Below are 57,671 nucleotides of genomic sequence, written 5' to 3'. Positions count from 1 at the left end.
AAGGCAGAGCCATAGATCAGGGCACTCGACAGTAATAAAACCAATCCTATGTTTGTATATTTCATGTTCAACATCCTCCCAACATGCTTTTCCTACCTAATGACCCGTTAATGACATAACCTTTGTGCAACAATCGCGCACAAGTGCTTAATCTTGTCTTATATTTCTTGAATCATTTCCACCCGATTGCCGAAAGGGTCTCTGAACTCAAATCGATCAAAGCCTGGGATTGGAACGCCTTCAATTGGCTGAATAGCTTTTTTCTCTAATACATTTTTCCAATAAGAAATATCATCTACCAAATAAGCTAAATGAGCTTTTGTTGTTAGTCTGTCAAAACCATCTTCAGTTCCTACATGAACGTCTCGATCCCCGACTTTTACCCAAAACCCTCCACGCCCTTTGAGTGATTCTGGCTTTTCTATTTCCTCTAACCTTAATACATTGCAATAAAACTGTTTTCCTTCTTCTTCCGCACCTTTAGGTATAGTAATTTGTGCATGATGTAATCCAAGAATCACATGAATCTCCCCCTATGTTTTAATAATTTTACTGTAACACCGTAAAAATCCTTTCCCGCAAAGTGGATCAATTGTGTAATCTGAACACAATCGTTTATACAGCAAAAAAGCCCGATTTTGGCATAAATTTTATTCAGTTAAAGCGCTGGATCATTGAGTACCTTGACCCTCGCTACAGTTTATTTATTGAATTCGTAATAACTTATTAACGATAGGCTTACTTGTGAAACGCCGCCAGTTGCAACGTGAAAATAACTACAGCATCCCCCATAAGAGATTGATTTGAGCGGTAAGAAAAAAGAGAAGCATTCCTATGGTGACTACTTTAACTAGTTGTTTGGGCGACTTATATAGAATGAAGATTGCGACTATAAAGAGCAGAAACTCCAAGTTATATCGAATGTCAAAGTACCAAAATCCAAATGCGAAAGCTTGTCTAGAGATCATCAGTAGAATAACGGACGATAAAATAACGGAAATTGTCCCTGTTCCTTTTGCATACCAACAAACAAAAGCTAAAAATGGTGAAATCAAGGTCATAGCAATCCAAATCATCATATAGGATTTAGGGAAAAACCCTGCTATCTCAATAGTGTACAGATAGTAGCTACCTACCATTCCAACAAAAAACAAAAATACATTAATGGCTGATCTCATTGGGGATTTGCTGTACAAAGAGATCAACACTGAAATAAAAATCCAAATCCCGATACGAGAAAAGAAATTACCTAAATCTAACATTTCAAGATAGAACGGCAAGGAATTACTCGCAGTTTCATCAAGTACTTTGGATAGTACCCCCAAAATAACGCCTATGATCAATAGTGAAATCGAGCTTATAATTTTTCTTGATCTAGGCACATTCATCGGTTTTCGAATGTCATGTAAAAATGTTCTCATGTCCTCACCCAAAGTATAAGTATTTTAGAAAAGAACCACCTAAGTAGGAGCTGTAAAACTTATTTCCCGGGAATAATGGCCTTTTTCTTTTCATTTCTCATAAGTTCCCACACAGCACACAAACACATCAAAATCCCAAAGGTAGCAATAATGACGACAGGAGATATGATTTTAACGAAGCTGAAACCAATCATCGCGACACCAACGATCAAATAATGATGGACCGCGTGTAAATGATAGGTATCTTGCTCGGCGTGCCAAGCACGAAAGTAACCTTGTAAGAGTCCAAGAATAACTTGTAAAAAAAGTACTACATAGGGGAGAATTTCGGACGAATTCTTTATACCGCCTATCAGTATATACACGATTCCCATACCTGCATAAATGATCACTATATATGAACGGTCCTTATTTCTTCTCGATTGTGCGATTCGGTATCCCCAGGCAGCTGCAAAAGAAAATGCGGCAAAGAACCAAGCAAATAAAGTAAACGTCAAAGATACTTCTTTTAACCAAATTATATAATATGGGAAAATAACAACCTGACCGACTGTGACAATAAGCGGTAAATAGCGTACACTTTTATGATTCATGCTGAGTTCCCTCATTTTACATAATAGTCGTAAAACATATTTTGGAAAACGTTATGTGGATCTCTACGTAACTTTTCCTCCGCAAATTTATTCCACTGAGGATAAGAACGCCTGAACTGTTCCTTCGTCTGATAACGATAGTAAGGTAAATAATACGTTCCGCCATGGTCCAATGTTAGATTGGTCCAGTTTTGGATGAGAGACGTAGCTTCCGAAATCTGCTCTTCCTTTAACCCATGCTGCATTAAAACAACCAAGCCAAACATATCTTCTTTGGCATAATTTAATGTGGTGAAATGATCTTTAGCAGCATATCGAATGGTTATATTATGAATTTTAAAATCATCATTTTTGTCATTGACCGGTATGACCTTCTTCAAATCGTTCATATAGGCTTCAAAGCTATGAACCGGAACAAAGAATTCCTGCAACACTTCCACCCGACCCGGCTTCGTATATTCCATAAACGTAGATTCCGAACGCATCGCATTATTTCGGGTAATCTCTTTCCCATCGATGGAAGCAATGTAACGCTTTTGTGTTCCCCAAAAGAGATTTTCTAAAGCGCCCCCATGCCGTCCAATATCAAGTGCTAACTTCGTTAAACGAACACTTTGTTCTTTTTTAAGCGCAGTCGTATAATCTCGCTTTTCTGTCTGTTGGTAATTGATCACATACATTTCATCTAAAAAGGAATTGGGTGCTACACTCACTCTGGCATAGTGCATGGCCGTATTTTGATCATTCAATAACCGGTCAAAATACGAGGCATACGCACCAATTTGCAATTTCTCTGTTTGGATCGTATATAGATTGTTTTCCGTTACTTCCACTGTCACATCTACTATCACGCCAAATAATCCATAGCCACCAAATATGTACTTCATCCATTCATCTGGATCATCCCGAGTAACCGTCTTGATGTCACCTTCAGGGGTAATGATTGTCATGGCCTTTACCGTTTCTGCCATCGAACCAAAGCGAATATCCCGCCCATGTGCATTTACAGATAGAGAACCACCTATTGTAAAAATCGATTGAGATTGCGTCACTTTCAAGGCCAATCCAACAGGTTGTATAGCCTCCTGCACATCTTCCCAAGTAGCGCCTGCTTCGACACGAACCGTTTTTTGCTGTTCATCTATTTCTAGTACGCGATTGAATGTCCGCATATCCAGAACGATTCCATTTTTGTAATACGTATGGCCACCTTGTGAATGCTGTAAACCAGCAATTGCAATTTGTTGACCATTCACGTTCGCTTGTTTCACAATTCTTTGCAAATCACTTCGGTTTTCTGCTTTAACCACTCTTTCAATGCGTTCAGGAAGTAGACCGGTGTAATCCGTTACTAAACCGCTTTGCGAAAGCCCATATTTCCTTTTTTCAATCGGAATGTTCCACAAGATAACGGATACAAAAATAACAACTAGACTTCCAAGGAACCATGGTTTCTTTACTAAGAGTGCTATCTTTTGCATATGATCTCCTTATCTAGTCAGTATTTTAATCTATGAGAATAACTGATCTCACTTTTAACAATCCCGCTAAATAATTAAATGCTACTTACTACATTTCTCTTGATTTTGATATGCCTGTTCTCTGGTATAATGGCGAATCGAAAAGCCATAGATTGTAAATACCAGTAAAATCAATACCCATATAGTATCTCTATACGTATCATAGGGTACGTTCGCTATCATACGGTGATAGATCTCCAAAGCAAGCCATCCATATGGAAAAACAGGAAGCGCGTGTTTAGCTGACTTGGCTAATACCATTTTTCCTTTTTCGTTTTTGGAGTTCTCGCTTCTAGAATATTTGAATTGCACAATCAAGGCATAAACAAAAAACGGTAGTAGTAACACGCCTATAATAAGCATTAATCACCCCCCCTTAAAATAGTTTTAACTGTAGTTCTGCTTTACTTGTAGCGTAATACCATTTTATGAGTATTCCATACAAGATTACGGAAAGATTTAAATAACTACAAAAAACAAGAGTGTTACCAGAATAGAAACAACTAAAATCATTGATAAATTTCTACCTACTTTTGCACCCAAGTCATCTTTGAATTTATAACCAATAATTAATGCTGGTATATAAAAAAACAAGAGAATAAAATATTGTATAATGCAACCCCGTACCACCATTTGACCAAGGATTTTCCCCTATGAAACGCAAGACATGATCGCCAATAGCGTCATATTTTCCAATTGACACGGAAAATAATAAGCCTAATACAAATATCAATAGCGATAATGACCCTAACCCCAATTTCTTATAAGTTTTAACGTTTTCAAGACTATTGCTAACCACTATCTCTTTTCCTCCTTTTGTATTACATTAACAATCTGGCCCCATTCTGGCACAGTGCTAATTCAACAATTCACACCCGATTAACGAAAAACAGGAGCAATAATCAGCATTAATATAGAGCTTGAAATTAGAATAGTGCTGATTCTTTTTGGTAGCTTTACTTTTCCATCGCCTTTGTAGAATCCAGAGAACTGGAGTTTGTTTCTATACAAGACGAAAAGAATAATCAGAATGGATCCCCCTACTAGCCAAGCACCATGAGTATCATCTACATTTATCCCAAATGCTGAATAAATTAATTTCACAAGCCCACCCATTAAGCTTCCAATAAGTAATAATATAATTGCGATACGGAACATTTCTAAGACAGCTTCCAGACCATTTTTCATTTTTGTCCCCCTTTAAATAGCTAATTCCTTTTAGAACGTTAATGAATGATTAAAAAGCTATTAATGTCGTACGTTCGTCATTGTCATCTGTAATATATTCAATCTCCTTGTACTTGGCAGCTACTGCTTGATTGTAAAGACTTTGGATAGTGGATTTGCTTTTCGAGTAGATTGTTACATACGATGAATCCACGATCAGAAGAACAAATTGACAATCACTATTTAAAAAGTCTTCATATGACTCAATTTTCAATTCAGTTTCTACATTCATATATGCTTTTAAATCAGCAAAAATTAAGTAATATTCATTTATAGAAATTAATTTCATAAGTTCTTTACCAGTTAAATGAGTTATTGTGCCAAATAGGTCTTTACCGAGCGTGTCATTTTCAATGATATATGCTTCACCATCGCCAATCTGCCACTCCCATCTTGATACGTCAACTTCTTTTAAGATATCGAATAACTGTTTTCCGTATTCATTGGGAATTTCAAAGGAAACGCCTCGCATCACGATCTCTCCCTTTTATAAATGATTGGGTACGATAATTAAGTGCAATTATCCTTTTACACAACTTCGCCAGTAAGGTAGATAGCGGACTAAATCCTAGTAACTATTGCAACACATTTTTTAATTCATTAGTCTGTTTTTCATTAAGAATAAAATACCGACTAGGAAACCCATCAGAACCACTTACACCGTCTGCTAATAAAATTGAACTTCCGTCTTCTTGATAATATATATACCGTTGGATTTCAGAAATCCCCTTTTGGGTTTCGTCTAGCGAAATGAAAACATCCGACTCTTTCTTTAATTCTTTTGGTCGGTCTATCTCATCAGCGTTTTTAACGATTTCTCTTATTGCTCCAATGGATTCTGAATCTGTAATTTCGTTATGAAAATTTACCCCTTCTCCACCTTCATCGGTAAAAGGAGTACCTATTCTTAATACTTCTCCCATTGCACACCCTGCAAGTATTACGGAAAAGCTTAAAATGACTACCAGCCAAATGTACTTATTAATTTTTAGTTGTCCTCTCCTATATGTCTTTCATAATCCTTTATATTTATCAAAATACTTAACTGTTTGACTCGATTGAAGTGTAATCCTTATACAACAGCTGCACCCTTTTGTTGATAGTTTTACATTGGCAATTAAAGCTAATAACCATCACGCAAATTGATTCTTACAATCAATTCGATAATCGGTGAAGTAAACGTATCTGGAATCATCGGTGAAGGTAAACTTTTGTTATAGTTCGTTAAGCCGAAGGATGCCCCATCCAAATCGATCCAATCCAATTCGTCGATCCCCTTAATTTGCCCAATGAAATGATAATCAGCCACATAATAGTAAGTCCCATCGTCATTTTCAGCAGCTTACCAAACTTCCGCTTCCTTTCTTGCGTCAATGCCAAATTGCTCAAAAAACTGATGAATGGCAGGGGTTGTTTGGACAATGACCTTTTCATAGTATGTACATTCAGGGCATCCACAATGAGCTTTGTCTGAAATAAGTGGAAGTTCCTTATATAATTCCTTTGTTTTAGTTTTATCTACCTCAATGACGTGTCCATGTAATAGTAGTTTCTCCAAGTTCTCATCCCTGCCGATTAAAGAGCTGCACTACTCTTTGATTAGTAATTGCTTATTCAGGGTCCCCATCTAACAAATGCCCATTCTTCAATTGTTTGAATATCGAGCGGCATGGGATGATATAGAAATTCTTCTTCCACTACATCAATACCCGGAAAATCAGCTAAAACTTCTGTACAGGCTACACTTAAAACTTCCTTTTCTTCTTCAGTTGGTTCTGTATCAAAAAAAGCTTGCCATATAAGCTCATTTTCCTCGTCTATAAGTACTCTTAATCCTTTTAAATTCCTAGGAATAGCACAGAACAATGCTCTGTGTACACTAAGCACTAGCAAGTTTTCCATTTTCAAACTCCTTGCATATTAAATTTACTATCTCAATGGAATTAGTAGAATCCTTATGCCCAAATTGTCCCCGATTGCAGTTCATTATTTTTAAGTGATCTTATTTCTTTTGGAATTAAAGATGATACTAGCTATACCTACACCAGTAGCAGGAAGAATTATTAATAAAGTGCTTAATCTATTGGCTTGTATGTAATTATTGAAGAGAAGAAAACTTAAGAAAGCTACTACAAAATAGACTGGTATAAATATTTTTGACAACAAAACGGAATTTTCCATTCTGATCAATCCCTTCTTTTGAGCTAGTTTGGTGCGCAACGGTAGTTCAGTTAACGCCCCCGATTGTTTAATCTTAAAAATTATCAAACAAATATTCTAAAGCTTCTTTTCCTTCTACGTCTCCTACACTCTTAAATCTTTCAACAACAATATCGTCATGTTCAGCAGCAAACTCAACTTCCCATCTTTCACCTGGTACTGAAATATCAACTCTGATATATTCATCTCTAGTTTTATCTAAAGTATAATAAATTTTATTTCGTTCAAGTTTTTCTAAAAAATCAATGAAATTTTTCATTGCTACACCTCTTTCATCCCTCAATATAGCCCGATAATGGCACAAATATTTTTCTACAAGCACTACCGATCATATAGTTCCTTTTAACTTTCATCTCTTTACAGTTAGATTTTATAATGGTAAAATAGAAAGTAACAGAACCCACCACGCCTCTTTGCAATGCGGACCAAGGTGGGTCATTTTTTATATTTGGAGGAGATTTAAATTGACCTCTTCAGAAACACATATTAAAGAACCTCGAACTTACGAACAGCAACTTGAGATTTTGCAAGAACGAAATCTAGTTATTGACGATATGGATGATGCAATATCTTTTTTAAAAAGTGTAAGCTATTATTGATTTTCCCCGTACGGACTCACACTTAAGCAAAATGATAACAAGGACTTATTTCTAGATGGAGTAAGCTTTTTTCAAATGAAGATGATTTATAATTTTGACCAAAAGCTTCGAGATCTTTTGATGAATCATCTAGAACTCGTTGAAATAGAGTTCCGATCTAAAATCGCTTATCATCATTCACACCGGTTTGGAGCATTAGGTTACAAATACCCTGATAACTTTTCTTCTCCGGTAGCTCATAAAAGGTTTCTCGAAGAACTAAATAAGCAAATTAATCGATCTGGAAAAGAACTTTTTGTCCTTCATCACAAATCAAATTACGGAGGAGAATTCCCTTTCTGGGTAGCAATCGAAGTTATCTCTTTTGGAGAGCTATCGAAACTATTTAAAAATCTGACTGAAGAAATTAAAGATGAAATAGTAAATGACTTTAATCTATCTAGTTTTTACGCTGAAAGCTGGCTTCATACTCTCTCCTACATAAGAAATGTTTGTGCACATTACGGGAGAATATACGGTAAAGAATTGGCCATTAAGCCAAAGCTTTTCAAGTCAAAGAGAAATAAATTCAAAGCCAACCGTATATTTACAGCCGTGTTCATCTTAGCTAAACTTTTGCATAGAGAAGATCGCATAAACTTCATTACAACACTTCAAGTTTTATTAGAGGAGTATTCAGATCATATTGATCTTACAGAACTTGGTTTATCCGATAACTGGGAGCGTTTGTTGCTTGAACATTAAACTCAATAGTTGACCTCATTTGCAAAGAAACCAATAAAAAAATAATCTCTGAACAAAAAGTCCACATTTTCCCTGTTGGACTTTTTTATTTGGGAAGATACAGATTAACCGCAAAAATACAATTCTTTGTTTCGTTATTGCCCCCAATAAAGGCAAAGTAGTCGAAAATCGTTGATCTGCACTCCAGCCGGACACGTGTCTTATGGGCGTGCGGTGAACCACACTCCCAGTGCAAAGATGTGCTCCTTCTCGCTACGCTTCACTCGCAAAAGCCGTTCTTCGTTACGACTTTCGCTGATCCTCTCAGAGTCGCCGGCTTCCACTCCGATCAACTAGCTGACTACAAAGATGTCTCTTCCAGAATCGCGCCCGTTTTCTTTATAATTTTCATCCAAAGTTTCTATCCAAAAACAGAAGTAGAAAACTACCTGCACATAGGAAAAATGCAATTCGAGTTATGATGTAAATGGAGAGTTCAACTTTAGTTAATTTCCTTTCCTTCTTAATTTTCTTGAAATGAAAATAGTAGTAAATGCCACATATGAGCAGGACAACACCTGATAACTGATATATGTTCTTTAACAACTCGGTCAAGAAAATTCTCCTCTCCTAAATGACCCTATTACTGAAAACGGGTGCAGTTCATCTTCAAGAATTGCACCCGTTTGAAGCACAAATCTTATGCAAGAAATGCATCCGTTAAATTAACCATGGCTAATAAACTAACTCAAGGACTCAAACCATATGCAAGATTAAAAATACTAAATAAAATAAACAATACTATTACACTAAGCGATATGGCTTTTATAAAATAAGTCCAACGATCTTTTTCCATTGGCTTTATTTTTTGAATAATTGCGTATAAAACAAGAATCGCGATTGGAATGATAAAAGCAAAACTAAACCAGTATGCCCAATCCCTATTCACGTCCCAGCCCTCTGGTATGACAGGTCCGTCATACATATTGTATTTCTTGTGAATACGATGATAACCATAGATGAATACGAAAGTAATAATAAGATAATAGAATGTTACCAATGTTTTCACCCATTTATTATACAGAACTTTTCTACTGAACAATAAGGACATAACAAGCAATAAAATGATAATAACTACAATGAAAATGGTTAACCCTCCAATCCTTCAAACAATCTTAATTACTGTTTTTTGCGAAATGGTTGTACAGTTAACGCACCCGATTGTGAAAGCCTATTCTCTAAGGAGGGAATATACGTATGTATCATACGGCTTTCCATCTTGGTACATATAATTTCTTAATACTCCCTCTTGTTGAAAACCTACTTTTCCTAATAATTTATTCGAGGCTTCATTTTCAATAAATACGACTGCACCTATACGAGTTAAACCCATAACATCAAAACCATAGGAAATGACTTGGGAAACTGCTTCTGAGGTATATCCCTTTCTCCATTGTTGCGGGTGAATTTCGTAACCAATTTCAGCTCGTTTATGTTTGGGCAACCAAGCATTAAAACCAATAGTTCCAATTATACCTTTGGTTTCCTTTCGCTCAATCCCCCATCGTATGCCTCTTTTTTCTCTATAGTTTTTTGAGAATATATCTATGATTTTTTCTGCCTCTGCTACACTTTTGAACGTTTCTTGTCCGTAAAAACGTGTTACGTCCTCGTTAGAAAAACAAGAAAAAATGCCTTCTGCGTCTTCAGTTGTTAATTCTCTTAATATCAGCCTATCTGTTTCTAGTGTAGGAAACATATAATTCTCCCCCTTATTTATTTCGTAATATAGCAAAATTCAATTGAAATTTAATTATGCCTACAACAAATTATTTAACAAACTGGTCCGTTTGGTATGCAACAGTGGTTCAGTTAAAGTCCCAAAACATTTAACAGGCAGACATATATTTTTTGACTTTTGTTGATGATTTGATAATCAAATCGATAGCTATAAGAAATGAATATGAAATAACAGCAACTTTAATATTCTGGATCCATGTTATCTCTGGATTGAATAACCATTGCATAATGGTTACAAGTACCAAGAATACTAAACAAGTGGTTAGCCAATACTTAACAACCTTTTTTAACATACCCCCATCCCCTTAACATTTCTCATTGATCTTCCCCTATTACTGAATAAAGTGTTCTATTTTCTTATTAAGTAACATTTCAACTAGCTGAACAACATTTGATAATCCTAAGAAAAAGAGCATACTGAAAAGTAATAGATACATATTTTCTGGTAAGGGACTTTCAAATATTAATCCTGATACAGAAACAAAGATAACTCGAAAGGCAAAGTAAATTGTAATTATGCTAATAAAAGACTTCAAGAAAAAGAACACTTTACTTTTTCTATACTCTTTTTGAATTAAATTCATAAGCAATCTCTTATTCGCTTCTTTTCGGATTTTCATACCCTTCTTCCGAGGAATAGCCAACGAGATTCACAACACCATCTTTGACTATATACATATAAACGACTTCGAGTTCGTCTATGAATATTACTTCAACACCTGCCCGAGAAAAAGCAGATCTAGTAGCATGTCTACTTACCCAATCGTCTTCAGGATACGTTTTCTCTAAGTAGGCATTAACAATGTCCTCATGCTCATACCACTCTTGAAGCGATGACTCTTGTTTGTACATCACATAAAAAGTTTCGATCGATGCCACAACAATCGCTAGAACTAACAGGATGGTCCGAGCCTTTCTCCAAAAAAGTGCAACAATGAGCAACAGTATTATAGGTGCAACTAAAATCATGAAAAGGATTACACTACTCGGACTCAAAACACATACCTCCTAAAATTTACTTATTTTACAAAACTAATAAGAATAATTCTCTGTCTTTTTCTGTTATTGCAATAACACGATAGCCGTTTAATAGATATTGTTGTGAAGCAGCATTTTAACAACCAGAATTAACTGCTCAGCCTCATATACTTTTTTCTTACGATATTGGCCCTCATGTAGATCAAGCGCATTTCCTTGTTATAGAATTGCCCCCGTTTGTGGTATACCAGCAACTAGCTATAATTACTCAGAAACCAATTTTTTGATCATTTGAAAATTAGGCAATGTAACTCCCTTGCGTTCTACATTTTGAGACCGCGTTATCTGGTACCCGCGATGCTCAAAAAATGGTTTTGCTGTTACACTTGCTTCTGTATAAATTTCCGAGAGTCTAATTTTCCTTGCTACGGACTCGAGCTTACTTACTAAGGCTGTTGCAATTCCCTGTCCCTGAAAATCCTTATGAGTGTAGAGTCTATCCAGATAGCCATTATGTGTCATATCACTAAAACCGACAATCTTACCGTTTATTTCAGCAACATAAGTGGCATTATTGCTTAAAGACTTGTTCCAACTATCCAATTTTTCGTCTATCTCATTCCTTGGCGCCCAAGCATTAAGTTGTTTTATTGAATAATCTGCTGCGTTTACTGAATGTACCGTTTCGTAAAATAAAGAAACAACCTGATTAATATCGGAACCATGAAACTCTCTAATCCTCATAAATTTTGTATCTCCCTGTTACATTGTTCAATTATCTGGCCCGATTGCGTTATTAGCGCGATTACTTGTGAAGCAATCCCACCCGATTGTGAACGGGCAAGACATTTAACTTTTAGCTTTCTTATTGGTTTTAGTTATCCATTCCACAAAAATAAAAACAAAAAATGCAATGACAGTAAGTCCACTATTGTCAACCCAACGAATTTCTGGTCGGAATAACCACTGTAAAGCCGTTAGAAACACGATGAAAATTAAACAATACGTTAGTGCTCTTTTAAACATATATTCATTCCTTTCTGTTCCAAAAAATGGTCCATTTCTGGCACAGTGCTCATTCAACAACTCCACCAGAAAAATGAATAGTAATATTTGGGCAAACCTTTCACTCTCACGGGATTAATCTTTTACTGTCCTAATATCATGTATTGCATTCGTAATAATGGAGTCTTCCTTTGTGACCTGATGACCTTCTACAAGCGAGATATAATAATCCTCATTCGATAAAGGATAAAAGTTCTGATCCTCTTGCTTCTTTTCAAAATAGATCGTGTATGTATGTTTGGAATTTGTTTTTAACTCCCAACTTCCTCCTAATTCCATAGTGACATTGGCTGATATTCTATTAGCAGTGTAGCCTTTTTTATCTTCTAACCATTCACCTACAAAGTACTTGTTTTTATCTTGTTCGATCACTAAAATTTCTATTCCATCCGTTGTAGTGATCAAGTCAATACTTCCTTTTATTCCTTCGCTTTGAATCAGTTCCTCTAAAGCAGCTTCCGGTGATGGGGAATACTTTGCTTGATTCTCTTCGCTACACGCAGATAATAGTAAAAAACTGGTCATTATAAACATAACAATAAAACGCTTTATGATATTTATCCCCTTCTACTCGTTTAGTTGGCACGTTTCAGAAGCAATTCAGCTTCCACATAACCCACCTCTAGTAGTGAATCGTCAGGACATACAATTGACGCTCAAGTCTCAACCATTTTGCTCCTGCTTCTCCCGTTCCTCTCGCTCAAGAATATATCTTTCGTATGCATCCTTCACTCCATCGTACGGATCGACTGGAACGATATGTTGATGTATTTCCTTCAACAACCAAAACGATCTAAAAATCACTCCAACAATGATGGCAGTTAACGCATACCAACCTATAGGACTGATAAACGCCAAAATCCCTAAAACACCCGCCACCAAAATACACCCTACTAGCTTCATACCCTCTCTCCTCTACATGCATTCCGTATGATTTCTCTTAAAAGTACTCAGTGACAGATTTTCTGCCACTATAATCTCTTCTATTTTCCTACTCCAATTAACTGAACATGCGTTTCCTCATTATTTTTAAAAACTCGCATATATTCATACGTCCGATCCAATGTAATCTTATATAATTTATATTCGTCATTTGTCGGTTCATCATTCTCCTGCAAGTAAATCTGGAATGAATCTTCATCCGTTCTAATGTCCATATCACCAAATCCTTTTCCACTATCCAGGAAATCTTGATTTAGATACAAGTATCGTATTAAATCCGTTTCATTGAACATATAGACCCCATTCCCCTCAGGATCATCAGCAGTTTCTATTCCGTCAATAAAGCTTTTCACATCTGCATTCACTTTATCGATTGGCACTTCCGAATAAGACAATTGCTTCTCGCCACACCCTACCAACACACTTGCAATGAACAGCAACACGAATAATTTCCTCATTTGATAACCCCCTGTCAGTTTAACTTCAAAAGAATTGTATAATTACTTCCAATAAACATACCATTATTTCCAAAGATTACATATGGGTAATTTGATATTCTACAATAAAAACTAGAAATATATTCGATAATTCGCAATCGTCTACTCTACTATGGTAAAATGGAAGTAGAGTCAGATTCTCTTTTTTGAAAAGCAAACTAGTTTTTTATTATAAGGAGGAATTGCAAATGGCTAAAGACGACAGAAAAGAAATTATTAAAAAGAACGAAATGCGGACGAAGGAAATTTCCAAAATGATTGGTGAAGGCGGAATCGGAGCGGACAAATATTACGATATTAGAAAAAAGATATCTCCAGAAGATGTAACCGAAGTACGCGAAGATTATGGTTCCACCGACAATAAATAATCTAGTAAATTAACTTCAGTCATTCCATAAAACGACCAACGAGCCACTTTCCTTTAAAACGGAAAGTGGCTCGTGGTTTTACATAAAAAAAACCCCCGCACTTGCGCGGAAGTCTGTTTTCACAATATATACTTGTCAATCTTCAATACCAACTCTGCAATTTCTGGCTTACTTACTTGATCGTCCGCTCCAACACTGTCGCCTTTATGTTTCAAGTCATCTGTGATGAGTGAAGAGAAGATGATAACCGGTAGCTCGGTGAGTTTTGGCGTCTCACGAATACGTTTGGTGAAATGATGTCCGTCCATTTGTGGCATCTCGATATCTGTGATAACTAACTGAATGTCCTTCTTCACATCGATACCATCCGCCACGAGCGTCTCCAAATAATCAAACGCATCTTTCCCGTTTTCATAGAAGTCGAGATTCGCGTAGCCGGCTTCACTGAGCGTATCATACAATAACTTACGCAATAACGGCGAATCTTCCGCAATCAAAATGCGTTTATCTGAACGCTCACGCTTCCCAAGCTTCTTCACTTGCTCTACGTTAATACCTGCATCGGGATTAATATCCATAATAATCTTTTCAAAATCAAGCAACAGCAACATGTCGCCATCGAGTTTGATGACGCCAATCACCTGGGAGTTCTCTGCTGCGTAAATGCCTAAAGGTTTCTCGATTTGATTCCAGGAAATGCGGTGGATTTGCGTCACATTATGTACACGGAAGACGACCGTTTGTTTATTGAAAGCAGCGACGATATACTTAGCATCTTCTGGATGGCTTGAAGGTGCCATTCCTAAGATTTTCTCCATACTGACGACCGGCAATACTTCCCCGCGCAACTGAATAATTCCTTCCACTGCAAAATGCGCATGGGGAATCGGTGTGATCTTCAATGGCATGATAATTTCCTTTACCTTGATCACGTTAATGCCATAACGATTACCTTGCATCTCAAATCCGACGATCTCCAGCTCATTTGTTCCGCTTTCCAATAAAATACCTGAATCATTGGACAAATTCTTCCACCCTCTCAGACGATATGGTCTATTACTAATGTATGTATTCATAGAATATACAATTCATTGGTGCAATAGAACTAGTATACCACACCAATTGACTATCCATCTATGGCAATATAAATAAATTTACTAGTGAAATGGGGTCAGGGGTGTACGAACCCCGGCTTATTCGAATTCGCCAACCAGTTTTCGAACTGCGGAACGGTCAACGGCTTCGAGAAATAGTACCCTTGGAAAGTCAAATCCGATTCCAAATCAAGCAGGAATTCCACTTGTTCTAGTCTCTCTACCCCTTCGACGACTATGGTCAGATCCATTGAGCACCCGATTGCTAGTATGGCATTCAGCACGGCACTCTTCTTCGCTGGCGCTGGTACTCCATCCGTAAAGGACTTATCGATTTTCAATGTCGTAATGGGCATCTGCTGTAAAAAGGACAAAGAAGACACGCCTGTTCCAAAATCATCGAGTGCAATCGAGAATCCATAGCGCCTGAATCGCTTCATTGCAGCAATAGCCTGGGTGGTGGACTTCGCGGTACTCGTTTCCGTTATCTCCAGTTCAATACGGCTAGGGTCAAATCGGTACGCATTGGTTTCTTTCCATAGCAAATTGAGTAAACGCGGTTCCGTCACGTATTCACCGGGAATATTGATCGCTACTTGTGGCACATGAATGCCTTGCGAATCCCAATTATGAATCTGTCTGCACACTTCGCGAATAATCCAGTCCGTCACTTCGCCCATTCGCCCTTCTTGCTCCAATATTGGAACAAACGTCGCTGGCGGAATGGGCCCAAGCTTTGGATGCGTCCAGCGAAGCAATGCTTCCACACCGACAAATTCATGGGTAGCCCCTTTTACTTTCGGTTGATAGACAAGATAGATATGTCTTTCATCCAACGCCTCGGAAATATCGCGCAAGACATCTTGCTCATATGACTTTCCGTGGATGACTGGGTCAAACGTCAACAATCCCCATTCATGTGAAGCGGCCGCTTGTTCCACAACCATCAACGCTTCTTTATACAACGTCTTCACAGACTTGTTCTGATCCGCCTGAGCTAGTCCACATGCATAGCGCATCTCTTGACTCTTAATCGGCAGTAGTTGATCTATTTCACTCTGCATAATCACAAGGTTTTTATAAAAATCTGTGGTACGTCCTGTTTGCTCAACACAGAAGAGAAAACGATTTCCGCTGACACGATACAGCTGAGCGTAAGAAGGTTTCCACTTCGCAAGCAACGCGCCGATTTGCTTCAAAATCTTATCTCCTTCTGTATAGCCGTATAATTGATTAATGCGCGGCAGATCAGGGAAATTCCAAATCGCGACACCTCCCGTTGCGACGTCTTCCGCCAAACAACGCTCCCAATTCCGTCGATTCGGCAATTTCGTCAACACATCGTAATACCTCAGCCAATAATCGACATAGCGATCAATATAAGACGTCAACAACATTCCAAGAAGTAACAGCCCAACTCCAACACCGATCAACGCAATCATGATCTCCATATGCATAACGGACTCACGTATCGCTTGTCCTTCTTCTATATAATAGTTAGTACCGAATATGCCTAGATAATGTAGAGAAAGTGTTCCGACCGTTAGAAAAAACATGACAAGTGCTATCGATAGCGAAATACCTTTCGGGTCGCTAATTTCCCGTAGCGCCAGATAGACCAATAATCCGCCAATCAAGTTCCCCGCAATGAGCAGTTCCCAATCATAAACGATTACAGCATCCACCATCATCGCTTTCATGCCTAAATATTGCATAGCACTCATACCTTGCGCAATTAATGCAGCTCCTACGGCATGGCGCCAACAGGCTTTCATCGGGCTTCGTACAAGCTGGAACGCAAGTAACGTCGCAAAGAAGATCGGCAATATACAAATGAAAGCCCAACCGTAATGCACATGCATTTCAACCGGTAACAAAAGTGAATTCATCGCTAGAAAATGGGTTGCCCAAATCCCGAACGACAATGCCAGTGAAGCCAATAAAAGCCATACTTCGCGTTTAAAAAAGCTAGGTTTTAGCATACGTTCATATAATACGAGTGTGGTATAGGAAGCGAACGCTATCACCAAAGCAGATACTAGTATCATTTTTGATGAAAAGGAACCGATTAATTGTATGTATTCATTGTAGTCTGGTGTCGAAAACATCCGCTCCACCTCCTCAATCTATAAGATAGGGAAACTTTTAAATTATAATGATTCTAAGTGCTCACAACTAACGTTATACAAAAGCAAGTGCTTACTATTTATTATTTACTATTTACCTATAGTAGTCAATTACTTTTAAACCGTTTAGTCTATAAGTCTATTTAAATTTTAAGTGTTATATTAATTATATGATATTTTCTGATAATTAGATAATGAAATCCCTTTATGTTGTCACAGAAAATAACGAATTATGGTAGAATAAAGCAAATTACGGAATTGAAGGAGAGACAACATATGCCTATCTATAACAAACTCGTACGCGATCTCATCCCAAAGATCATCGAAGCAGACGGAAAAACGTGCGTAACGCATACATTGAATGATTCACAATACATAGCTGAAATCAATAAGAAGATGCACGAGGAACTGGCAGAGTACGAAGAAGCAACTAACTCGGAAGATGCTGTCGAAGAACTATCCGACTTACTGGAACTCATTCATGCGGCAGCTGCTTATCATGGTGTAACAGTAGAGGAACTAGAAGCTGTACGCGCCAAGAAAGCTACAGCACGTGGCGGATTTAATGAAAGAATTTATTTGGTGGAAGTGGCGGATGACTAAGCTGCGCCTACTGACGAAAAACTTGCTAGGTGACTTAAAACGACTAACTGCGGAAGCGGATACGATCTACTGGATGACAGCGTTCATGATGAAATCTGGAGTAAACGAAGTACTCCCCGCCTTACGTGACGCCTCTATGCGTGGCGCTGATATCAAAATACTGACGGGTGATTATTTATCGATTACACAACCCGACGCCCTGCAATTATTACATGAAGGATTACCTGCTGCCGAACTTCGCATGATCGAAAGTGGAGGTACATCCTTTCATCCAAAAGCGTATCTATTCAAATCACAAAACAGCTCCACCGTCATTATAGGTTCGTCTAACTTATCGCGTTCCGCTTTGACGAAAGGAATCGAATGGAATCTCTACGCACCATCAACAGTAGACGAAGAAATTTTTGAAACGTCTGCGAATGAATTCATGAAGATGTTCTTATCTGTAAACACGGTACCAATCAACAGTGAACAAATTGAGTTGTATAGAACACGATACGAAGAGACGAATCGCAAACTACCATTTAGTTCAGTATGGGAACCTAAAACCGAAATCGAAATGACATTCGGTGCCACTGAACAAGAAGAAAGTAGTACCGTCGATCCTACAGCACCTTATCAATCATCTGTCTTAGATCCACGACCTGCACAAGAACTGGCTCTTACTGCGCTACATCAAACGGTTGAAGCCGGCTACGAAAAAGCCCTTGTAGTTCTCGCAACAGGACTCGGGAAAACGTATCTAGCCGCTTTCTTTGCAGAATCATACAAACGCGTACTCTTTATCGCTCACCGTGAAGAACTACTCACACAAGCGCAGGCTTCATTCGCACAGGTCTTTCCGAATCGTACAAGCGGAATTTACAACGGCCAGCAAAAGCAAGCAGACACGGAATTCGTTTTCGCATCAATTCAAACACTCGCGAGACAATACCACTTGCACCAATTCTCAAAGACTGCGTTCGATCTGATTGTCGTGGACGAATTCCATCATGCAGCCGCCACAACATACGAACGAGTACTGGACTACTTCACACCCGAATTTCTGCTCGGTCTAACCGCAACACCCGACCGACTCGACAACAAAGACGTCTACAGTCTATGCGACGGCAACGAAGCGATCTCGATTCACTTCCTAGACGCTATCCGGCAAAACTGGCTCTCCCCTTTCGTCTACTACGGAGTACTCGACGAAACGGATTACAGCCAACTGAAGTGGCGCAATAATCGCTACGATGAAGAAGAGCTACTACGCCTGCAAGTACGAGACAGTTATGCAGAAGCGGTACTTACTGCATGGAACGAACATAAAAAGACTCGCACGATTGGATTCTGTTCTTCCATTAAACAAGCTATCTACTTAAGCGACTATTTCACAAAAGCCGGCTACCGCTCACTTGCCTTACATGGCAGTACGGACCGACAAACACGCACCACCGCACGCAACTTGCTGGAAACAGGCCAACTCGACATCATCTTCACCGTCGATCTATTCAACGAAGGCGTCGATATCCCGAGTGTAGACACTCTCCTATTCGCACGCCCTACCGAATCCTTAACGGTATTCACGCAGCAAATCGGTCGAGGCTTGCGTATAGCTACCGGCAAATCTCATTGCGTAATCATCGACCTCATCGGAAACTATCGCAATGCGCGGAAGAAGTTTGAAGTATTTAACGAGAACAAAGAATTACCTACCAAGATTAGTAGCGAAATCTTTACCGAATCAGGCTATTTCGAGTTCCATTTCGAAACAGCAATCATTGACCTACTCAAAGCGATGAAACAAAACGAACCAATTCAGCAGCGGCTGATTACCGCCTATTTCGACTTAAAAGCAGAACTAGGACACCGCCCGACATATCTTGAATATCATTTGAAAGCAAATGAAGATGCGAGGGCTATTCAGCAGAAATTGAAAACGTATCCGATTCTTTTGGAGTATGCAGGTGAACTGAGTGAATTGGAGAAAGAAGTACTCACGCAACATAGAGACCTACTCATTGAAATCAATAAAACCTTAATGAATAAAAGCTATAAGATGATTCTACTGAAGTACATGCTGACAAGAGGTGCATCGGATTGGTACCAACCTGTAACACCGAATGAAGTTGCCCCCTTCTTCCATGCGTTTTTAATGGAGAAACCATATCGTCGTGATGCGGATCTATCAGATAGACAAGGTCGGTCACTTCGGGAATATGATGAAGGTAAAGTGGCTAGGTTGATTGCTAATATGCCGATGACGAAGTGGAGTGGATCTTCGAAAGGTTTGTTTGTGTTTGAGGATGGTGCGTTTGGTACGCAGATAGAGATTGAGGAGTGGCATGAGGATATTTTGTTTGGCTGGGTACGGGAGATTTGTGAGTATCGGTTGCATTGGTATTATGGGAGTAAGAGTTTTAATCAATGAAAGCTGAATAAGAACTAAAAAACCTGTTTCAATTGAAGAAGTAATATCTTATAGTGAAGACCTTGGATTGCAGTTTCTCTATGTCCTAACAACCAGTTGAAGCGTCTGCCACAATTTCCTCCCTCAGATGGAGGAAGTGATAAAGGATATTTCCAAAATCACCGGTTTTTTCTCTGTCTTTATAGTTCCGATCCGTATTTTATTTGCTGATAGAAAAGAGATGTTAAAAGAAGCGAGTTATATTCGTATAGAGGAATTTAAAAAGAAAGCCAGTAAAATTTATGAAAAATTCTACCCTTCAGACCAGTTAAAAGGCGGCCGATTTTTCTGAAATCGCTATGTTAATTTATCGTCCGCCTTTTTTATTGGATAGATTATCACTTGAGATTTATGGTTTCTGTCCAATGAACTGGATAACATGGGAGAGTCCTTTATGGAGGTCGCCTTCATTGCGTGTGACCTCTCCCATAAAAAAGTGAACGATTCGCCAATCATTGAATGCTTCCAGAAAGTCTTCCGGCCGGTAGAGAAAATCCAGCTCTTTGGGGCCGCCGCTTTGATAAGGAATTTGGTATTGTGAATAGACTTCTGCTATAAAATACCCTCCAGGCCTTACGGAATCTTTGACTCCATGAAGGGTTTTCATACGGACTTCTCCTGGGAAGTGGCCAAAAATATTCACAATTCCATTCCATTGATTTGGCTGCCACTGAGCTTCTGCCAGATCGACCAGCTGTATGTTCACATCGACGCCTTGTTTCGCTGCCAGCTTTTTCACCTTATCCAATCCGGATTCGGCATTGTCCCATGCCGTGACGTTCAGCCCCTGTCTAGCCAGGAAGACGGCGTTTCTACCTTCCCCTTCCGCAATAGTCAAGACTTCCCCGGATAAATTCACGTGCATATCCTTTAAAAATACATTCGGTTCGGTTCCATAGATATATTTCTCATCTTTAAAGCGTTCATTCCAGTTAACCATTGTACTGCCTCCTTGGTTTTTAAGTGTTCTTTAAAAGTTTTACTGCGAAGCATTGGATATTCATGTGCTTCTGTCTTTCTGTTATAAGAGGGTAGACGAGCAATTTTAAGGTCTATATTGTTAATACCCTGTCTAAATAGGCTACTCTTAATTTGAATTTCTTTTTTCTGTTCGTCTTAAGATAATGAAAAGGAGACAGTCGGCTGTCTCCTTTTCATTGGTTTGTGTGAAATTCTATAAAATATCACTCCAAATTTTAATGGCCGTTCCCAAAATCAGCAACGCCAGAATCCATTGGAGATATTTAGTGTTCATTTTCTGTCCCAATTTTGCACCAAGTGGAGCAGCTAGGAGACTGCTTATAACCATCACAGCCGCAGGACCATATAAGACCTGATCAGCCAGGATTTTTCCCCCTGCCGAACCGATAGAGGAAATAAAGGTAATAGCCAATGAGGACGCAATTGTCATGCGGGTAGGGATTTTCAAAACAACCAGCATGATCGGTACGAGAATAAACGCTCCGCCTGCTCCTACAACTCCCGCAGCAAGTCCAGCGATTAAAGCCAGGCCTGCTGCCAGCCATCTATTAAACTGCACATGATTGAGCTGAACATCATCCAAGCCCTTATTTGGAATAAACATCAAAATTACCGCTAGTGTCGCTAAGAGAGCATAGACGATATTGACTGCTATTTCTGATAAGAACGTGGAACCGAAGCCACCGAGGAAACTTCCGATCAAAACAGCTCCGCCCATATAAACAATAATTGTTTTGTTTAATAAACCACTCTTGCGATATGCCCAAACACCTGCAATAGTCGCAAAAAAGATTTCAACCGCGCTGATGCCGGCCACTTCATGTGGAGTGAATTCTGCAACTCCCAACATCGGTGGAATAAACAGTAACATGGGGTATTTGATGATAGCCCCCCCAATACCGACCATGCCGGAGATAAACGAACCAATAAAACCGATCAGGAAAATGACGATAATAAAGTCAAAACTCATCTTTTGTCACCTCTTCAAAAGCTTTAAAGAGTAACACAGCGATATCCTTTAAAGCCTTTAGCCTTTCTTGATTCAGAATCTAAGGACCTCGCCCTCCTCTTCAGTTTCCAGCAATTCGTGGCCTTCTGATTTCGCCCAGGCAGTCGAGTTCGCCCCATTGTTGGTAGCGAGGATTTTCAGGACTTGTCCGGATTCCATATCTCTCAATTCTTTTCTTATTTTTACGATGGCCATTGGGAATGCAAGTCCTTTTGCATCAGATGACTCATCTTTCTAAATCATTTACATTCCTCTATACTGCGCAGTTATTCGGTCCCGTCTCCATTTCCTTCGCTTCTTCAAGCGGCGGATTAATCTTGCCCATATTTGTCTGTCGGATTTCTTCATAAGCATTCGGCTGATCTTTCAGACCTTCCGTAACCCGCTTGATGAACTTTTCTTCATCTTTTATCTGCAGGCCTTCATTGTTCTGGTAAAGAACAGACAGTTTTGCTGAAACACTGCCTTCTTCATTGATCTCACTGACGTCCGAGTAATGAGCCGGAAGCACAAGCAGATCATCAGCCAATTTTTTGTAGCGGCTATAGAGGGTTTCGTACAGATCTTCTGCCCAGTCGCTCGCTTTACCGGCAAGATCCGGGCGGCCGATAGATTCTACAAACAGAATATCACCTGTTAGCAAGTACTGATCGTCAACTACGAATGTGGTGCTGCCGATTGTATGCCCAGGTGAGTATACAGCTTCGATCTCTGCGCTGCCGACTTGAAGTTTCATTCCATCAATGATTGGTTCAAATTTAAAAACAACTTCTTCCGCGTCATCCGGCGGCAAGTAATAGGTAGCATCCACTGAGTCCGCCAGTTTTTTACCGCCTGAAATATGATCCGCATGCAAATGCGTATCCATGACATGTGTTATCTTCAGACCTTTTTCCCGCGCAAACTCTTCGTAGGTTTCTGTCATCCGGCTGGCGTCAATAATTGCCGCTTCCCCATCGGATTCGACCAAATAGGATAGACATCCTTTGCCAAGTCGCACGAATTGGTAAAGAGCGCCTCCAGACACTTCGCCAATTTTGACTGTTTCCAGCTGTTCACTCCAGGCTGCCATGCCGCCTTCAATCGAGTAGACATTGTCAAAGCCCTGTTCCTGCAAATAGGAAGCCGCTTTTTGGGAAGTGTTCCCTCTTGCACAGACTGTATACACATTCTGGTCTTTCGGCAAATCCTCCAAGCTCGTTAAATCGGGATCACTCAGCTCCCTGAAAGGGATGTTGACGTATTTGACTTGATCCCCTTCAATCTGCCAGTCAGCCGCTTCATCTTTGCCGCGGACATCCAGTACGTAAACCGGTTCTTTCTGAAATACCTGATTCGCTACTTTCTTTGGTGATACTGATTTAATTTCCATGAATAATTCCTCCTTACCATAAACTCTTATTTACCGCCCCAGGTATACTTTATGATAAAAAAATTTGGCTTAAACTGTCTTATCAATACAGCCAACCAATCTTTTTTCAATATCCGCCGCAATTTCCATCAGGGAATCGTTATTAACCATTTCTATCAGCGCACTCGGTTTCGGCATGCCTATTTTCGTTATACCCTCCTCTTCAAAGACAACAATTTTGCATGGAAGGAAATACCCGACGAGCAGGTTTTCGGACAATATGCGGTTGGCTTCCTGCGGGTTGCAGACTTCAAGGATCGTATACGGTGTATTGAAATCAGTGCCTTTTTCCTGCAGCTTCGCAGTCAAATCGAAATTCCAGAGCACTCCAAATTTGTCGTCCTTCAGATTCGCTTCCAAATCCTTCACCGCTTCGTCCTTGCTCTTGCTTGTTTCCACTGTGTAATCAAACATTTGTATTGCTCCTCTCTTTTATGTACTCATTCTTTTCTTAAACTTCCCGTATTATGCCCATTAAAACATTTCATCTGGAGATAAGCCTTTACTATTATGTGTAGCCTAACGGGTTTGTATTTTCTTTTAATAACATAAGCCAAATCTGGTGAATAAGTTTGACTGTTAACGATTGGTCTTTGAATAGTACTTTGTAGGGTTTCTCCGAATACAATAACCAATTCAACGTTTTCCTTACTAGTATCGATCCCACTTACATCATAGAATAATTTTTCAAAAAGATATATTTCAGATGGCGTTTCATTACTATACTTAGGATGCAGTTTATTAGGTAGCAATTTTTTCATGTACCATCAAATTTAGTGCCTTCTGTTTCTCCTTCAGATACATTGACTGTTTTAAAAGCAAAGAAGATATTTCCTTTCTGTATGGCTAAGCAATAGTACTTGCTATACTTCGATTGAAATATATATTGGTTCTATTGCTTCAAATGTATTCATACCCTTTTCGACTTAAAAGCAAATGAAGACACCAAAGCCATCCAACAGAAATTCAAAACATATCCGATTCTCTTAAAGTTTGCGGATAAACTGAGTGAATTGGAGAAAGTAGTACTCATGCAACATAGAGATCTACTCATCGAAATGTAAGCGTCAAATAGCGAACACATATTAATAGAAGCAGATACGTGAGATACTCCTCCCTCTATAAATGTTGATGTATCAACGGTTTGAGCCGTTGTAAGGGTGCCAAAAAAATATTTTTGACACGATGATAAACAATAATAATTAGATATTTGAATTTTCAAACGTCCATGGGTGTGCTACGCGGTCACCGCTGGATAATATTGGTTGCGATGATGATGCTATATACGATGCACTCTGGATCTCCGCATAGCTTATGATGACGTACCCTCCCATGTCTCTTGGCGTCAAAAGCGCCTACATTCCTTCGTTCGGTCTAGTCATAAGGCGGAGGCTGGCGAAGCTCCCATGGGGACTCATTGGTCGAATGGTGAATATAATGCCGGCTTCTCCGTGTCATCCGATTTTCTAGGTATTCACTCAGAATGTCATGCTTAAGCAGCTCTATAGAGCGTGGGAATGTCTTTCATCATTTGCTCAGCGTCAAACACCATGTGCTTCGTACAGATTGCGTGTAGTACCTTCAGTAGTTTTCCGCAGAGAACCACAATGGACTGTTTCTTGCGTAATGGATTCACTTGTCTGGTTGTGTAATACTCGTGCAGTTGTTTAAATGCCTTGTTATGCCGCACCATTGGCATCATGACACGGAAGAGCAGTGCACGCAGCTGGCTTCTTCCTCTTTTAGAAATTCGTTTCTGTCCCTTGTGTTGTCCGGAAGAATTCTCCCTTAGTGTCAATCCCGCGAGTTTCAATAATTGGCGTGGATGATTGTAATGGGCAAAACTGCCGATTTCTGATAGTAAATCAATAATGGTTGCGTCTCCAAGCCCTGGGACTGTTTGGAGATACTCGTACTTAACTGTCGTCTGAATAAACTCTGTCAGCTGTTCTTGAAGTGATGCAAGCTCCTTCTCAAGTTGGCGATAACGCTGGACAAGTGTGGCAATTTCAATACGGGCCATCTGTTGTCCTTCTGTTACACCTATAGAAGTACGCGCACTTACAATGAGCTTTTTCGTCTTTGGCAGCTGGGGAGATTTCATCCCCTCTACTGTTCGGTAGGTTGCCAGTAGTTCTGACGCTTCCTGATTCGCTATCTCATTCGGGAATGGGGTACATTCCAAAACGGCAAGCTCCATTTTCCCAAACGATGGAAATACTGCCTGGAACTCTGGGAAATACCAATCAGTCCAGCGGATCATCTTGTTTTTAATCGCGTTCAATTCTTCAGTAAGGTTGCCTTTCAGTGTCGAACCGACACGCAGTTCAGCCTCTGTCTCTCTTAATATCCGTGGATAGCTGTATCGACCATCTTTCACTAAACGAGCGATGACAAGGGCATCTTTTGCGTCGTTTTTCGTTTGAAGATTGTCATCCAGCTCCTTGGATTTCTTTACATGCATGGGATTGCATACGACGAGGGGGATGCCCCGATCGTCGAGAAAGTAAGCCAGGTTGAGCCAATAATGGCCGGTAGGCTCAATGCCAATGATGACATCGCTTTTACCGAATTGTTTCTTAGCGTCTAGAATACACACATAGAAGTATTCGAATCCCTGGCTTGATTGATGTACAGGAAACGATTTCTTCAGGATCAGACCACGCTCATCCACCATGCAGGCATAATGTGTTTGTTTGGCAATATCCATTCCGATGACTAGCGTTTGATCTGTAACTTGATTAATTTTAGCGTTTTGCGTAAAATTCATTGTGAGTCCTCCTTGGTATGTAAATTAGGGGTCAATTCGTGCAGATTTGACACCCCGCATCATACCAAGAGGGCTCTTTGTGTTCAAGTCCCCGAAAAAGCTTCTAACAGGAATGCTCCCATAGAACATATTTTGGGAGGTATTTATTTGAAAAGAAAAGAAAAAGAAGCATACTGGTCTGCAAAAATCGATGAATATCAAAACAGTGGACTAGCACTTTCTGAATGGTGTGAAACCGCAGAGGTTGCCATCCATAATATGAAGTATTGGCTAAGGAAGCAGTCACCAGTTAATCATACCGCACTTCAAGAGACCAGTTGGGTCTCTTGCGTAGTGGAAGAATCGATAGAGAGCTCGATTTCTTTGAAAGTAAATCATGTGGATATCGAGGTGACGAGTGGCTATGATGAAACTCTTTTACTTCAAGTGATCCGGACGCTACGTCAGATATGATGAATGGTCGCGCCGTTGGGCGCGTCTATCTGGCTGCTGGTCCGACAGATCTTCGGAAGTCGATTGACGGACTAGCTGTCATTGTCCAAGAGCTGTTCCAACTTGATCCTTTCTCCAAAGCACTTTTTGTCTTCTGTAATCGAAAGAGAGACAAACTCAAGATTCTATTCTGGGATCACAATGGATTCTGGCTCTATTACCGAAGACTGGAGAAAGGGCTGTTCGACTGGCCGGACCTTGAGTCTGTTCAACCACTTTCCATTTCCAGCCGACAGTTGAACTGGCTCCTGGATGGGTTACCTTTGAACCAACGTGACGCGCACCCTTCAGTCTCTGCGAAAAAAGTGATTTGAGTCTACTTCTTAGAATAATTTTGTGCTATTATTATTCCTATGAGAAAACCAGACAAGAAAACCCAACTTACAATTGAAGAGCTCGAGAAGAAGAACGAACAACTCGAGCAAGAGAAGAAAAAGCTTGAGGCTCAGATGGAATGGTACAAGCAACAGTTCACTCTACTCCAACAGAAACGCTTCGGAACTTCTAGTGAGAAGACGAACAAGGACCAGTTTGAATTACCGTTGTTTAATGAGGCAGAAGTTTCTTCAGCGATCCTTCTTGCAGAGCCTGCGCTTGAGACGATCAACTATACACGCAAGAAGAAAATCGGACGTGCAGATAAGTTGAAAGACCTGCCGGTCGAGACGATTCACTATGACCTCTCTGATTCGGAGAAGGTCTGTTTAGAATGCGATCATTCCATGCACGAGATGAGCACACAGATACGTAAAGAACTGAAGATCATCCCGGCGCAAGTAACAGTTGTCGAACATGTGCAGCATATCTACAGTTGCCGTCATTGTGAAGAACATGCGATCAAAACTCCTGTAAAGAAGGCTGAGATGCCGAACCCAGTGATCCCGAAGGGATTAGCGTCCCCATCTGCCATTGCACACGTGATGACGCAGAAGTTTGCTGATGGGCTTCCTCTTTATCGACAAGAGAAACAACTCGAACGGATGGGCATTCCTTTGAATCGACAGACACTATCCAACTGGATGCTTTCGAGTACGACGCGATGGCTCAAGCCGTTCTATGATGAACTCTATCGTCGCCTTCGTGAAGAAGAGGTGCTGCATGCGGACGAAACTGTCCTACAAGTTCTCGACGAACCGGGAAAAAAAGCGGAATCAAAATCCTATATGTGGCTTTATCGGACAGGTAGAGACTCTAAGACGCCCATCGTGCTCTTTGATTACCAAGCAAGTCGTGCCAAAGATAATCCGCAAAAGTTTTTAAATGGCTATCAAGGTTATCTCCATGTGGATGGCTATGCAGCCTACGAGTCTATTCAAAACGTGGAGCTCGCTGGCTGTTGGGCCCATGCGCGCCGTAAATTTGATGAGGCACTCAAGGCATTAAAAGGTGCGCCTGCTGGTGCAGGTCGAACGACGGTCGCTAAAAAGGGGCTCAATTTCTGCAACCGATTGTTCGCAATTGAACGCAAGATGAAAGATAAAACGCCTGAAGAACGACTTGAAATAAGGAAAAATGACAGTCAGCCTGTGCTGGATGATTTTTTGGTATGGCTAAAAGAACAAAAGGAAGTTGTCGTTCCGAAGACTGCAACTGGAACTGCCATCTCCTATACGCTAAAACAATGGCCTAAATTGAGGACATTTATGAAAGATGGTCGTATCGAGATCGACAATAACCGAGCAGAGCGATCAATAAAGCCTTTCGTAATCGGTAGAAAAAACTGGCTTTTCGCAGTTTTCACTAGAGGTGCTACTTCAAGTGCAATCGCCTATAGTCTCGTAGAGACCGCAAAAGAGAATGGCGTGAATCCCTTCTTCTACTTGCAGTTCCTTTTCGAAGAACTTCCTCAACGCAATCTTGAAAAAATCTCGGAGTTTGAAGACTTAATGCCTTGGTCGAAGACCTTGCCAAAGAATTGTTATATCCAGTCAAAGAAATAGAAAATGCCCCGAAGAATCTTTATGGTCGATTCTTTTGGGGCATTTTCTTTTAAGTGAAACAACGTGTTCATTTTTTGACGCTTACGAAGCTATGAGGGAATCTGGAGTTAAAAAGACTAGCTTTTATAAATTGGTAAAAACAATCGAAGAAGAAACATCAAGCAGATTATAATAGAAGAAACTCTTAAAACCTCCTTTACCGAGAATGGCAAAAGAGGTTTTTTATATACTTACAACGACTGCTTTAAAGTTTCGGAATTCAACAGTTTTATAATATCCAAGTTTATATCTCTTATATGCCTATAAATATTTGTCCAAAGTTGTCTCGGATACCGTTAGGTAATGCTGAACTAAAGTTTCCAGTGATTTATGTCCTGTTTGTTGCGCGATAGTTGGTAAATCTGCACCTGCTGCGTGCATCGCTACCACCTGGCTTTTTCTGAAATTGTATCCGGTAAGTCCCCCAGTCCACCGCTTCAGAGCTTTACAATAACCTATTTCACTAATAACTGTGCTTTCATAGCGTTCATTCTTATATACTCTTCCTACAAAGTAATCGTCTGCTTTAAGATTGTATTCACGTATATAATCTTCAATTGCGATAATAACTTCTGGTGTGAGCCGTTTAGTATGCCATCTTTTTTGTTTCTTCAAATAAACATGAACAGATTTGTTTTTCAAATCAAAATCTGATATTTTCAGTCGAACCATTTCATTAGGTCGGTTAGCGGTTACAAGATTAACTAAACAAATTGATTTTGCTCTTATCGGTAGCTTATTAAGAGTATCCGTCAATTCTCTCTTATCTATGGCTGCTTTACCTTTAACCTGAATTAAATGGGCATATTCATCTTCACGATACATTTTCCGCATCGCTGAAAGCTCGTATGCAACTCTAGCCTCTCCTTTAAATTCTATACTATGAATCACACTTAAGTATTTTCTAATAGCTGACAGTCTACGTTCCCACGTCGTTTTTTTAATTCTTTGTTTGGTCAATGAGATATATAAATAATCGAGCAGCGCCTCTGTTCCAATTAGTTGGCTAGTATTGGTGCAATATTCTTTAAACCTACGAATATCCCCCTCATATTGTCTTGGGATCTCCCCCATCTTATTTTCAATAACAACTTTTCTGTCGTAGTGACGTTTTTGGGTCTCAAATGTATCTTGGTGCTTTGATAATTTAAAATCTGACATCCCTTTTCCTCCCCACTTCTATTAAAAATCAATCTTGTCCAACATTTTTGACAAATTGATTTTGAAAATAATTATGAGGCAATACATAAGAGGCAGTGAAGTAAAATAGATAATACCAGTGAGTGACAATACCTTTACTACTTCATACCTTACGGATAATAAATGTACTTTTCAGAAATGGAAATGTTATAATTGTTATACAAACTCGGTTAGTTCGTAATAATGCCGGTATGCCGTAATCGGGCCAGATTATTAAATAAGGAGTATGAAATAATGAATTACAAACGTTTTGAAGTCATCGAGAAGCAAGGTAAGATTGAACGCTTTCAAATTATTCGAGATAACGAGACAGGCGTTCTATATATGTCGCACGCTATGGGGTACGGTTTGGGACTGACTGTTATGGTTGATCTTGAAGGGAAACCTCTAGTAGATTTGGAATATCAGAAATCTAAAACTTGCTAGAGAATCGGGTGCGATTCTGGCATAAGGATTTGCTCTCTTTTCAGTTAAAGGGCCAGATCTTTAATTTTCCAGATAGGAAGTTGAAAGATGACACTTCAATGGAAAAGAGAAAATATTATATTTGATAGCTTGTATGAAGCAGATGTTTGGGCCGATTCAATAGGAAATAAAATGTATGCAAGATTATATGATGGTTATGATACACCGGATTACAAAATAGCTTATTCCTTGGCTTTTAGACTTGCTGAGATGAAGGAATTCAGAGTCTTTACAAAAAAGACAATAGATAATGATTATAGATATAAAATTTGGGTGGTACCTTCTTAGTACAGAACTAATTTTTAATTCAAACTAACAGGGGCATTAAACGAATAAGATCAGTACTGCAATCGGGCCATTTTGAAGCACTGTGATAACTTGATAAAAAGGAGTGATTAAACTTTGAAGATTAAACAGTTTACATCAAAGCAAAGATTAGCAATTACAATTTCAACTTTGATGGTGGTAGTCGGTTTTTTAGTGATTTCACAAATGTATTTCACTTATAGCGAAAATCGTGCAATGTCTAGTGGTTGTTACGACAAGGGTGGTTTACCTATAGTTGAAAAGTCTGCGCTAAGTATTACTTATTTTGATTGCGATATGAACCAGTAATACCAGAATCGGGTGCGATTCTAGGATAAAGAATCTGCTCCTTTTCAGTAATCGGGCATTAGTAGATGGAATAAAAAATATGCTTAACAGTATTTTTGTATGTGCTTACACCTAATTTTTTCAGTATTTACATTCATAGTTCACCTCTTTATTGCGACTTAGTACTGTAATCACAGGTCCTGTATCAAGTAAAAAGAACGCCCAGGAAAGACGCTCTTAATGCTCACTTTACTATCTGCTGCATTGTCATAACATCTTTCAAACTTAAACTCTTCACCATTGATACATGTAAGTTTCTTGTTTTGTAGTATCCCGACTCCTTGAACGATCTTCATGAAGTCTTGTGGTCTGCCATCAACAACGATTGTCTTGCCATTCACTATTTTTATTTACTCACCATCCTTTATGTGAGAATAATTCGACAAAAACAGCGAATGCACTTCTTTGTTCCTAATTTTTTTACTTACTCCATCAGATAGTTCGAACATATCAAATCAGTGAAACTTACAAAGTCTTTAGCTCATTTAATATTTTATAGACTGTACTGCGACCTACATTATATTCTTTCGCAATATCAACAGCCCTTTCTCCGCTATCAAAAAGTTTTACAATACGTCTTTTAGTGGCCTGATCAATTGCTGGACGTCCTCCAATCCTCCCTCTTTTTCTAGCAGCTTCTAATCCCGCTTTTGTACGTTGTTGTATAATATCTCGTTCAAACTCTGCAAATACTGCGAGCATACCAAACATTGCTCTTCCAGGAGGCGTTGTAGTATCAAAACTATCATGAATACTCACAAACTCTACTCCTCGTATACTCATTTCCTCTGTTAGTTGATAAAGCTCCTTCGTGCTGCGCGCTAGACGATCTAATTTATAGACAACAAATCGGTCTCCGGATGTAGAAGCTTTTAATGCGCTACGTAATTCTATTCGATTTTCTTTTCGACTCGATATTTTTTCAACATACATAATAAGTTCTAAATTTTGATCTTGTGCATATTTAGTTATGGCAGCCTCTTGCATATCAATATTTTGATCTTCAGTACTTACTCGTGCATAACCTATAATTCTAGCCACAATTTCATCTCCTCCTTGTCTATCTCCATACGTTTTATATAATAACTAGTATAGACGAGTAAATAGACAAAAACAACAAAAAACATGCCACTCAAACATTGATATGAGTGGCATGTTTAAAATATTTATTAAACGGTAGTTTTGTGGGACATGGTGTACTAGAATGAAGCAAATTATCTCTCTAAAGATGAAGGGGATTGAAGATAATACTTCATTTATTCTTATGTCCTTTAGTAATAACTAAATCTACAAACCAGAAATTCAAACCTGGGTATAAACATATAAACAACAGTTTGATTAAATAGAATTCATTTACTAAACTTTTATAAGCAATTAAGTCGGATTTCAACAGACTTAAAATAATAACAGCTATTATACATCCAATAAACATGTGTAAAAAAAGTGACATAATATTCTTTTTCTTAAAGCGTATTATATATCGATCGATTAAAATTGAAACTGGAATACCTAAAACAATAATTAGTGGAGCAATGTAAATTAAAGAGAACACGATAACTAATATTATGCTACTAGTGAGTGAGAATAGTATATTAGTGTGAATACCTTGTGTTGCATTAGAATCCATTACGCTTACTATGAATCCAATATTCAGTATAACAAGAATGCTTGTTAATAACTTATTTTTCAATATATGTATCATAGCAAGCACCTCTTAAAGCATAAAGGCTTGTCATATAACATTAAAATCCTTCTTCCTATACTTACATTGAAAATTCGAAATATCTTTGTGGCGCACCCGGAATCAAGTTAAATAAACTGCCGCCTGTATACTTGAATATCGTTCCAGGCGTATCTTCTGTGTAAGCTAAAGCAAAGTAGAATTCATGATTTGGAGCCTTGTCATGAGAGCCTCTCACTTCGAAACTATAGTTGTTGTATAAAGCACCCTCATAATAATAGTTTATATTTGGGAAATAAGCAGCAAAAGGGTCTCCTATATTATGATTAACTCTCCACATCATTTTGCTACTTGAAACTAGATCTTTGGTTATTTTCATACCATTTGTTGAGGCTTTTTTTGTAGTAGTAACTCCATTTTTAACTTGCGTTGTTACACCTGTATAAGGACTCATTTTCAATTCATTACCTGATGACCATCCAGCAAATACATCTGAACGTGTTCTATACTTATTGGAGAAAAAATCGAATCCTCTATTGTCACCTTTGTAATACGTTGTCACAAGTGGTGGCTTTGCTGTTGCCCCTGGAATAAAAGTAGAGTACCGGAAAATCAGTGAATATTTAATTGCGAATGGAGAAACTTCCCCCATCGATTTTACTTTTTCTTCATTATCGAGCATCATTGAAGGGAGATCTTTTGATTGTAATTCAGTTTCATTTGTTTTTTCATTTGTTTCGACTAAACGCATAAGTACATGAGACTCTGTAAATAATTCTTCCTTTTCTTCTTTAGAAACCTCTAAATTATTCTCTTTTATATAATTTTCCATCTCAATTTTGTTTTGTTTTGGTATATCTTTTTTTGATTCGACAGTGTATTTATATGTTTTTCCTGATTCTAAATCTTGGTCAGTGAAGAATAACTTGTCTGTTTCTCCAATTAACTTCTCGTCTCTGTAAATTTCATAAATTCCATCGCTATCTTCTAAGTATCCCCATGATAACTGAACAAAGTCCCTACCTACGGTAGAGGATAGTTTCGTGCTTAGGTCTCCTTTATCAAGCGGGGATAAACTATAAGCAGTAGCTTCATATGTTTTAGTTCGGGTCTTATAATTAGTTACTTCAATTAACTTATTATTTTCATCATAAGTTCCTATACGGTAACTATACATATGGTTCTCTTCAAGACTTTTGTCTAAATATTTTCTTTCTGGCCCTTCGTAGATTAAGTTCTGGTCTCTATAAACTTTGTAGGTTTTACCTTGCAGATTCCAGTGCAATTCTATTGAATTGCTGGTTTCTTTAGATTTAACTAGTAGCATTTCTTCTGCGCTGGCAGGTTCTAGACTAATGAAACTGACAAAAAAAAGAAATACAATTGATAATAAAAACTTTTTCAAATCTACAACTCCTAAAATTTATTATTTTGCAATACGTTGACAATTTTAACATTTGTTTTATCCAAAATAATCCACCTTTATACCCCAATTTATAATACTTTAGTTTTATTTTACCTAATTAGTAATCTTTTTTCCAAAAAATAAGGCTTTATTTTAAAACCTACTATCGCTAAAAGCGGCAGAACAATGTTTCTGTCATTTTTTTGTAATCTAAACAACTATAAGTGCTCGTGTACGTGCGTTATGTTATGTATAGGATGAAAAAATCGGTAAAAGAGAGGCACTTGCAAATTATTTTGTAATTATAATTCTGTGGAATAACATATGCTTTATATTCGTCCATAAAGGATCCTAGCAAATCAATTCCCTGTGAATCAATGTAGGTACTTTTAAGCTTTTGGTACTGTTCTTCTTGTCGACACCTTTTCTGTAAACACACGTCTTACTTTTTGCTCAATTAGACTGGATGAGCTACCTGTGATTGTGAGTATTCAGGAATAATATTGCACAGATAGTGAAGGATGCAGAAATTGAAAGGTTACGACATCCTCTATTGTCAATACTCATATTTCTTTTTTAAGAAAACACTGATAAAAATAATATAGAAACATGTATTGCATACAAATCAAGAAATTTGAGTGTCAATATTTATATGTTGCTTTTGTATCCCTACTTGAGTGAAGTACATATCTTTAGCTAAGCATTTTATTTCATCACGTTATTTTTTCATAAGCTAATACTATCGCGTCCAACCACACTGCCTATTCACATTATACCCCATACCATACCTTAAAAGGTATAATTGTCCTACACTATAATATGAATCGAGTGACCAAATGAACCCCTACAAAATAGCCGTAATAGCCGGAGACGGCACCGGCCCAGAAGTGATTGATGAAGGTATCAAAGTAATGAAACGCGTAGCTGAACTAAACGAACGGCTTGCATTCGAATTCACTTACTTCTCATGAGGCTGCGAGTACTACTTGGAGCATGGCAAGATGATGGCAAGTCACGGGATGGAGCAACTATCAACGTTTGATGCGATCTATTTAGGCGCGGTTGGTTTCCCTGGAGTGCCTGATCATATTTCGTTATGGGATTTACTGTTGATCATTCGGAAGCAATTTGATCAATATGTCAATATCCGACCGATTCAGTTATTGAACGGTGCGCCTTGTCCGATAGAGAATGGGACAAAAGAGACGATTGATATGTTGTTTATTCGAGAGAATAGTGAAGGTGAATATGCGGGAGCTGGTGATTGGCTGTTTACGGGTAAGCCGGAAGAAGTGGTGTTGCAGACGGGGGTGTTCTCTCGTAAAGGGACGGAGCGGATTATTCGCTATGCATTTGAGACGGCTTCAGATTTTGGGAAGACGTTGACTAGTATTAGTAAAGCCAATGCATTGAACTACTCGATGGTCTTCTGGGATCAAGTGTTTGAAGAAGTGAGTCAAGAGTCTCCACATGTGGAGACGGCAAGCTATTTGGTCGATGCGGCTGCGATGCTGATGATTAAAGATCCTGCAAGATTCGAAGTCGTTGTCACGTCTAATCTATTTGGTGATATTTTAACGGATCTAGGCGCAGCACTCGCTGGTGGAATGGGACTCGCAGCAGGGGCGAATATTAGTCCTGAAAAGACCTACCCTTCTATGTTTGAGCCGATTCATGGGTCTGCTCCTGATATTGCGGGGCAACATATAGCCAATCCATTAGCTGCGATTTGGTCCGCTAGCTAAATGTTCGACTTCTCCGGATTTGAAGACCTTGAAAAGTTGTTGTTGGATTCGATTGAAGAATTATTGGTGTCGAAGTCTGCATTGACACCAGATTTAGATGGTAGTGCTTCTACCATTGTAGTTGGAGATGCGATTGTGGAATTAATTGAATCAAAATAAGTGTAACGTTGAATTTCTTCTTGATGATCTATATTAAACAAAAAAACGCCACGGCATCTACATACCACGACGTTTCATTTCTTCTACAAGTAGTTTAATAAATGCTGGCTCTACACGTATTTTCTTTGCGCGCTCATAGGCCTCGAGCAACGCTGCGTTTGATAATTTTAGCATAAGGCCCCTACTTTCTTGTTTATGAACTTTGTTTGCTTACCAAACGCCTTACATAAAGCATTTAAACCATTTGGCGAACTTGTGATGTACATTTTTTTGCAAATGAGTTGTAACATGGAACAGGTACCAGGTCCCCGCACAATTACTCTATCCACACCTACCTACTGCGTGAATAGTGTTTTTTGGCTATTTCTTGCTTGAATCCTCTTTTGAATATTTCCTGCACGTTGTTGATCGTGACATATGCTTCTTCATCTATATGCTGTAATATGCGTCTGAGCTGAACGAGTTCTGATTGGTTGATGATTAAATATAGAATATCTTTCTTTTCCAATGTGTAGCCGCCACGCCCCTCTAAGATGGTGACACCTCTTCCCATCGTAGTCAGTAGCTCCTGTCGAATTACTTCCTGGTGATTAGAGATAATCATTACGGCTTTTCGATCATCTGCTCCATCAACGATTTTATCAACCACAATGGCGCCAACATAGACAGCTACTAATGTATACATAGCCTTTTCTTTTCCTATAACGTAAACCGAGAGTAAGATGACTGCGATATCAATGACGAGTATGGATTTACCTACACTCCAGCCAAGTAATTGAGACATCAGTCTAGCTAATATCGTCGTTCCTCCGGAGGTTCCACCTACTCTAAAAATAATTCCAAGTCCTCCGCCAACGAACACCCCCGCAAACAACGCAGCCAGGAACGTATCATGGCTAAACTGCACTCCCCAATTGACGGTCAGTTGCAAAAATAGCGACATGAAAACTGTCGTGATCAGTGTATAGATAAACGTCTTTTTGTCTAAAAACTTATATCCTACCAATATTAAGACTAAGTTCAAAACAAGACTGGCTACTGCCGTTGACCAGTTGAAAACATAATGCGCGATAATGGATAGGCCAATTACCCCCCCTTCAGACAGCATGTTAGGAATAGCGAAGTAATTAATTCCAATGGCAAAAATTAGAGAGCCGGAAATCAATGCTACATAGTCAATCCATCTTTGTTTCATTACTCCACCCTTTCGACTTCATTATGCAATTGTATGATTCAAGTGGATGAGTTGCTGTAAACATGAAATAGTCCTCACCTATTGTAAGATGAGGACCATTAGGCAATAGACGCTTATTCGCGTCGAGACAAGAAGTGTTCTTTACCCTTCAATATTTCATAATAATTAATTAGTCGTTGCGGTTAAATAAAGGGAAGACACAATATCCTACCGATTAAAGTGTGTTTTCATTCCCATGTTTATCTCCTACCTACTGACTTATCAATCAATACTTTTTGAAAACGACAAGACAGATCGCATTAAGAGTTCCATTCTAGGAAGGAATGTATCCAATTCCATATACTCATCGTCAGCATGCCAGTTACCGCCTACAGGACCCATTGCACATATAGTAGGGATTCCAATTGATGAAGCAAACCCTGCATCCGCGGCTCCTTTGGTTTTCTGCTCAGTTATCGGCAGTGACATTTCTTGCGCACTTTTTTCCACGATTTCAAAAAGATGCGCTATGCCATCGTTATATTCCATTGGTAAGATACTCACTCCACCGGATAAAGTGCTTTTCGTTCCTGTAATATACGATGTATTTACAATCTCTTCAATTCTTTTATACAATTCATCGAAATCTTCCGTTTTCCAAAATCCTGAATGAACAGTAGCTGTTGCATGTGGCGATACCATATTATTACTGACACCACCCTTAATGATGCCAATATTAACGGTTACGTCCTTATCGTTATTCATTAGTTCTTTAATTTTGATCATTTTCAACGCAAGTTCATCATTCGCGCTAATTCCATTTTCAATGAATGCACCAGAGTGGGAAGCTTTTCCTTCTACCTCAATTTTAAGATGCGCAGACCCTTTTCGTGCAGTTACAACTGAACCATCAGGGCGTCCTGCTTCGAGATTGAAAACAGCTAATGCATCTTTAGCTCTCTCTTCGATAACTGCCCTTGAGATCGGGGAACCGATTTCCTCTTCCGGTGTAAATAAGATTTCAATATCGCATAAATCCTTAGCAGCAAACTCCTTAAGCGCTGTTGCTGCGTATATCATCGTAACTAGGCCAGCTTTCATGTCTGACACTCCAGGTCCACGCAGAAGATTCCCCTCTACGGCGAAAGGTCTTTCTTTTGTTGTTCCATCTGGATGAACCGTATCCATATGACCCATCAGTAAAATTTTCCCATCTTTCGGACCTTTAATAGTAGCGATTATATGATTTCCGAATTCCTCATTTTCTCTTACCTCATATGGAATACCTTTACTATCAAGCAACCCCATTATTTTCGAAGCTACATTATTGACCCCTACTTTATCGTAGGAAAAACTATCCGTGTTTACAATCGACTTAAGAAAATCCAAAGCCTCTTGTTCATTTCCTGCTAGGTAATCAGTAAGCTGTGTCATTACTTGAGTGCTCATCATTCAATCACTTTCCTTTTCTAATTTCCTTGTTAACGTATACTTTTTAAATTCATTAAATATAATTTTTCCGAAGACGAGGATTGTAATGATTAAAATGACCGCACTTACTGGTCTAGTGAAGAAAATGCTTAAGCTGTCTTGAGACAATAACATCGATCTTCTGAAGTTCGTTTCTGCAATAGGCGCTAGAATCATTGCTAATAGTAGAGGGGCTAAAGGTAATTCGACTTTTAGCATCACATATCCCAACAATCCAAATATCAGCATAATCATTACATCAAACATTGAATTTGCTATAGAATATGAACCTAATACACAAAGCACCACAATAACTGGCATTAATATTCCTTCTGGTATACGCAATAACTTTGGAAATATTTTAGTAGCTCCAAGTCCCAGTACTAGCATGAAGATATTCGCTACTATTAACGCCATGAAAATCCCATAAATCACATCAGCATTTGTTGTAAATAGCATCGGTCCTGGTGTTAGCCCTTGAATCATCAATGCACCAAGCATAACCGCCGTGATAACGTCTCCTGGTATACCTAATGTCAATAGAGGCACTAATGCTCCACCTGTTACTGCACTATTGGCAGATTCAGTTGCAGCTAATCCATCCACGTTTCCTTTTCCAAACTTTGTTTTGTCTTTCGAAGCACGCTTCGCTTCATTGTAAGCAACGAAAGAAGCCACTCCAGAACCCGTTGCTGGAATAATCCCTATAAAAGTTCCAATCGCTGAAGAACGAAGTATGTTAAACCAGTTTCTTTTTAAATCCGATACTTTCAAGCCGATAGAAGTAGATCCGATTTTACTTCTCAACTGTTCTCCCTTGCCTTCAACTCTCGTTAATACTTCCGAAATTGCAAATAATCCAACTAAAGCAGGGACAACATTAATTCCATTCAATAGATCAACACTTCCAAATGTAAATCTTTCGGTTCCTTTCACTGGATCTAAACCAATAGATGCAATGAATAAACCAAGTAAACCTGCAATCACACCTTTTAATAATGACTTACCAGAAACACCTGCCACTATCGATAATCCAAATAGAGCTAAAGCAAAGTATTCAGGCGGTCCGAATGTCAGGGCAAATTTCGCTAATTGCGGTGAAACTAGGATTAGCACAACGCAACTGAATATTCCACCGACCACAGATGCTACTGTTGTCATAGTCAAAGCTTTTTTTGCTTCGCCATTTTTAGTCATTGCTGGCCCTTCCAACAACGCTGCCGCAGCTGCCGCCGTTCCAGGTGTCCCAACTAGGATTGCAGTGATTGACCCTGCATAAACAGCACCAACATATACTCCTAATAAAGCACTAAATGCGACTACAGGTGGTATGCCAAAGGTGAGTGGTACTAATAGCGCAAGACCCATTGTCGCTGTGAGTCCAGGCAATGCTCCAAATACAATCCCCAGTGCAACTCCTGCTAAACTAGCAAGGAGCGCGACTGGTGCCAAAGCGAATAGTAATCCTGCAAGAATATCTGGGGACACAGAATCCCCTCCTTTTTAAAGTTTAAGGTAATGGAATTTTGAAAAGGAAAGTAAACACAAAATATAAAGCAAAAGGCAGTAGTATAGATGTTGCGATCAAGACTGGAATCTTCCGAATTCCAAATAACCATTGCCCGATAAAAAGGAATATGATGGTCGAGATAATGAACCCCGCAAAAAAGAACAAAGCAATATAACCAATTAGCAAAAGAATGAAGAAAACAACTCCAAAAATCATCTTTCCGCTAATCGTTATTATTTCTGTACTGCGTTTGAACCTCAGAATTGCGGTCAAAAGTAAGAATACAGCTGTAATCATCAATAGAAGAAATACTAATTTCGGAAAGAAATCCGGTCCATATTTAGTCGTAGAATCAACTGCTAACTTGGCTGAATAAAAATAACCGATCACAGAAAACAACAATAGAACGATACCTGTAGAAATGTCACTAACTTCTTTTTTCATAGATTCCATACCACCTATGTCGTGTTATTTTAATTTAACGACTGAATTACTTTTGCATTTTTTTCGTTTTCAACTAATACTTTCTCTTTGAATTCATTAGAATTTAGGTATTTAATTGGAAGTCCTGCGTTTTCAAATTGTTCTTTAACTTTGTCTTCTTCCAATGCATTCTTGATGGCGCCGTCCAAAGTATCTACAATTTCTTTAGGGGTATCCTTAGGTGCCATAAAACCAAACCACGCGCCCTGACCGATTAATTCATAACCCAATTCTTTGAATGTAGGAACGTCAGGCAAGCTTTCCAATCTTTCATCTGTAGTAACCGCTAGAATTTTGAGTGCATTATTTTCAGCGTGAGGTATAATCTCAGAAATAGTATTTACAGCCGCAGTGATATGATTTCCAAGTAGCGCACTAACTGCTTCTGCCCCTCCATCGAACGGGACATGCTCCATTTCCACATCCGGAAGTTGGTTCAAAAAGTCAGAGGTAACAACATGTTGGTGCAACCCAGCTCCTGTAGTGCCATAGGTTGCATTACCAGGTTTCTCTTTTGCAAATTCCAATAAATCGTCTAAAGAATTAATACCTGAGTCTGAATTAACAGCTATGCCATATGGTGCTTCGGAAATTTGTGATATCGGATAAAAATCTTCCGATACGTTATATCCCACTTCATTTGCATTTGGTGTCAAAGTAGATGGACCTACAGCTGTCAAAATAATAGTATAGCCATCTGGTTTAGAGCCTTTTAGTGAGTTCATACCTGTCGCACCAGCTGCTCCAGGCTTAGATACAACATTGACTGTTTCTCCAAGTTGGTCTTGAAGGGATTGGGCGATCAAGCGTGCTTGTACATCCGCACTACCTCCTGGGCCGTATGGTATCATCAAATTAATTGGACGTTTCGGGAAATCCGAACCACCCTTTGAAGCGCTTTCATTTCCCGCCTCTTTAGTACAAGCAGTAAGAATAACAAGTGCCAATGCAAGGAATAGCACTGTGAACCTTTTACTATTTTTCATCAAATATTTCCCCCTTATTTTCATTTTTAGTTTAATTTTCTACTTTCTTCGCCATAAATTATGCACTGAGCATTCAGAAGATTTAAACATAGTGCTATACTATATCTATACCTTATAAATGTAAAATATATATCAAGTGTATACTATATACTCTTTTCATATATAGAAATAAAGGAGATTGCTGAATATGAATATTCAAAAACTAAAATATTTTATAGCAGTCGTCGAGTACGGAACTATTTCAAAGGCTGCCGTAGCACTTAATATCACACAACCTCCGTTAAGTGCATCCATTAAAAGCTTCGAAGAAGAACTCGGCGTTGATTTATTCAATAGAGTTGGAAAAAGGATGTATCTTAATACTACCGGTGAGTTGTTGTATGAACGCGGGAAAGAATTATTAGCCTCTACAGAAATCATTACTCAAGAAATTAACGAACACCACCAAGGCCAACGAGGTCATGTCACAATAGGTTGTTCAACCATTGCTAATCTCACTATTATTCCTGATGTCGTCCATTATTTTAATGAACACGACATTCCTATAACCGTTCATGTCAAAGAAGGGAATGCCGCTTATATTTTAGATCAAATTCGTCACCACAAAATGGATATAGGTATATTACGTAATGTGTTCAATAAAGAAGATCTACATGCAACAGCTTTACTATCGGAGCGATTGTTAGTCGCCCTCCCTCCATCTCATCCTTTAGCCAAAAACAAATCAGTTACATTGGAAGAATTAAAAGACGAAAAGTTCTTTTTGCAACATACAACTTTTGGTCATGGAATCTCTGACGATATCTTGGAAGAATGTCATCTTCGTGGATTTAGCCCTAACGTTATTTATTGGGGAACCGAAACACTACCTATGCTTAGTATGGTAAAGAGAGGCATGGGTATAGCTTTTTGCCCGGAAGCCTTTTCGAAATTAGAGGGATTTGATCCGCCTCCACTTTTAGAGTTATCTGATCCCATTATTCATACAAAATTGAATTTGGTCATATCAAAAAAAAGCGTAAAGAAAGCGGCAACAGAACATTTCATTGAAGTTACAAAAGAAATTTTAAAGGGTTTGGATATTCATTAAATAACTTTTATGTTAAACGTATGTAAAATCTATCAAAAAAGCCTAGATATACAGCCTCCCTTTAGGGCGATAGTCCAATAATGAAAAGAGCAACCAAATAAAACCATCCAAAATATCCGCAATCCCCTGAAACAGAATCGGCCCTGAAGTACTCAACGAAGGCATCAAATTAATAAAACGATTTTCTGAACTCGACCATCGCCATTCATTCAAATTCACCTACTCCCATGAGGCAGTGAGTACTACCTACAGCAAGAAAATATGACGGCAACTGACAAGATGGAGAAAGTATCGAAATTTGATGCGAACTATTTAGATGCTGTTGGTTTCCTTAGAGTGCCTAATCATATTTCATTGTGGGATTCTCTATTGATCATTCGATAGCGGATATACTAGGCACGGAAATATGTTGTGATAAACAATATTCAACAAACAGGCATTTTTGATTGTATTCGTATCAACTCGTGTATACTAAACTCAAAATTGAAAAGGAGCGAAACGAATGATTAATAAAATTGGTCAAATTATGTTGTATGTACAAAATCAAGATGAGGCTGTGGATTTTTGGACGGAAAAGGTTGGATTTACTGTGATTTCAGATGAAGATAACGGTCAAGGAATGAGATGGATTGAAATAGCTCCCACAAAAGAAGCTGAAACCAGTATGATCCTTCACAACAAGGGAATGATTGCTGACATGCAGCCAGAATTGAATCTTGGTACTCCTTCTTTACTGTTTTTCACAGATGATCTCGAAAAGTTACATAGCACCCTGTCAAATGAAAATGTCACAGTCGGGGAAATGGTCAATATGCCTTCGGGAAGGGTATTTAATTTTGCCGATAGCGAACAAAATTATTTTGCGGTTATGGAAAAGAGTAAATAACTAATAGTAGCGTGTGGCATAAAAAGTAATATTCTTGGAATTACATCAATTAATTTACTTGGTAACCTAGTGCATGTAAGGAGTTAGTCTTAAAGCACTCACTTAGTTGATCGGAGCGAAAGCCATAACGAAGAACCATTTTTTCAGTTGGGGTGTGGTGAATCTCCCTCCGGAGCGCGGATGCAGTCAACCTTCATCGTTATTCAAAAAAATCTACACATTATAGAACAAAAAACGCCATGGCATCTATAAACCACGGCGTTTTATTTCTTCTTCAAGTAGTTGAATAAATTCTGGTTCTACACGTATTTCTTCTGTGCTTTCATAGGCTTCGAGCAATGCAGCGTTTGATAATTTTAGCATAAGGCACCTGCTTTCTTGTTTATGAACTTCGTTTGCTTACCATACCCCTTACATAAAGCATTTAAACTTTTTGGTGAACTTGTGGTGTACGTTTTTTTGCAGTGGAGTTGTTGCTCACCGCCCCACCCACCGGAACATGTCTGGTTGGCACGCTGATTCATGTTTTTAAAGACTCTCCCTTTAACTAACACTCTCCCAGAATACCATGAATGTACTAAAATATGACATAAATGTTGTCAATTCTAGTAAATATAATGGTATAATATAACTTATTATTCATTGTATTCAGAGGAGGTGTTTAAAATCATAAATGTAAGCGATACAAATAGGAGAACGGAACCTATTAAAGGCATGGAATCCTTACTAGTAGGTCATGTGGTGTATACGTACACAGATAGTAACAAGTATATAGAACATGCTACCTCCTATGTAGCGGAAGGGCTGGATAAAGACCACACTATTTTGTATGTAGATCAGCCACAATTTTTTGCTTCCGTTAAAGAAAATCTTAGAAATGCCGGTTATACGGAAGAGCAAGTGGATACCGTTTATTTTATTGATACCGACATTGCATACGAAACGCACGAAAATTTTAATGCTGAGCATGTTTTAAAGAATTTAAATGATTTTTTTGATTCTCATGTAATAGAAGGAAGCGTACTTCGCGTGTGGGGATTGGCGACATGGCGGCTTCAGAGTAAAAAAACGTTAATTCCTTGTATCGCATTACACGAACAGAACTTTGACGATTTTTTCTCTAGAGTAGCGAACATCGCAAAGAATTACATTATTGTGTGTGCATATGAAGGTTTATCTTTATCTGGTTCACTCTTAATTGAACTTTTGCAAACCCATGAATACCATATGACGGATACCGATTTCTCACCTTCGCATTTATACAAAAAAGGCCCTGTTCATTATACAGGGATTGCAAAACAACTGCAATTTGAAAATGAACTACGAAACCATGATACACGTCGAGATAAATTAGACATCACCGGAAAATTAGCTTCTATCATTGCTCATGAACTTCGCAACTCTCTTACGGTCGTTCAAGGTCGTTTACAATTGTTGGATCTCACTGCGAGTGATCGTAGTGAAGCTAGTCAAGCACAATTTGATGGTATCAAAAAAGGATTAACAGAAATAGAACAAACAGCATCTAAATTTTTATCCTTAGCTGAAACGCATGTAGTCAATCAAAAGGTGATCAATATTTCGGAATTAATCGAAGTGGTTAAGGTGCGGATGGAATCGGATATGGGCAAGAAAGCCATCGACATGCATGTAAAATCGGATAATACCCAAATGACCATTTTTGGTGATGAATTAAAAATCAGACAAGTATTTATTAATTTAATCAAAAATGCGGTGGAGGCTATGGAAACTGGTACGATCACGCTTCATGTGAAAGACGATCAGGATGACGTGACTATTGATGTTTCCGATAATGGTCCAGGTATCCCTGATGAAATCCTAAGTCAAATAGGTGATCCATTCATGTCTTCAAAAGTGGATGGAACAGGGTTAGGATTGTTGATTTGCGAAAAAATCATTCGAGATCATAATGGAAACTTGTTACTAAATACGGAGGTTGGTAAAGGGACGACCTTTACAGTTAGTTTGCCGAAATTCTAACTAGGCTTACACCGTTGCATACTCCCCCTGTTTTAATACTTTCACTTAGATGATTGGAACGAAAAGAAGCTGAAGCCATTTCGGGCTCCAACTTCTTTTTATTTTGGGTTTTTTAAAACCTGTATAGATCTAGTTCGTTCAAATAATGACATTCAACAGAATACTTAACGAGATAATACTCAGCAACGTAGATATTAACGTAATCATGGAAACGAGTTCCGGCTCGGTATCAAATTCAATCGCGTACATAGTCGTCGTGGCCGCTGTAGGCATTGCTGAAATTATGATGAGGACTGTACCTACTAGAGGATCCATTCCTACGAACATGACGAAAACAAACGCAAGTATAGGTGCAATAACCATTTTCAATACTACGCCTGAAATGACTACTTGCCAATTGGGTTTCTTACTGATCACGGACCCTAGTTGCATCCCTAGCATGATCATCATGACAGGAATCGCTGCATCCCCGACCATGGACGTAGTCGACATAATGGATTCCGGCACCGTAATGTTGAAATACTGGAAAACGAAAGCGAAAATCGCGGCATACGTTGTCGGCATTTTAAAGACCATTTTTATGGATCGACCGATGCCACTCGTACTGCGTGACGCATAATACACACCGAAGAAATTATTTTGCAATGATTGTATGACCATAATGAATATGGCATAAGGTAGCGCTTTTTCTCCTAAACTAAATAACACGACCGGCAAACCGTAGTTTCCAGAATTCATGAAACCTGTGGCCAGGATCGAAGCACTCTCTACTTTTTTATTCCATTTAAAGATTTTCGCAATGATTTTGTTGAGTAAAACCATTGCGTAAAAAAGAGCAAACATATAAATCAGGATCGTCATATAGCTCGCATTAAAGTCTGCCTTATATAAGGAAGTAAAGACTAGAGCAGGCGTTAGTATGTAAATCGAAAGAGAAGAAATTGATTTTATGTGTAAGCCTTTGACTCTTTGTAAAATGAACCCCACTATGAATACTGAAATAATCGGTAAAATAACCGTGAAAAATAATCCCATTTATACACCTCTAACGATTCTATCATTACGTGGCTTTTATGAACTACAAAGCCCCCTTATAGATTCAATACTAATCGTAATCCTGTAGATTGTCTCTATGTATGGGATTTTAATTGTACGTACATGTACAAAACTACAAATAAAAGAAGTTACCATTTTTGTATAGGTAACTTCTTTTGCGTTTTGAGTTAATTTGCTACTGGTAAGCTACCGAACATTACGTTCTACGAATCGCAATGGCTTCATCATGTGTTTCATTGATATACTTTGCAATTTCTTCTTGCTCTCCTGCCAATTCAGTCAGCGTCGCATTTAATTCTTCTACTGCTGCTGTACTCTGCTCCACTACCGCGGCAAACTCTACTGTACGTTCACGAATTGTCAATGTGCGTCCTGTAATGATCTCAAATTCATGGATAAATGTAGCTAACTCGTTTTGCAATGCAGACATGACTTGATGTAACATGCCGAATGAAGCACTGGATTCATCCGCCACACTGTTTTGCATCGTCAGTTGCTTCAAGCCTTCTTCTAATTTTCCAACGGCAATCGTATTCGTACTATTCAACTCCACTAAATTCGTATCAATTTTCTGAAGTGTCTCATCTGTCAATCTAGCCAATTTACGAATCTCATCCGCCACTACCGCAAAGCCTTTGCCGTGTTCGCCTGCACGCGCTGCTTCAATCGATGCATTTAACGCCAATAAATTCGTTTGCTCTGTAATTTGTTTAATCGAACTGGCAAATGCATTCGTCTCGTCAATTTTACTAGAAAGAATACCGAATGTATCATTCAAATCTGTAAAGAATTCGGCAAATGTATCGAGACTCTCTTTCAAACGAGCCATTTGTGCAGTTCCAGTCTCCGCTTTACTACCTGCGTCGTTTGTTTTGGCACCCAGTTCACCAAGCCCTGTCGAAATCTCTTGAATCGCTTCATATGTCTGCTCCGCATTTTCCGCAATCTCCGAAATATGATCCGCCTGATGTTGGCTGCCTGAACTCACTTCATTGACCGCCTCTAACATTTCACGCTGAGAAGTAGTGGATCTGGCCGCATTCGTTTGAATAAATGCTAGGTTAGACGTAATGTTCGTCACCGCTGCATCCAGCTCCTCAAACAGCACTTGTTCTTCTTCGGCTTTCTGCGACGTAAGTGCGAGAAGCTCTTCTACGTGATGAAAGACACGATCATTCTGTCTGACTAATAAAAACAAGCAAAGTGCTGTGAGAAAGTGCAGTAGAAGTAAATTAGAACCGCTTCCAATAATAATCTCAGGTGATATGAAATATTTATTGTTCACGAGTAATGCAAGTAGACTCAATACGTAGGCAAATCCAATAATACGCATTTTCCCATGAACGGCACCTAACACTAAAACCAGATAGATTACGCCAATCGTCCCTAAGTTAGCATTCGAGAATAGAATCAGACTCATGGAAATGCTGAAAGTTAAAAAGACTAAGATGTATGGAAATTGTTTCGCAATGAAAGTGGATGTATTCATAAATACGTAAAAAAGGATGGCCACGACGAACGGAATGGCAACCGATGTAATAATAATCGCCGACGACTGAAGAAGGATTTGAGCAAGGAGTCCAAGTCCCGCAGCCAGTCCAAAGCTAAGCGCCATAATTTTGTTTTTGTTCATCCAATCTGTGTGTTTGAGTTCTTCTATTTTCATCTTTCATTCTCCTTTGGAGGCGATAGCCTAGGAGGGTTATGGAATACCCTTATGTATAAGGTATCATTTTGAATTATCTAAATATATAGGTATTTTGATTCAATTATATTTATATAATGTTTCAGTAGAAGAGGTGGCAAAGGTTTTTTCAATCCTACCACTTGGTTATCAACCTTTCGTACAACGCCCCCAACTCGTCGTCCCCCATCTGCTCTACATAGCTCATCGAATAATTCGAGCGCAAGCAAATTACCAAGATCAGCACGCCGCGTTCTTCTTCGGTCATGCCCCCACCTCCACCCGATACAACACACGCTCTCCTGCTTTCGCGTGCCCCACATACGCTGGGTACGTAATAATCTCTTTCTTATGTTCATACAAACATTCTTCGGCACCGGTTTCCGCAAAGGTCATGTAGTGGATCATCAGTCGATCAGCTCGTGTGATGTTGCGTTGTTGTTCGCGAAATAATTCTTCATGTAGTCGGTAGGCATCCAGTGAATGCTCTGCCAGATAAAAAGCGTACCAGTCATCAGGGCCGTCCATAACAAATAGATTTACTTTGCCGATATTCAAGTCGTTTTTCTCCATCAATCGCTTAATTTCCACTTCGTCAAATTCAATTACTTGGAGTTTTTTACTGTCATCCTGAAATGTAACTTCGTCTTTTAGTAAGGCCCAGTAGATGCTGTTGGCTAAGTGTGCTAAGTCCATTTCTAGTGCGTAGTCGAACATGTCTTGAACGGTAATCATTTGTTTTCTCCCCTTTTGTAATAGTCTTTATCGAAGTCATATAGCTTGCCAGTTTCTTTGCTGTAAATGGTCGTAATCGTGCCGGTCGGTCCATTGCGGTGTTTAGCAATTTCAATTTCCATTACATTCGTCGGTTCTTTGTCTCTGTCGTAATAATCTTCACGATGGAGAAGCGCGATGACGTCGGCGTCTTGTTCAATATTTCCAGAGTCACGCAAGTCACTCATGACGGGATGTTTGTCGTGCCGCGTTTCAGACGCTCTTGATAGTTGCGATAAGACGACGACAGGACAGTTGAACTCTTTTGCCATCGCTTTTAATTCATTGCTGATCTGGCCGATTGCTACCGTCTGATTGATTACTTTGCCTTCAGGTCGAATGATTTGTAAGTAATCAATGAATATAATCGGTCGTTTGGTCGGATTCGTTTTGATGATATTCCGTGCTTTTGCTTTAATTTTTCTAACGGTTAACGTGCTTTGATCGTCAATATGAATCCCCCCACCGTTCAAGTGATTCAGCGTGAGTGTCCACCGTTCTTTTTGTGGTTCGGTGAAATATTTATACGGATTGCGCATTCGTAAGCGATTGTATTCACCTGTCGCAGCGATCATTCGGTCAATCATCGATTTACGACTCATTTCAAGTGAGAAGATAATCGGCATATGTCCATCTTTGCTGGCTTGTAGTGCGAAATGGTTAAGCACGTCCGTCTTTCCCATGGATGGCCGAGCCGCGACGATGATGTATTCGCAGCTTTGGAAGCCGTTCAGGATTTTATCCAAATCGCTAAGTCCTGTTGAAATGCCAGGCTTTGTTTCATCCGGTCTGAACGGTCTTTCATATTGTGTGAGTAGATGTTCCGTTAAAGTAGTCGCTTCTCTATCGCTACGGAGTTCTTCCAGTTCCCCTAAGGCATGCAGTACATCATCCGTGCTCCAATCATGCTCAATCGCTTGCTGCAATATCCGTGCCGTTTCTTGCTTTTTCCATTGGTCGATGATCATCTCTTCGTATTCATCAAAACGTACGACATTCGCAAATCGTTTGAGTCCATAGACGTAATTGACTCCTCCGAGCTCGCTCGGTTCTCTTCCAGCCAAAACGGTAATATAATCTACCGGTTTTCCTTCCTGCGCCAATTCCCGCATGACCATGTAGATCATTTGATGAATATGCCCCTGGAAGAATCTCGCTTGCATGTGACTATCGAGAATTAAATAATTTTCTTCAAACATCGCACCTAGTAAGCTTTTTTCAGCAAGTTCGTAACTCATTTGCATTCTCTCCTTTTTCAAAATCTAATGTGGGTGACACATAGGCTTCCAATACAATTGATCGAACCATTTCAATTGGGGCTTCATTCAAATAGTTTTCAAACTTCTCTGCTTTAAATAATGTCGATGGTTGCAAGTAGTGACGAAATTGTGGGTGATGGAGCCATTGCGCCACCTTCGTATCGATCACTAGTTTGAAATCGTCCAGTGTGTAGCCTTCTTCGATACGCTCATGGAGAAGATCCCTCGTCGTATTCGTATTGTCCTTGAATCGCTTGAAAGCTTTTTGGTTTAAATACTCAATGACAGAAGAAATAGTTGCGAGATCCTTCTCGCTATATCTTTTTTTCTTTGTAGTGTGTTTAAGTTCTTTGGTTATTGCTGGGAGCAAAACGTTCTCCTCAGACAGACGTTTTTGTTCGACTCTATCGACCATTTCTGTTCGCTCGAATGGTACAAATTCGCCGCACGTCTGTGACAGCTTTTCGTAATCAATTCGATACCATTTCGTACGATCCATTGGCATTTTATTGTAAGCAGAAGTAATGATCAGTTGGTCTGTTTCCAATTTTTTCACTAACCTCTTTACCACATGCATCCTCCAACACGGGAATTCATGCGTCCACTCTTCATACGTGTTATACACCCATCTATGGCCTTCGTTATGATTTTTAGATATTTGCAATCGGTAATGCAGTTGCTGTAGAAACAACGCTTCATTCGTACCCACTATTGCCGCAAACTGTGGTGAAAATGGTATTTTGATATCTCGGCTATTTTGTTTCATTATTCTGTGCCTCCTGTTTAGTTGCTTGATGATTTGTTCTTTCATTAGTCATATAGAAGAATTATTCAAAAAGGATACTGGTTTTTTATTTTTATTTTTATAAAGTTGAAAATTGCACACAAAAAAAGAAGTTACGGCTCGTGTTTTGAGCTGTAACTTCTTTTCGTGGTGACTTTTTACAACAGACCAATGATAGTACTTTTCATACATGTTCCTTTATGGTCTCGATTGTGAGCCTTACTTCTTCCCCGCAATAATTTCAAAAATAATATTCGCATGATCCGTATTATCTAACAAACCTGTAAAGCGCTCTTTAGACGGTCCATATGCATAAACAGGTACATCTTCACCTGTGTGTCCACCGGTTGTCCAACCCGTATAGGAGCGTGTGTCAACAATCTGCTTAATAGCCGTTTCAATATCACTCGCCTCTGTACCTGCAGCTTCGACTGCTTCTATTTCTTTCTGTTCTAACGGCAAACTTTCTTGGTCGATGTAGCGTACCAATGTCTCTTCTACATTGTTCCCGTTTGCGATTTCTTGAGAAATGAAGGCGGGAGTACGTTTCACTGCTTTAATTGCGTCAGCAGACCAATCATATACGCCATCCGCGCCTATGGAAAATCCTCCAGTTGAATGGTCCGCAGTAGCAACTACTAATGTGTGCTCATCTTGTTGCGCAAATTCGATGGCTGTCTTGAATGCTTTCTCGAAGTCTTCCATTTCACTCATCGCACCGACAATATCATTGTCATGTCCTGCCCAGTCGATTTGGCTTCCTTCTACCATGAGGAAAAATCCGTCATCGTTTTTCTTCAATCGCTCAATTGCCGCTTCTGTCATATCTACCAGCGAAGGCGTTTCTGCCGGACGGTCGATCATTTTGGACATGCCGCCATCCGCGAACAATCCAAGTATTTTATCGTACTTATTCTTCAATAATTCTTCTTTCATCGTGACATATCCATATCCATCCAGTTCAAATGAATGCGCATGGCTCAAGTCTTCCCTGACAAAGTGTTTTTTCCCGCCACCGAGAAGGACATCAATTGTATGCTCGCCATTGATGCGTTCATTGTAATAATCATCGGCGATCTCATCCATATTCTTTCTACTTTCATTATGGGCACCGTAAGCTGCAGGAGTAGCATGTGTAATTTCAGAAGTCGCGACAAGGCCTGTCGATTTCCCTGCCTTTTTTGCCGCTTCGAGAACGGTTTCCACGCGCTCTTTCTGTTTATCTACTGCAATTGCGTTATTGTATGTTTTGACACCTGACGACATAGCCGTTGCTGCGGACGCTGAATCTGTAATCGACTCCTCGTCATCATCAGGATACGTCATTTGTTGACCCACTAGATGTTGGTCGAATGCTGTTAACTCTATCTCAGGGGTAGTCGGGTCGTCTTTGAAGTACCGATAAGCTGATGTATAGGAACTTCCCATGCCATCTCCAATCAAGAATATGACGTTCTTGATCTCCGGAGCGTCGTCCTGTTTCACTTCGTCAGCTGAACTCGCTGAATAATTACTTGTCCAGATGGCTCCACCTATTAATGCAGCGGAAAGCGCTACTACGGGCACGATGGTCTTTCTCATCTTCTTCAACAATAAACAACCTCCTGTATTTGTAATCAACTTCCACTCTACTAGAAGATTATTAATATACGGGGAAGGCTGTGTAAATGTTTGGTAAGGAAAGAGTTTTTAAAACATTATAACTCGCCGCGCCCTTTAGTTAAGAACAAGGTTTTTAACCTCCTCCTGTAAAAGCCTTTTTACATAAACTTGTTAATATACTATTAAAAATGTATACTAATTTAAAAAAACGCATATATTTGAATTAGGGAGGTGTTTATATCATGATTTACGAAAAAATGAGCAAGCTTTTTTATAAGTTGGATACCAATTCATTTGAAGAAGAATATTTGAAACGTATCACTAGTTATGGAAGTATGAACACACGATTACCTATTCGTGCATTCAGGAAAGGAAGGCTAGATCGGGAGCATTTTGAACTGTTCTATGTCATGACGCCCGAGCTTATTAAACTGAACAATGAAGCCCTCTTGAATAGTGGCAAAATCCTTTCATTAGTTAGTAAGTTACCTGCATTTGCAGCAGAACCCTACTTCCAGCGCTTGATTATTAATGACGCACAAAGCAATAATGAGATCGAAGGTATTCGCAGTACAAAGAAAGAACTGAGTCATGTGCTACAACGCTTACAAGAACCTAACCCAAAAATGAAACGTTTTACGGGTATGATGAAAACCTATATGCATATTGAAGATATTGGTCCTTTTCGTACACTAGAGGATTTCCAAATACTTTACGATAATTTGGTCTCTGATGAAATCTCTATGAAGTATGCACCAGATGGTCGTCTGTTTAGAAAAGACGAAGTGGAAGTGACTGATGGCTCAAGAGTTACTCATGTCGGTTTGCAAACAGAAGTAAAAATAGAAGAAGCTCTCTTTCAACTCATACAGTTTTTACAAGATGATACGCATCCAGAGTTGTTCCGGTATTTAATTGCACATTATTATTATGAATATATTCATCCTTTTTATGATGGTAACGGTAGAACAGGTAGACTGTTGGTTGGTAGTTATCTTGCCAAATATCTGGAGCGCTACTCAGCAGTAACTTTCTCTTACGCTATTAATAAAGATAAAGTAAAGTATTACCAGTCATTAGAAGAAGTTCCTTCCCCTATGAATAAAGGAGAATTGACATTTTATCTAAAAAGTATGTTGGAATTATTAATTGCGGGACAACATAATATAATTGAAGATTTATCAATTAGCGAAGCAAAACTAGTTCGTATACAACTTTTCTTGACGAATGATTCTTGGAATTCGAGTAAAGAGGAGAAAGAAATTCTTTTTTACTTACTTGTACTGACAGTTTTCGGTTCCAACGAAGATATCTTGGTAAGCCGACTTATTACCCTATCCGGTTATTCACGCTATAAAGTCAAGCAGGCTCTCGATAAAATGGAAGAGGAAGGGATCGTATCACTCCAACAACTTCGTCCAATTTCATACAGTCTGACTTCTAATTTTTCACACGAAACACTAAAGATTTAAAAGGAATTTGAGTATTTATTAGTAAAAATGTTCCGCTAGTTAAAATAATGTTTCATCGTTAAACTAGCGGATTATCTTAATCACTCCACCAGCTACTACCTATACAACAGGCGGTACCGGTTTATTTCGATTCCTAATAAATATCTCCAAAGACCCTGAACCAAAGATGACGCCTGCCACAATAAATACCAACCCGATAAAGTGAGCGGGATAAATGGATTCTCCTAAAAATATACTCGCGCCAATGAGTGCAAAAAATGTATTGAAATTTAAGAAGATGGAAGCGCGTGCAGCACCGATTGTTTGGATGGCGGAATTATACGCCATGTGACCCACGGCGGTCGCGATTAAGGCCGAGAATAGGAATACGCCCCATACAGTGGGTGTTCCTTTACTTAATTCAGCAAAGCCGCCTGGTTCTTTTATCAGTGCGATGATGACTAAAATGATGGAACCGACCAACATCATATATCCTGTCAGTAGTCTTGCATCCATTGTTTTGGAAGCTTTTTTAATGAGCATAAAACTTATGGCTTGCGACAAAATCGATAGGAAGATTTCAACGTCTCCGAATGAAGTTTTGCCTAATGTCCCACTACCTCCAAGCACTACGATACTGACCCCTACCCCACCGAACAGAAAGCCCATAGCACGTACACCCGTAATTTTTTCTTTCAAAATGAACACAGCTAACGTCGCTGTCAATAGCGGTCCAAGTCCTAGAATTAATCCTCCGTTAGCAGCACTCGTTCTGGAGAGTCCTTCCGCTAGAAAATAATGATGCAACACGACATTGGTCGCGGCACCCCCGACGATATATAGCCACTCCCTATTTCTAGGCAAGCGAATTTTCTTCAGGAAAAACAAAATGATAAACACTAATACGGCAGCTGATAGAATACGCATCGACGTCATCGTAATCGGATCGAAATAGGTCACGAGATACTTGAGAGCGGATACGTTAATTCCCCATGTGAACATGACAAGTACCAATGTGATAATTACTTTTAGATCTTTCATAGTCCACTAGCCCTCTCTTCAAAATATTTTCTTATTGGCTAATTATAGAAGGTATGCCTCTAAAGTCAATGTCCCACAATTCGCACTTCCCTCCCGCACCCCATTATGTGTATACTGAATCATAAAATTAGTTAACTAATCTATGATTTAGAAAAGGTGGGTTTCTATGATCAAATTACGCGGGCACCATATCTTTTGTTTGCTTGGCTACCGAGGGATGGGCTATTCAGAAGAGTACACGGAAAATATGACGAAGATCCATGATGTGTTACGAGAGCGGCCGGATACGATGATACAGATCATGAAAGGCCCCGATTATTTATGCGCAAAGTTTCCTGAAGGCCAACCGTATCATTGTCAGGATGATGGAATTTATGAACGTGATACGGTAATTTTACGTAAGCTCGGATTGAAGGTCAGCGATGTGCTGCCTTGGCGTGAGGTCGAGAGAAGGATTCGGTTACGTGTCGTGCCCGAGGATATTGTCGTAGTGTGTGAGACCTGTTCTTGGCGTTCGTACGGTTTTTGCCAAGAAGGTGTCGAGGAGATAGTGGAGTCAAGAGGGTTACGGCAAGTTCTTCAGGAAAAATAAACTATTTCAAACAATAGTCCAAGTCGATAGAGCATGATATGATAAGTACATAGAAATGAAAGCGCATTCATACACTTTCATCATGTACTTTATTATAAGGAGGAGATTTTGTTGAATATGTCTCTCCAGCAAAAACAAGAACTCAGTTTGCGGATGACGACTGAACTCCGGCAAGCGATCGAGCTATTACAATTATCGACTTATGATTTGGAGCTATATATACGAGAAAAAGAGTTAGAAAACCCAGTAATTGAAATACAGGAAGCTGAAAGAACGGATTCATTCCAAGAACGGCAGTCCCTAAACTACTCCAGTCAGGAACCGAATTCAACAGAATGGGTGAAGCAACAAGACGTCAGTATGCGTGACCAAATGCTTCGACAAGTCGAGGTCGATTTCAAAGATCCTAAGACGAAACAATTACTGAAGACGTTGATTCATAGTTTAGATGATAACGGCTATTTATGTGCAGATATGCAGTCTGTAGTAGATGTAGAGACCGGTATCGAATTGCTGCAACACATCGGTCCGCCTGGCATAGGTTCTCGAACACTGCAGGAGTGTTTGTTGCTGCAAGTTAGAAGTTGCGAAGCGTGTCCCGAATTAATGGAAACGTTCATATCAGAGTATTTGCCTTATGTGGCCGAACGTAAATGGCAACAGATCGCAAAAGGTATGAATATTACGATGGCGCACGTAAACGAATTGCATGAATTCCTGCTGACGCTGCATCCGAGACCTTGTCCAGAGCTCGGTCACAGCGAAACGGAATTCATGATGCCTGACGTGATCGTAGAGGAAAAGCACGGGAAGTTGTCGTTTCATTTAAATGACCGAGATCTTCCGAAAATCGGACTGCGCAAGGAGTATGTATCTTCTCTTAAAGGTACATCTGAACTGTCTTCCTATTTGCGCGACTATCATAAACAAGCGCAATGGTTGCTAACGAGTATCGAACAGCGACGCCAGACGATTATTCGTATTGTGACGGACCTTCTCGAAAAACAGGACGCGTTTTTTCGCCAAGGAAGAAAAGCTCTGCAGCCGATGACGATGAAAGAAGTGGCGGACAGTATTGACATGCATGAGTCGACCATTAGCCGTACCGTTTCCAATAAAGTAATCCAAACACCTGCCGGCACGTTCGACATGCGCTCATTATTCACATCCAAACTGGCCGCACAGGATGGCGACAGTGTGTCGCAATCCACTGTAAAAGCATCGATCCAGTCACTGATTGCGAAAGAGGATAAACGTAAGCCCTTATCCGATCAAAAGATTGTGGATTTACTCTTGAAAGAACAAGGGATCACTATTTCGCGCAGGACGGTTAGTAAGTACCGGGAAGAACTTCACATCCTGTCGTCTAGTAAGCGGAAATCGATTTTATAGAATGTACACTTTTATGCGCGCGTTATTTCTTAGGTACGTGCTCTATGACCTCTATAACGAAAGAGGCTGGGACATAACTATCTCACCTCGTTTCCCTGCACTCCGAAAGGCACGCTTTCCGAGGGGCGTGGCTTGAGCCCATAGCTGTCAACTTAAGAAATAGGTGTACTTCTTTCAAAAAGATGGTAAAGATACATACCATCATTTTTGAAAGGAGTTCTTTTTATGTCTATCAACCATCATTTTGACATGCTTGA

The 57,671-nt window shown here is 39.3% G+C and carries 64 protein-coding genes and 3 pseudogenes (1 of these 67 running past the window's edge); 18 read left to right on the top strand and 49 right to left on the bottom strand.

What is annotated here, in order from left to right; all coding sequences use genetic code 11:
• From CSV80_RS14595 to CSV80_RS14530, 14 genes are all read right to left on the bottom strand, one after another.
• Positions 1-65, bottom strand: partial view of a phosphatase gene (locus CSV80_RS14595; protein WP_099671411.1) — the beginning only. The gene continues 181 nt to the left of window position 1, outside the view; only the first 65 of its 246 coding nucleotides appear in the window; its start codon is at positions 63-65; its stop codon lies beyond the left edge, outside the window.
• Positions 66-158: 93 nt separating this feature from the next.
• A complete protein-coding gene (locus CSV80_RS14590; protein WP_099671410.1) occupies positions 159-521 on the bottom strand; it encodes a VOC family protein in 363 nt (120 codons plus the stop codon).
• Positions 522-776: 255 nt separating this feature from the next.
• The gene (locus tag CSV80_RS14585) at positions 777-1,421 is read right to left on the bottom strand and encodes a hypothetical protein (protein ID WP_143560501.1); all 645 of its coding nucleotides are present in this window, start codon (positions 1,419-1,421) and stop codon (positions 777-779) included.
• A gap of 59 nt (positions 1,422-1,480) precedes the next feature.
• The gene (locus CSV80_RS14580) at positions 1,481-2,014 is read right to left on the bottom strand and encodes a hypothetical protein (RefSeq protein ID WP_099671408.1); all 534 of its coding nucleotides are present in this window, start codon (positions 2,012-2,014) and stop codon (positions 1,481-1,483) included.
• Between the two features lie 11 nt (positions 2,015-2,025).
• On the bottom strand, positions 2,026-3,495 hold the full coding sequence (locus CSV80_RS14575; RefSeq protein ID WP_233201607.1) for an FAD-binding oxidoreductase: 1,470 nt from the start codon (positions 3,493-3,495) through the stop codon (positions 2,026-2,028).
• 81 nt (positions 3,496-3,576) lie between these two features.
• Complete coding sequence (locus CSV80_RS14570) at positions 3,577-3,897, bottom strand: hypothetical protein (protein ID WP_099671407.1); 321 nt, start codon at positions 3,895-3,897, stop codon at positions 3,577-3,579.
• Positions 3,898-4,090: 193 nt separating this feature from the next.
• Positions 4,091-4,333, bottom strand: a complete 243-nt coding sequence (locus CSV80_RS14565; protein WP_099671406.1) for a hypothetical protein — start codon at positions 4,331-4,333, stop codon at positions 4,091-4,093.
• Between the two features lie 80 nt (positions 4,334-4,413).
• Positions 4,414-4,722 (bottom strand): hypothetical protein, encoded by a 309-nt coding sequence (locus CSV80_RS14560; RefSeq protein ID WP_099671405.1) that lies wholly within the window; start codon positions 4,720-4,722, stop codon positions 4,414-4,416.
• Between the two features lie 49 nt (positions 4,723-4,771).
• Positions 4,772-5,233 carry a DUF2691 family protein gene (locus CSV80_RS14555; RefSeq protein ID WP_099671404.1) on the bottom strand — a complete coding sequence of 154 codons (462 nt, stop codon included), beginning with the start codon at positions 5,231-5,233 and terminating at the stop codon, positions 4,772-4,774.
• Positions 5,234-5,336: 103 nt separating this feature from the next.
• Positions 5,337-5,684 (bottom strand): hypothetical protein, encoded by a 348-nt coding sequence (locus CSV80_RS14550; protein ID WP_099671403.1) that lies wholly within the window; start codon positions 5,682-5,684, stop codon positions 5,337-5,339.
• A gap of 200 nt (positions 5,685-5,884) precedes the next feature.
• Positions 5,885-6,070, bottom strand: a complete 186-nt coding sequence (locus tag CSV80_RS17905; RefSeq protein ID WP_233201606.1) for a hypothetical protein — start codon at positions 6,068-6,070, stop codon at positions 5,885-5,887.
• Positions 6,071-6,103: 33 nt separating this feature from the next.
• Positions 6,104-6,319: a hypothetical protein gene (locus CSV80_RS17900; protein WP_233201605.1), complete on the bottom strand. Its 216-nt coding sequence runs from the start codon at positions 6,317-6,319 to the stop codon at positions 6,104-6,106.
• Between the two features lie 56 nt (positions 6,320-6,375).
• The gene (locus tag CSV80_RS14540) at positions 6,376-6,663 is read right to left on the bottom strand and encodes a MafI2 family immunity protein (protein ID WP_099671402.1); all 288 of its coding nucleotides are present in this window, start codon (positions 6,661-6,663) and stop codon (positions 6,376-6,378) included.
• A gap of 352 nt (positions 6,664-7,015) precedes the next feature.
• Entirely contained in the window at positions 7,016-7,240 is a 225-nt protein-coding gene (locus tag CSV80_RS14530; protein ID WP_099671401.1) for a hypothetical protein, read from the bottom strand.
• Between the two features lie 355 nt (positions 7,241-7,595).
• Here CSV80_RS14530 and CSV80_RS14525 point away from each other — a divergent pair.
• A pseudogene (locus CSV80_RS14525) lies at positions 7,596-8,324 on the top strand (Abi family protein); the annotation flags it as partial.
• Positions 8,325-9,051: 727 nt separating this feature from the next.
• On the opposite strand, the gene CSV80_RS17570 reads toward CSV80_RS14525, so the two are convergent.
• The 7 genes from CSV80_RS17570 to CSV80_RS14470 all read right to left on the bottom strand — a co-directional run bounded on the left by CSV80_RS17570 (position 9,052) and on the right by CSV80_RS14470 (position 13,546).
• Positions 9,052-9,372, bottom strand: a complete 321-nt coding sequence (locus CSV80_RS17570; RefSeq protein ID WP_143560500.1) for a hypothetical protein — start codon at positions 9,370-9,372, stop codon at positions 9,052-9,054.
• A gap of 162 nt (positions 9,373-9,534) precedes the next feature.
• Positions 9,535-10,062, bottom strand: coding sequence for a GNAT family N-acetyltransferase (locus tag CSV80_RS14510; protein ID WP_099671397.1), 528 nt, complete (start codon positions 10,060-10,062; stop codon positions 9,535-9,537).
• Between the two features lie 635 nt (positions 10,063-10,697).
• Complete coding sequence (locus CSV80_RS14495) at positions 10,698-11,099, bottom strand: hypothetical protein (RefSeq protein ID WP_099671394.1); 402 nt, start codon at positions 11,097-11,099, stop codon at positions 10,698-10,700.
• A 246-nt stretch (positions 11,100-11,345) separates the two neighbouring features.
• Positions 11,346-11,825, bottom strand: a complete 480-nt coding sequence (locus tag CSV80_RS14490; protein WP_099671393.1) for a GNAT family N-acetyltransferase — start codon at positions 11,823-11,825, stop codon at positions 11,346-11,348.
• A gap of 396 nt (positions 11,826-12,221) precedes the next feature.
• On the bottom strand, positions 12,222-12,671 hold the full coding sequence (locus CSV80_RS14480) for a hypothetical protein (RefSeq protein WP_143560498.1): 450 nt from the start codon (positions 12,669-12,671) through the stop codon (positions 12,222-12,224).
• 138 nt (positions 12,672-12,809) lie between these two features.
• A complete protein-coding gene (locus CSV80_RS14475; protein WP_099671390.1) occupies positions 12,810-13,049 on the bottom strand; it encodes an ATP-dependent Lon protease in 240 nt (79 codons plus the stop codon).
• An 80-nt stretch (positions 13,050-13,129) separates the two neighbouring features.
• On the bottom strand, positions 13,130-13,546 hold the full coding sequence (locus CSV80_RS14470; RefSeq protein ID WP_099671389.1) for a hypothetical protein: 417 nt from the start codon (positions 13,544-13,546) through the stop codon (positions 13,130-13,132).
• 227 nt (positions 13,547-13,773) lie between these two features.
• Between CSV80_RS14470 and CSV80_RS14465 the strand changes: the two genes are divergently transcribed.
• Complete coding sequence (locus CSV80_RS14465; protein ID WP_099671388.1) at positions 13,774-13,953, top strand: hypothetical protein; 180 nt, start codon at positions 13,774-13,776, stop codon at positions 13,951-13,953.
• Positions 13,954-14,072: 119 nt separating this feature from the next.
• Here the strand turns inward: CSV80_RS14465 and CSV80_RS14460 are convergent, their stop codons facing one another.
• Positions 14,073-14,978 (bottom strand): chemotaxis protein, encoded by a 906-nt coding sequence (locus CSV80_RS14460; protein WP_099671387.1) that lies wholly within the window; start codon positions 14,976-14,978, stop codon positions 14,073-14,075.
• Between the two features lie 146 nt (positions 14,979-15,124).
• Complete coding sequence (locus CSV80_RS14455) at positions 15,125-17,155, bottom strand: putative bifunctional diguanylate cyclase/phosphodiesterase (protein WP_099671386.1); 2,031 nt, start codon at positions 17,153-17,155, stop codon at positions 15,125-15,127.
• A gap of 294 nt (positions 17,156-17,449) precedes the next feature.
• On the opposite strand from CSV80_RS14455, the gene CSV80_RS14450 reads away from it, so the two are divergent.
• The 3 genes from CSV80_RS14450 (at position 17,450) to CSV80_RS14440 (ending at position 20,520) form a co-directional block, all read left to right on the top strand.
• Positions 17,450-17,776: a nucleoside triphosphate pyrophosphohydrolase gene (locus tag CSV80_RS14450; protein ID WP_099671385.1), complete on the top strand. Its 327-nt coding sequence runs from the start codon at positions 17,450-17,452 to the stop codon at positions 17,774-17,776.
• Positions 17,769-20,189, top strand: coding sequence for a DEAD/DEAH box helicase family protein (locus CSV80_RS14445; RefSeq protein ID WP_099671384.1), 2,421 nt, complete (start codon positions 17,769-17,771; stop codon positions 20,187-20,189). The genes CSV80_RS14450 and CSV80_RS14445 overlap by 8 nt, the downstream gene beginning before the upstream one ends.
• A gap of 127 nt (positions 20,190-20,316) precedes the next feature.
• The gene (locus tag CSV80_RS14440; protein WP_143560497.1) at positions 20,317-20,520 is read left to right on the top strand and encodes a hypothetical protein; all 204 of its coding nucleotides are present in this window, start codon (positions 20,317-20,319) and stop codon (positions 20,518-20,520) included.
• Between the two features lie 57 nt (positions 20,521-20,577).
• On the opposite strand, the gene CSV80_RS14435 is transcribed toward CSV80_RS14440, so the two are convergent.
• The 7 genes and pseudogenes from CSV80_RS14435 to CSV80_RS14405 all read right to left on the bottom strand — a co-directional run bounded on the left by CSV80_RS14435 (position 20,578) and on the right by CSV80_RS14405 (position 26,399).
• On the bottom strand, positions 20,578-21,168 hold the full coding sequence (locus CSV80_RS14435; RefSeq protein ID WP_099671382.1) for an SAM-dependent methyltransferase: 591 nt from the start codon (positions 21,166-21,168) through the stop codon (positions 20,578-20,580).
• 234 nt (positions 21,169-21,402) lie between these two features.
• Positions 21,403-22,179: a sulfite exporter TauE/SafE family protein gene (locus CSV80_RS14430; RefSeq protein ID WP_099671381.1), complete on the bottom strand. Its 777-nt coding sequence runs from the start codon at positions 22,177-22,179 to the stop codon at positions 21,403-21,405.
• 72 nt (positions 22,180-22,251) lie between these two features.
• Positions 22,252-22,425, bottom strand: a pseudogene (locus CSV80_RS14425) (sulfurtransferase TusA family protein); the annotation flags it as partial.
• A gap of 46 nt (positions 22,426-22,471) precedes the next feature.
• The gene (locus CSV80_RS14420) at positions 22,472-23,590 is read right to left on the bottom strand and encodes an MBL fold metallo-hydrolase (protein WP_099671380.1); all 1,119 of its coding nucleotides are present in this window, start codon (positions 23,588-23,590) and stop codon (positions 22,472-22,474) included.
• Between the two features lie 69 nt (positions 23,591-23,659).
• A complete protein-coding gene (locus tag CSV80_RS14415; protein ID WP_099671379.1) occupies positions 23,660-24,043 on the bottom strand; it encodes a DUF302 domain-containing protein in 384 nt (127 codons plus the stop codon).
• A gap of 26 nt (positions 24,044-24,069) precedes the next feature.
• The gene (locus tag CSV80_RS14410) at positions 24,070-24,390 is read right to left on the bottom strand and encodes a hypothetical protein (protein WP_099671378.1); all 321 of its coding nucleotides are present in this window, start codon (positions 24,388-24,390) and stop codon (positions 24,070-24,072) included.
• A 731-nt stretch (positions 24,391-25,121) separates the two neighbouring features.
• Positions 25,122-26,399, bottom strand: coding sequence for an IS110 family RNA-guided transposase (locus CSV80_RS14405; RefSeq protein WP_099671377.1), 1,278 nt, complete (start codon positions 26,397-26,399; stop codon positions 25,122-25,124).
• A 147-nt stretch (positions 26,400-26,546) separates the two neighbouring features.
• Here CSV80_RS14405 and tnpA point away from each other — a divergent pair, with 147 nt between their 5' ends.
• From tnpA to tnpC, 3 genes are read left to right on the top strand one after another with little or no spacing between them, the layout of a single operon-like run.
• Positions 26,547-26,852, top strand: a complete 306-nt coding sequence (tnpA, locus tag CSV80_RS14400; RefSeq protein ID WP_099671376.1) for an IS66 family insertion sequence element accessory protein TnpA — start codon at positions 26,547-26,549, stop codon at positions 26,850-26,852.
• Positions 26,849-27,205 carry an IS66 family insertion sequence element accessory protein TnpB gene (tnpB, locus tag CSV80_RS14395; protein ID WP_143560496.1) on the top strand — a complete coding sequence of 119 codons (357 nt, stop codon included), beginning with the start codon at positions 26,849-26,851 and terminating at the stop codon, positions 27,203-27,205. Before tnpA ends, tnpB begins: the two co-directional genes overlap by 4 nt.
• Positions 27,206-27,244: 39 nt before the next feature.
• Positions 27,245-28,831 (top strand): IS66 family transposase, encoded by a 1,587-nt coding sequence (tnpC, locus tag CSV80_RS14390; protein ID WP_099671375.1) that lies wholly within the window; start codon positions 27,245-27,247, stop codon positions 28,829-28,831.
• Positions 28,832-29,131: 300 nt separating this feature from the next.
• Here tnpC and CSV80_RS14385 read toward each other — a convergent pair whose 3' ends face one another.
• Positions 29,132-30,031, bottom strand: a complete 900-nt coding sequence (locus tag CSV80_RS14385; protein WP_099671374.1) for a tyrosine-type recombinase/integrase — start codon at positions 30,029-30,031, stop codon at positions 29,132-29,134.
• Positions 30,032-30,304: 273 nt separating this feature from the next.
• Between CSV80_RS14385 and CSV80_RS14380 the strand changes: the two genes are divergently transcribed.
• The 3 genes from CSV80_RS14380 to CSV80_RS14370 all read left to right on the top strand — a co-directional run bounded on the left by CSV80_RS14380 (position 30,305) and on the right by CSV80_RS14370 (position 31,150).
• On the top strand, positions 30,305-30,496 hold the full coding sequence (locus CSV80_RS14380) for a DUF6440 family protein (protein WP_099671373.1): 192 nt from the start codon (positions 30,305-30,307) through the stop codon (positions 30,494-30,496).
• An 87-nt stretch (positions 30,497-30,583) separates the two neighbouring features.
• The gene (locus tag CSV80_RS14375) at positions 30,584-30,823 is read left to right on the top strand and encodes a hypothetical protein (RefSeq protein WP_099671372.1); all 240 of its coding nucleotides are present in this window, start codon (positions 30,584-30,586) and stop codon (positions 30,821-30,823) included.
• Between the two features lie 114 nt (positions 30,824-30,937).
• Positions 30,938-31,150 carry a hypothetical protein gene (locus tag CSV80_RS14370; RefSeq protein ID WP_099671371.1) on the top strand — a complete coding sequence of 71 codons (213 nt, stop codon included), beginning with the start codon at positions 30,938-30,940 and terminating at the stop codon, positions 31,148-31,150.
• A gap of 504 nt (positions 31,151-31,654) precedes the next feature.
• Here the strand turns inward: CSV80_RS14370 and CSV80_RS14360 are convergent.
• The gene (locus CSV80_RS14360; protein ID WP_099671369.1) at positions 31,655-32,230 is read right to left on the bottom strand and encodes a recombinase family protein; all 576 of its coding nucleotides are present in this window, start codon (positions 32,228-32,230) and stop codon (positions 31,655-31,657) included.
• 722 nt (positions 32,231-32,952) lie between these two features.
• Positions 32,953-34,275, bottom strand: coding sequence for a fibronectin type III domain-containing protein (locus CSV80_RS14350; protein ID WP_099671367.1), 1,323 nt, complete (start codon positions 34,273-34,275; stop codon positions 32,953-32,955).
• A gap of 836 nt (positions 34,276-35,111) precedes the next feature.
• Here CSV80_RS14350 and CSV80_RS14345 point away from each other — a divergent pair.
• A pseudogene (locus CSV80_RS14345) lies at positions 35,112-36,179 on the top strand (isocitrate/isopropylmalate dehydrogenase family protein).
• Positions 36,180-36,236: 57 nt separating this feature from the next.
• Here CSV80_RS14345 and sda (CSV80_RS14340) read toward each other — a convergent pair.
• The 6 genes from sda (CSV80_RS14340) to CSV80_RS14315 form a co-directional block, all read right to left on the bottom strand.
• Positions 36,237-36,353 carry a sporulation histidine kinase inhibitor Sda gene (gene sda / locus CSV80_RS14340; RefSeq protein ID WP_099671366.1) on the bottom strand — a complete coding sequence of 39 codons (117 nt, stop codon included), beginning with the start codon at positions 36,351-36,353 and terminating at the stop codon, positions 36,237-36,239.
• Between the two features lie 157 nt (positions 36,354-36,510).
• The gene (locus CSV80_RS14335; RefSeq protein WP_099671365.1) at positions 36,511-37,374 is read right to left on the bottom strand and encodes a YitT family protein; all 864 of its coding nucleotides are present in this window, start codon (positions 37,372-37,374) and stop codon (positions 36,511-36,513) included.
• 261 nt (positions 37,375-37,635) lie between these two features.
• Positions 37,636-38,787, bottom strand: a complete 1,152-nt coding sequence (locus tag CSV80_RS14330) for a M20 family metallopeptidase (protein WP_233208491.1) — start codon at positions 38,785-38,787, stop codon at positions 37,636-37,638.
• Positions 38,788-38,805: 18 nt separating this feature from the next.
• Complete coding sequence (locus CSV80_RS14325) at positions 38,806-40,311, bottom strand: tripartite tricarboxylate transporter permease (RefSeq protein ID WP_099671363.1); 1,506 nt, start codon at positions 40,309-40,311, stop codon at positions 38,806-38,808.
• Between the two features lie 22 nt (positions 40,312-40,333).
• Positions 40,334-40,777: a tripartite tricarboxylate transporter TctB family protein gene (locus tag CSV80_RS14320; protein WP_158231920.1), complete on the bottom strand. Its 444-nt coding sequence runs from the start codon at positions 40,775-40,777 to the stop codon at positions 40,334-40,336.
• 29 nt (positions 40,778-40,806) lie between these two features.
• Positions 40,807-41,802: a Bug family tripartite tricarboxylate transporter substrate binding protein gene (locus CSV80_RS14315; protein ID WP_158231919.1), complete on the bottom strand. Its 996-nt coding sequence runs from the start codon at positions 41,800-41,802 to the stop codon at positions 40,807-40,809.
• Positions 41,803-41,989: 187 nt separating this feature from the next.
• Between CSV80_RS14315 and CSV80_RS14310 the strand changes: the two genes are divergently transcribed.
• Positions 41,990-42,892 carry a LysR family transcriptional regulator gene (locus CSV80_RS14310; protein WP_099671360.1) on the top strand — a complete coding sequence of 301 codons (903 nt, stop codon included), beginning with the start codon at positions 41,990-41,992 and terminating at the stop codon, positions 42,890-42,892.
• 42 nt (positions 42,893-42,934) lie between these two features.
• Here CSV80_RS14310 and CSV80_RS17565 read toward each other — a convergent pair whose 3' ends face one another.
• On the bottom strand, positions 42,935-43,105 hold the full coding sequence (locus CSV80_RS17565; RefSeq protein ID WP_158231918.1) for a hypothetical protein: 171 nt from the start codon (positions 43,103-43,105) through the stop codon (positions 42,935-42,937).
• Between the two features lie 289 nt (positions 43,106-43,394).
• On the opposite strand from CSV80_RS17565, the gene CSV80_RS14305 reads away from it, so the two are divergent.
• Positions 43,395-43,778 (top strand): VOC family protein, encoded by a 384-nt coding sequence (locus CSV80_RS14305; RefSeq protein ID WP_099671359.1) that lies wholly within the window; start codon positions 43,395-43,397, stop codon positions 43,776-43,778.
• Positions 43,779-44,024: 246 nt separating this feature from the next.
• On the opposite strand, the gene sda (CSV80_RS14300) is transcribed toward CSV80_RS14305, so the two are convergent.
• Positions 44,025-44,141 carry a sporulation histidine kinase inhibitor Sda gene (sda, locus tag CSV80_RS14300; protein WP_081657949.1) on the bottom strand — a complete coding sequence of 39 codons (117 nt, stop codon included), beginning with the start codon at positions 44,139-44,141 and terminating at the stop codon, positions 44,025-44,027.
• Between the two features lie 378 nt (positions 44,142-44,519).
• Here sda (CSV80_RS14300) and CSV80_RS14295 point away from each other — a divergent pair, with 378 nt between their 5' ends.
• Positions 44,520-45,779 carry an ATP-binding protein gene (locus CSV80_RS14295; protein WP_158231917.1) on the top strand — a complete coding sequence of 420 codons (1,260 nt, stop codon included), beginning with the start codon at positions 44,520-44,522 and terminating at the stop codon, positions 45,777-45,779.
• A 138-nt stretch (positions 45,780-45,917) separates the two neighbouring features.
• Here CSV80_RS14295 and CSV80_RS14290 read toward each other — a convergent pair whose 3' ends face one another.
• From CSV80_RS14290 to CSV80_RS14265, 7 genes are all read right to left on the bottom strand, one after another.
• On the bottom strand, positions 45,918-46,814 hold the full coding sequence (locus CSV80_RS14290; RefSeq protein WP_099671357.1) for an AEC family transporter: 897 nt from the start codon (positions 46,812-46,814) through the stop codon (positions 45,918-45,920).
• A gap of 217 nt (positions 46,815-47,031) precedes the next feature.
• Entirely contained in the window at positions 47,032-48,501 is a 1,470-nt protein-coding gene (locus tag CSV80_RS14285) for a methyl-accepting chemotaxis protein (RefSeq protein ID WP_099671356.1), read from the bottom strand.
• A 154-nt stretch (positions 48,502-48,655) separates the two neighbouring features.
• Positions 48,656-48,787, bottom strand: a complete 132-nt coding sequence (locus CSV80_RS18075) for a hypothetical protein (RefSeq protein WP_255407663.1) — start codon at positions 48,785-48,787, stop codon at positions 48,656-48,658.
• On the bottom strand, positions 48,784-49,254 hold the full coding sequence (locus tag CSV80_RS14280) for a hypothetical protein (RefSeq protein WP_099671355.1): 471 nt from the start codon (positions 49,252-49,254) through the stop codon (positions 48,784-48,786). The genes CSV80_RS18075 and CSV80_RS14280 overlap by 4 nt, the downstream gene beginning before the upstream one ends.
• Positions 49,251-50,531 (bottom strand): replicative DNA helicase, encoded by a 1,281-nt coding sequence (locus CSV80_RS14275; protein ID WP_158231916.1) that lies wholly within the window; start codon positions 50,529-50,531, stop codon positions 49,251-49,253. Before CSV80_RS14275 ends, CSV80_RS14280 begins: the two co-directional genes overlap by 4 nt.
• On the bottom strand, positions 50,512-51,318 hold the full coding sequence (locus tag CSV80_RS14270; RefSeq protein ID WP_158231915.1) for a conserved phage C-terminal domain-containing protein: 807 nt from the start codon (positions 51,316-51,318) through the stop codon (positions 50,512-50,514). The genes CSV80_RS14275 and CSV80_RS14270 overlap by 20 nt, the downstream gene beginning before the upstream one ends.
• A gap of 237 nt (positions 51,319-51,555) precedes the next feature.
• Positions 51,556-52,917, bottom strand: a complete 1,362-nt coding sequence (locus tag CSV80_RS14265; protein WP_099671433.1) for an alkaline phosphatase — start codon at positions 52,915-52,917, stop codon at positions 51,556-51,558.
• Positions 52,918-53,180: 263 nt separating this feature from the next.
• On the opposite strand from CSV80_RS14265, the gene CSV80_RS14260 reads away from it, so the two are divergent.
• Entirely contained in the window at positions 53,181-54,410 is a 1,230-nt protein-coding gene (locus tag CSV80_RS14260; protein ID WP_099671352.1) for a Fic family protein, read from the top strand.
• A 99-nt stretch (positions 54,411-54,509) separates the two neighbouring features.
• On the opposite strand, the gene CSV80_RS14255 is transcribed toward CSV80_RS14260, so the two are convergent.
• Positions 54,510-55,430, bottom strand: a complete 921-nt coding sequence (locus tag CSV80_RS14255; protein ID WP_099671351.1) for a DMT family transporter — start codon at positions 55,428-55,430, stop codon at positions 54,510-54,512.
• Between the two features lie 166 nt (positions 55,431-55,596).
• Here CSV80_RS14255 and CSV80_RS14250 point away from each other — a divergent pair, with 166 nt between their 5' ends.
• Positions 55,597-56,022, top strand: a complete 426-nt coding sequence (locus CSV80_RS14250) for a DUF1284 domain-containing protein (RefSeq protein ID WP_099671350.1) — start codon at positions 55,597-55,599, stop codon at positions 56,020-56,022.
• Positions 56,023-56,139: 117 nt separating this feature from the next.
• Positions 56,140-57,414 carry an RNA polymerase factor sigma-54 gene (rpoN, locus tag CSV80_RS14245; protein WP_099671432.1) on the top strand — a complete coding sequence of 425 codons (1,275 nt, stop codon included), beginning with the start codon at positions 56,140-56,142 and terminating at the stop codon, positions 57,412-57,414.
• The last annotated feature ends 257 nt before the right edge of the window (positions 57,415-57,671 follow it).

This window comes from Sporosarcina sp. P12(2017), from assembly GCF_002743035.1.
Taxonomy (GTDB): domain Bacteria; phylum Bacillota; class Bacilli; order Bacillales_A; family Planococcaceae; genus Sporosarcina; species Sporosarcina ureae.
This window is presented reverse-complemented; position numbering and strand designations above follow the sequence as displayed.

Bases quoted from the DNA above. Each gene is read 5' to 3' on its own strand.
- CSV80_RS14410 (WP_099671378.1), bottom strand. From the start codon at position 24,390: ATGAAAAAATTGCTACCTAATAAACTGCATCCTAAGTATAGTAATGAA.
- CSV80_RS14430 (WP_099671381.1), bottom strand. From the start codon at position 22,179: ATGAGTTTTGACTTTATTATCGTCATTTTCCTGATCGGTTTTATTGGT.
- CSV80_RS14270 (WP_158231915.1), bottom strand. From the start codon at position 51,318: ATGAAACAAAATAGCCGAGATATCAAAATACCATTTTCACCACAGTTT.
- CSV80_RS14480 (WP_143560498.1), bottom strand. From the start codon at position 12,671: ATGACCAGTTTTTTACTATTATCTGCGTGTAGCGAAGAGAATCAAGCA.
- CSV80_RS14310 (WP_099671360.1), top strand. From the start codon at position 41,990: ATGAATATTCAAAAACTAAAATATTTTATAGCAGTCGTCGAGTACGGA.
- CSV80_RS14285 (WP_099671356.1), bottom strand. From the start codon at position 48,501: ATGAAAATAGAAGAACTCAAACACACAGATTGGATGAACAAAAACAAA.
- CSV80_RS14550 (WP_099671403.1), bottom strand. From the start codon at position 5,684: ATGGGAGAAGTATTAAGAATAGGTACTCCTTTTACCGATGAAGGTGGA.
- CSV80_RS14380 (WP_099671373.1), top strand. From the start codon at position 30,305: ATGAATTACAAACGTTTTGAAGTCATCGAGAAGCAAGGTAAGATTGAA.
- CSV80_RS14455 (WP_099671386.1), bottom strand. From the start codon at position 17,155: ATGTTTTCGACACCAGACTACAATGAATACATACAATTAATCGGTTCC.
- CSV80_RS14335 (WP_099671365.1), bottom strand. From the start codon at position 37,374: ATGAAACAAAGATGGATTGACTATGTAGCATTGATTTCCGGCTCTCTA.
- sda (WP_099671366.1), bottom strand. From the start codon at position 36,353: ATGCTAAAATTATCAAACGCAGCGTTGCTCGAGGCCTATGAGCGCGCA.
- CSV80_RS14320 (WP_158231920.1), bottom strand. From the start codon at position 40,777: ATGAAAAAAGAAGTTAGTGACATTTCTACAGGTATCGTTCTATTGTTG.
- CSV80_RS14475 (WP_099671390.1), bottom strand. From the start codon at position 13,049: ATGAAGCTAGTAGGGTGTATTTTGGTGGCGGGTGTTTTAGGGATTTTG.
- CSV80_RS14555 (WP_099671404.1), bottom strand. From the start codon at position 5,233: ATGCGAGGCGTTTCCTTTGAAATTCCCAATGAATACGGAAAACAGTTA.
- CSV80_RS14385 (WP_099671374.1), bottom strand. From the start codon at position 30,031: ATGTCAGATTTTAAATTATCAAAGCACCAAGATACATTTGAGACCCAA.
- CSV80_RS14510 (WP_099671397.1), bottom strand. From the start codon at position 10,062: ATGTTTCCTACACTAGAAACAGATAGGCTGATATTAAGAGAATTAACA.
- CSV80_RS14465 (WP_099671388.1), top strand. From the start codon at position 13,774: ATGGCTAAAGACGACAGAAAAGAAATTATTAAAAAGAACGAAATGCGG.
- CSV80_RS14560 (WP_099671405.1), bottom strand. From the start codon at position 4,722: ATGAAAAATGGTCTGGAAGCTGTCTTAGAAATGTTCCGTATCGCAATT.
- sda (WP_081657949.1), bottom strand. From the start codon at position 44,141: ATGCTAAAATTATCAAACGCTGCATTGCTCGAAGCCTATGAAAGCACA.
- CSV80_RS14415 (WP_099671379.1), bottom strand. From the start codon at position 24,043: ATGTTTGATTACACAGTGGAAACAAGCAAGAGCAAGGACGAAGCGGTG.
- CSV80_RS18075 (WP_255407663.1), bottom strand. From the start codon at position 48,787: ATGACCGAAGAAGAACGCGGCGTGCTGATCTTGGTAATTTGCTTGCGC.
- CSV80_RS14420 (WP_099671380.1), bottom strand. From the start codon at position 23,590: ATGGAAATTAAATCAGTATCACCAAAGAAAGTAGCGAATCAGGTATTT.
- CSV80_RS14290 (WP_099671357.1), bottom strand. From the start codon at position 46,814: ATGGGATTATTTTTCACGGTTATTTTACCGATTATTTCAGTATTCATA.
- CSV80_RS14570 (WP_099671407.1), bottom strand. From the start codon at position 3,897: ATGCTTATTATAGGCGTGTTACTACTACCGTTTTTTGTTTATGCCTTG.
- CSV80_RS14490 (WP_099671393.1), bottom strand. From the start codon at position 11,825: ATGAGGATTAGAGAGTTTCATGGTTCCGATATTAATCAGGTTGTTTCT.
- CSV80_RS14275 (WP_158231916.1), bottom strand. From the start codon at position 50,531: ATGAGTTACGAACTTGCTGAAAAAAGCTTACTAGGTGCGATGTTTGAA.
- CSV80_RS14575 (WP_233201607.1), bottom strand. From the start codon at position 3,495: ATGCAAAAGATAGCACTCTTAGTAAAGAAACCATGGTTCCTTGGAAGT.
- CSV80_RS14580 (WP_099671408.1), bottom strand. From the start codon at position 2,014: ATGAATCATAAAAGTGTACGCTATTTACCGCTTATTGTCACAGTCGGT.
- CSV80_RS14440 (WP_143560497.1), top strand. From the start codon at position 20,317: ATGGAGGAAGTGATAAAGGATATTTCCAAAATCACCGGTTTTTTCTCT.
- CSV80_RS14585 (WP_143560501.1), bottom strand. From the start codon at position 1,421: ATGAGAACATTTTTACATGACATTCGAAAACCGATGAATGTGCCTAGA.
- tnpB (WP_143560496.1), top strand. From the start codon at position 26,849: ATGATGAATGGTCGCGCCGTTGGGCGCGTCTATCTGGCTGCTGGTCCG.
- CSV80_RS14305 (WP_099671359.1), top strand. From the start codon at position 43,395: ATGATTAATAAAATTGGTCAAATTATGTTGTATGTACAAAATCAAGAT.
- CSV80_RS14540 (WP_099671402.1), bottom strand. From the start codon at position 6,663: ATGGAAAACTTGCTAGTGCTTAGTGTACACAGAGCATTGTTCTGTGCT.
- CSV80_RS14375 (WP_099671372.1), top strand. From the start codon at position 30,584: ATGACACTTCAATGGAAAAGAGAAAATATTATATTTGATAGCTTGTAT.
- CSV80_RS14470 (WP_099671389.1), bottom strand. From the start codon at position 13,546: ATGAGGAAATTATTCGTGTTGCTGTTCATTGCAAGTGTGTTGGTAGGG.
- CSV80_RS14255 (WP_099671351.1), bottom strand. From the start codon at position 55,430: ATGAAAGATCTAAAAGTAATTATCACATTGGTACTTGTCATGTTCACA.
- CSV80_RS14330 (WP_233208491.1), bottom strand. From the start codon at position 38,787: ATGACACAGCTTACTGATTACCTAGCAGGAAATGAACAAGAGGCTTTG.
- CSV80_RS14405 (WP_099671377.1), bottom strand. From the start codon at position 26,399: ATGAATTTTACGCAAAACGCTAAAATTAATCAAGTTACAGATCAAACG.
- CSV80_RS14450 (WP_099671385.1), top strand. From the start codon at position 17,450: ATGCCTATCTATAACAAACTCGTACGCGATCTCATCCCAAAGATCATC.
- CSV80_RS14265 (WP_099671433.1), bottom strand. From the start codon at position 52,917: ATGAGAAAGACCATCGTGCCCGTAGTAGCGCTTTCCGCTGCATTAATA.
- rpoN (WP_099671432.1), top strand. From the start codon at position 56,140: ATGTCTCTCCAGCAAAAACAAGAACTCAGTTTGCGGATGACGACTGAA.
- CSV80_RS14435 (WP_099671382.1), bottom strand. From the start codon at position 21,168: ATGGTTAACTGGAATGAACGCTTTAAAGATGAGAAATATATCTATGGA.
- CSV80_RS14530 (WP_099671401.1), bottom strand. From the start codon at position 7,240: ATGAAAAATTTCATTGATTTTTTAGAAAAACTTGAACGAAATAAAATT.
- CSV80_RS14260 (WP_099671352.1), top strand. From the start codon at position 53,181: ATGATTTACGAAAAAATGAGCAAGCTTTTTTATAAGTTGGATACCAAT.
- tnpC (WP_099671375.1), top strand. From the start codon at position 27,245: ATGAGAAAACCAGACAAGAAAACCCAACTTACAATTGAAGAGCTCGAG.
- CSV80_RS14250 (WP_099671350.1), top strand. From the start codon at position 55,597: ATGATCAAATTACGCGGGCACCATATCTTTTGTTTGCTTGGCTACCGA.
- CSV80_RS14315 (WP_158231919.1), bottom strand. From the start codon at position 41,802: ATGAAAAATAGTAAAAGGTTCACAGTGCTATTCCTTGCATTGGCACTT.
- CSV80_RS14445 (WP_099671384.1), top strand. From the start codon at position 17,769: ATGACTAAGCTGCGCCTACTGACGAAAAACTTGCTAGGTGACTTAAAA.
- CSV80_RS14280 (WP_099671355.1), bottom strand. From the start codon at position 49,254: ATGATTACCGTTCAAGACATGTTCGACTACGCACTAGAAATGGACTTA.